This is a genomic window from Pseudomonas sp. WT-JTC, assembly GCF_056711565.1.
This window is the reverse complement of record NZ_CM160042.1, coordinates 4294011-4350148: the sequence shown is the minus strand read 5'-3', so window position 1 is coordinate 4350148 and position 56138 is coordinate 4294011. Positions and strand designations below refer to the sequence as shown.

The 56138-nt window shown below is 60.4% G+C and carries 56 protein-coding genes (2 of these 56 cut by a window edge); 17 read left to right on the top strand and 39 right to left on the bottom strand.

Annotated elements, in window-relative coordinates:
• The 22 genes from nuoN to AC06G5_RS19740 all read right to left on the bottom strand — a co-directional run.
• Positions 1–16, bottom strand: the start of a protein-coding gene (gene nuoN, locus AC06G5_RS19845) for an NADH-quinone oxidoreductase subunit NuoN (RefSeq protein WP_008020698.1). It extends 1448 nt beyond the left edge of the window; 16 of the gene's 1464 nt are visible here — the first part of the coding sequence; it begins with the start codon at positions 14–16; the stop codon falls past the left edge of the window.
• 7 nt (positions 17–23) lie between these two features.
• Positions 24–1556 carry an NADH-quinone oxidoreductase subunit M gene (gene nuoM, locus AC06G5_RS19840; RefSeq protein ID WP_111287961.1) on the bottom strand — a complete coding sequence of 511 codons (1533 nt, stop codon included), beginning with the start codon at positions 1554–1556 and terminating at the stop codon, positions 24–26.
• 39 nt (positions 1557–1595) lie between these two features.
• Positions 1596–3449: an NADH-quinone oxidoreductase subunit L gene (gene nuoL / locus AC06G5_RS19835; protein WP_008020702.1), complete on the bottom strand. Its 1854-nt coding sequence runs from the start codon at positions 3447–3449 to the stop codon at positions 1596–1598.
• A complete protein-coding gene (gene nuoK, locus AC06G5_RS19830; protein WP_007946416.1) occupies positions 3446–3754 on the bottom strand; it encodes an NADH-quinone oxidoreductase subunit NuoK in 309 nt (102 codons plus the stop codon). The genes nuoL and nuoK overlap by 4 nt, the downstream gene beginning before the upstream one ends.
• A gap of 2 nt (positions 3755–3756) precedes the next feature.
• A complete protein-coding gene (gene nuoJ / locus AC06G5_RS19825) occupies positions 3757–4260 on the bottom strand; it encodes an NADH-quinone oxidoreductase subunit J (RefSeq protein WP_057399869.1) in 504 nt (167 codons plus the stop codon).
• Between the two features lie 9 nt (positions 4261–4269).
• The gene (nuoI, locus tag AC06G5_RS19820; protein ID WP_218278330.1) at positions 4270–4815 is read right to left on the bottom strand and encodes an NADH-quinone oxidoreductase subunit NuoI; all 546 of its coding nucleotides are present in this window, start codon (positions 4813–4815) and stop codon (positions 4270–4272) included.
• A gap of 12 nt (positions 4816–4827) precedes the next feature.
• Positions 4828–5835 (bottom strand): NADH-quinone oxidoreductase subunit NuoH, encoded by a 1008-nt coding sequence (gene nuoH / locus AC06G5_RS19815; RefSeq protein WP_111287957.1) that lies wholly within the window; start codon positions 5833–5835, stop codon positions 4828–4830.
• Positions 5832–8546 (bottom strand): NADH-quinone oxidoreductase subunit NuoG, encoded by a 2715-nt coding sequence (gene nuoG, locus AC06G5_RS19810; protein ID WP_413426027.1) that lies wholly within the window; start codon positions 8544–8546, stop codon positions 5832–5834. The genes nuoH and nuoG overlap by 4 nt, the downstream gene beginning before the upstream one ends.
• 136 nt (positions 8547–8682) lie before the next feature.
• Entirely contained in the window at positions 8683–10038 is a 1356-nt protein-coding gene (nuoF, locus tag AC06G5_RS19805) for an NADH-quinone oxidoreductase subunit NuoF (RefSeq protein ID WP_413426025.1), read from the bottom strand.
• Positions 10035–10532, bottom strand: coding sequence for an NADH-quinone oxidoreductase subunit NuoE (gene nuoE / locus AC06G5_RS19800; protein WP_008020715.1), 498 nt, complete (start codon positions 10530–10532; stop codon positions 10035–10037). The genes nuoF and nuoE overlap by 4 nt, the downstream gene beginning before the upstream one ends.
• Before the next feature lie 2 nt (positions 10533–10534).
• Positions 10535–12319, bottom strand: a complete 1785-nt coding sequence (gene nuoC, locus AC06G5_RS19795) for an NADH-quinone oxidoreductase subunit C/D (protein ID WP_095966501.1) — start codon at positions 12317–12319, stop codon at positions 10535–10537.
• Between the two features lie 72 nt (positions 12320–12391).
• Complete coding sequence (locus AC06G5_RS19790; RefSeq protein WP_007970441.1) at positions 12392–13066, bottom strand: NuoB/complex I 20 kDa subunit family protein; 675 nt, start codon at positions 13064–13066, stop codon at positions 12392–12394.
• 10 nt (positions 13067–13076) lie between these two features.
• Positions 13077–13490: an NADH-quinone oxidoreductase subunit A gene (locus tag AC06G5_RS19785; protein ID WP_003223812.1), complete on the bottom strand. Its 414-nt coding sequence runs from the start codon at positions 13488–13490 to the stop codon at positions 13077–13079.
• 656 nt (positions 13491–14146) lie between these two features.
• Positions 14147–15472 carry an isocitrate lyase gene (gene aceA / locus AC06G5_RS19780; protein WP_096510123.1) on the bottom strand — a complete coding sequence of 442 codons (1326 nt, stop codon included), beginning with the start codon at positions 15470–15472 and terminating at the stop codon, positions 14147–14149.
• Between the two features lie 476 nt (positions 15473–15948).
• The gene (locus AC06G5_RS19775) at positions 15949–16710 is read right to left on the bottom strand and encodes a secretin N-terminal domain-containing protein (protein WP_413426021.1); all 762 of its coding nucleotides are present in this window, start codon (positions 16708–16710) and stop codon (positions 15949–15951) included.
• A gap of 276 nt (positions 16711–16986) precedes the next feature.
• Positions 16987–17412 carry a GNAT family N-acetyltransferase gene (locus tag AC06G5_RS19770; protein WP_057399862.1) on the bottom strand — a complete coding sequence of 142 codons (426 nt, stop codon included), beginning with the start codon at positions 17410–17412 and terminating at the stop codon, positions 16987–16989.
• Positions 17405–18574, bottom strand: a complete 1170-nt coding sequence (locus tag AC06G5_RS19765; protein WP_413704440.1) for a ribosomal protein uL16 3-hydroxylase — start codon at positions 18572–18574, stop codon at positions 17405–17407. Before AC06G5_RS19765 ends, AC06G5_RS19770 begins: the two co-directional genes overlap by 8 nt.
• 86 nt (positions 18575–18660) lie before the next feature.
• Positions 18661–20031, bottom strand: a complete 1371-nt coding sequence (gene purB / locus AC06G5_RS19760) for an adenylosuccinate lyase (RefSeq protein WP_103395482.1) — start codon at positions 20029–20031, stop codon at positions 18661–18663.
• A 124-nt stretch (positions 20032–20155) separates the two neighbouring features.
• A complete protein-coding gene (gene hflD / locus AC06G5_RS19755; RefSeq protein WP_057399860.1) occupies positions 20156–20779 on the bottom strand; it encodes a high frequency lysogenization protein HflD in 624 nt (207 codons plus the stop codon).
• Positions 20776–21921 (bottom strand): tRNA 2-thiouridine(34) synthase MnmA, encoded by a 1146-nt coding sequence (gene mnmA / locus AC06G5_RS19750; protein WP_413426016.1) that lies wholly within the window; start codon positions 21919–21921, stop codon positions 20776–20778. Before mnmA ends, hflD begins: the two co-directional genes overlap by 4 nt.
• A gap of 59 nt (positions 21922–21980) precedes the next feature.
• The gene (locus tag AC06G5_RS19745) at positions 21981–22427 is read right to left on the bottom strand and encodes an NUDIX hydrolase (protein ID WP_413704441.1); all 447 of its coding nucleotides are present in this window, start codon (positions 22425–22427) and stop codon (positions 21981–21983) included.
• 216 nt (positions 22428–22643) lie between these two features.
• Positions 22644–24869 (bottom strand): NADP-dependent isocitrate dehydrogenase, encoded by a 2226-nt coding sequence (locus tag AC06G5_RS19740; RefSeq protein ID WP_413704442.1) that lies wholly within the window; start codon positions 24867–24869, stop codon positions 22644–22646.
• A 493-nt stretch (positions 24870–25362) separates the two neighbouring features.
• Here AC06G5_RS19740 and icd point away from each other — a divergent pair, with 493 nt between their 5' ends.
• Positions 25363–26619 carry an NADP-dependent isocitrate dehydrogenase gene (gene icd, locus AC06G5_RS19735; RefSeq protein ID WP_057399856.1) on the top strand — a complete coding sequence of 419 codons (1257 nt, stop codon included), beginning with the start codon at positions 25363–25365 and terminating at the stop codon, positions 26617–26619.
• An 82-nt stretch (positions 26620–26701) separates the two neighbouring features.
• On the opposite strand, the gene cspD is transcribed toward icd, so the two are convergent.
• Positions 26702–26956 carry a cold shock domain-containing protein CspD gene (gene cspD, locus AC06G5_RS19730; protein ID WP_413426008.1) on the bottom strand — a complete coding sequence of 85 codons (255 nt, stop codon included), beginning with the start codon at positions 26954–26956 and terminating at the stop codon, positions 26702–26704.
• A gap of 224 nt (positions 26957–27180) precedes the next feature.
• Here cspD and clpS point away from each other — a divergent pair, with 224 nt between their 5' ends.
• Both clpS and clpA read left to right on the top strand, forming a co-directional pair.
• Positions 27181–27543 (top strand): ATP-dependent Clp protease adapter ClpS, encoded by a 363-nt coding sequence (gene clpS / locus AC06G5_RS19725; RefSeq protein ID WP_033052565.1) that lies wholly within the window; start codon positions 27181–27183, stop codon positions 27541–27543.
• A gap of 30 nt (positions 27544–27573) precedes the next feature.
• Positions 27574–29844, top strand: a complete 2271-nt coding sequence (gene clpA / locus AC06G5_RS19720; RefSeq protein WP_111287929.1) for an ATP-dependent Clp protease ATP-binding subunit ClpA — start codon at positions 27574–27576, stop codon at positions 29842–29844.
• A 555-nt stretch (positions 29845–30399) separates the two neighbouring features.
• Here clpA and infA read toward each other — a convergent pair.
• From infA to trxB, 4 genes are all read right to left on the bottom strand, one after another.
• On the bottom strand, positions 30400–30618 hold the full coding sequence (gene infA / locus AC06G5_RS19715) for a translation initiation factor IF-1 (protein ID WP_002553999.1): 219 nt from the start codon (positions 30616–30618) through the stop codon (positions 30400–30402).
• 111 nt (positions 30619–30729) lie between these two features.
• Complete coding sequence (locus AC06G5_RS19710; RefSeq protein WP_413426662.1) at positions 30730–31437, bottom strand: arginyltransferase; 708 nt, start codon at positions 31435–31437, stop codon at positions 30730–30732.
• 58 nt (positions 31438–31495) lie between these two features.
• On the bottom strand, positions 31496–32176 hold the full coding sequence (gene aat / locus AC06G5_RS19705; RefSeq protein ID WP_413704444.1) for a leucyl/phenylalanyl-tRNA--protein transferase: 681 nt from the start codon (positions 32174–32176) through the stop codon (positions 31496–31498).
• A 62-nt stretch (positions 32177–32238) separates the two neighbouring features.
• Positions 32239–33198: a thioredoxin-disulfide reductase gene (trxB, locus tag AC06G5_RS19700; protein ID WP_413426658.1), complete on the bottom strand. Its 960-nt coding sequence runs from the start codon at positions 33196–33198 to the stop codon at positions 32239–32241.
• Positions 33199–33503: 305 nt separating this feature from the next.
• Here trxB and AC06G5_RS19695 point away from each other — a divergent pair, with 305 nt between their 5' ends.
• The 6 genes from AC06G5_RS19695 (at position 33504) to cysG (ending at position 41156) form a co-directional block, all read left to right on the top strand.
• Positions 33504–35915, top strand: a complete 2412-nt coding sequence (locus tag AC06G5_RS19695) for a DNA translocase FtsK (RefSeq protein ID WP_413426656.1) — start codon at positions 33504–33506, stop codon at positions 35913–35915.
• A gap of 66 nt (positions 35916–35981) precedes the next feature.
• Positions 35982–36605 carry an outer membrane lipoprotein periplasmic chaperone LolA gene (gene lolA, locus AC06G5_RS19690; protein ID WP_413426654.1) on the top strand — a complete coding sequence of 208 codons (624 nt, stop codon included), beginning with the start codon at positions 35982–35984 and terminating at the stop codon, positions 36603–36605.
• A gap of 162 nt (positions 36606–36767) precedes the next feature.
• The gene (locus AC06G5_RS19685; protein ID WP_413426652.1) at positions 36768–38090 is read left to right on the top strand and encodes a replication-associated recombination protein A; all 1323 of its coding nucleotides are present in this window, start codon (positions 36768–36770) and stop codon (positions 38088–38090) included.
• Positions 38090–38464, top strand: coding sequence for a fluoride efflux transporter CrcB (crcB, locus tag AC06G5_RS19680; RefSeq protein ID WP_008015556.1), 375 nt, complete (start codon positions 38090–38092; stop codon positions 38462–38464). The genes AC06G5_RS19685 and crcB overlap by 1 nt, the downstream gene beginning before the upstream one ends.
• Before the next feature lie 16 nt (positions 38465–38480).
• Entirely contained in the window at positions 38481–39761 is a 1281-nt protein-coding gene (gene serS / locus AC06G5_RS19675; RefSeq protein ID WP_413426649.1) for a serine--tRNA ligase, read from the top strand.
• Positions 39762–41156 (top strand): siroheme synthase CysG, encoded by a 1395-nt coding sequence (gene cysG, locus AC06G5_RS19670; RefSeq protein WP_413426647.1) that lies wholly within the window; start codon positions 39762–39764, stop codon positions 41154–41156.
• 143 nt (positions 41157–41299) lie between these two features.
• On the opposite strand, the gene AC06G5_RS19665 is transcribed toward cysG, so the two are convergent.
• The 9 genes from AC06G5_RS19665 to AC06G5_RS19625 all read right to left on the bottom strand — a co-directional run bounded on the left by AC06G5_RS19665 (position 41300) and on the right by AC06G5_RS19625 (position 46232).
• The gene (locus tag AC06G5_RS19665) at positions 41300–42307 is read right to left on the bottom strand and encodes a glutathione S-transferase family protein (protein WP_413426645.1); all 1008 of its coding nucleotides are present in this window, start codon (positions 42305–42307) and stop codon (positions 41300–41302) included.
• A gap of 91 nt (positions 42308–42398) precedes the next feature.
• The gene (locus AC06G5_RS19660; RefSeq protein WP_413426643.1) at positions 42399–43400 is read right to left on the bottom strand and encodes a glycosyl transferase family protein; all 1002 of its coding nucleotides are present in this window, start codon (positions 43398–43400) and stop codon (positions 42399–42401) included.
• Complete coding sequence (locus tag AC06G5_RS19655; protein WP_046037873.1) at positions 43397–43732, bottom strand: TusE/DsrC/DsvC family sulfur relay protein; 336 nt, start codon at positions 43730–43732, stop codon at positions 43397–43399. Before AC06G5_RS19655 ends, AC06G5_RS19660 begins: the two co-directional genes overlap by 4 nt.
• Complete coding sequence (tusB, locus tag AC06G5_RS19650; RefSeq protein WP_007986875.1) at positions 43729–44022, bottom strand: sulfurtransferase complex subunit TusB; 294 nt, start codon at positions 44020–44022, stop codon at positions 43729–43731. Before tusB ends, AC06G5_RS19655 begins: the two co-directional genes overlap by 4 nt.
• On the bottom strand, positions 44022–44384 hold the full coding sequence (tusC, locus tag AC06G5_RS19645; RefSeq protein WP_413426641.1) for a sulfurtransferase complex subunit TusC: 363 nt from the start codon (positions 44382–44384) through the stop codon (positions 44022–44024). The genes tusB and tusC overlap by 1 nt, the downstream gene beginning before the upstream one ends.
• Position 44385: 1 nt before the next feature.
• A complete protein-coding gene (gene tusD, locus AC06G5_RS19640) occupies positions 44386–44778 on the bottom strand; it encodes a sulfurtransferase complex subunit TusD (RefSeq protein WP_057399841.1) in 393 nt (130 codons plus the stop codon).
• A gap of 125 nt (positions 44779–44903) precedes the next feature.
• Complete coding sequence (locus AC06G5_RS19635; protein ID WP_413426639.1) at positions 44904–45608, bottom strand: YoaK family protein; 705 nt, start codon at positions 45606–45608, stop codon at positions 44904–44906.
• 25 nt (positions 45609–45633) lie between these two features.
• Positions 45634–45963, bottom strand: coding sequence for a DUF6388 family protein (locus tag AC06G5_RS19630; RefSeq protein WP_413426637.1), 330 nt, complete (start codon positions 45961–45963; stop codon positions 45634–45636).
• Positions 45964–45983: 20 nt separating this feature from the next.
• Positions 45984–46232: a hypothetical protein gene (locus tag AC06G5_RS19625; protein WP_008015571.1), complete on the bottom strand. Its 249-nt coding sequence runs from the start codon at positions 46230–46232 to the stop codon at positions 45984–45986.
• A 149-nt stretch (positions 46233–46381) separates the two neighbouring features.
• Here AC06G5_RS19625 and AC06G5_RS19620 point away from each other — a divergent pair, with 149 nt between their 5' ends.
• Positions 46382–46732 carry a hypothetical protein gene (locus AC06G5_RS19620; RefSeq protein ID WP_413426635.1) on the top strand — a complete coding sequence of 117 codons (351 nt, stop codon included), beginning with the start codon at positions 46382–46384 and terminating at the stop codon, positions 46730–46732.
• 130 nt (positions 46733–46862) lie between these two features.
• Here the strand turns inward: AC06G5_RS19620 and AC06G5_RS19615 are convergent, their stop codons facing one another.
• Positions 46863–47288, bottom strand: a complete 426-nt coding sequence (locus tag AC06G5_RS19615) for a GNAT family N-acetyltransferase (RefSeq protein WP_413426633.1) — start codon at positions 47286–47288, stop codon at positions 46863–46865.
• Between the two features lie 166 nt (positions 47289–47454).
• Between AC06G5_RS19615 and AC06G5_RS19610 the strand changes: the two genes are divergently transcribed.
• Complete coding sequence (locus AC06G5_RS19610) at positions 47455–48048, top strand: NUDIX domain-containing protein (protein ID WP_413426631.1); 594 nt, start codon at positions 47455–47457, stop codon at positions 48046–48048.
• Here the strand turns inward: AC06G5_RS19610 and AC06G5_RS19605 are convergent, their stop codons facing one another.
• Entirely contained in the window at positions 48049–48561 is a 513-nt protein-coding gene (locus AC06G5_RS19605) for a methylated-DNA--[protein]-cysteine S-methyltransferase (protein WP_413704447.1), read from the bottom strand. It abuts the gene before it with no gap.
• Between the two features lie 136 nt (positions 48562–48697).
• Here AC06G5_RS19605 and ggt point away from each other — a divergent pair, with 136 nt between their 5' ends.
• Positions 48698–50425 (top strand): gamma-glutamyltransferase, encoded by a 1728-nt coding sequence (ggt, locus tag AC06G5_RS19600; RefSeq protein WP_413704448.1) that lies wholly within the window; start codon positions 48698–48700, stop codon positions 50423–50425.
• Between the two features lie 69 nt (positions 50426–50494).
• The gene (locus tag AC06G5_RS19595; RefSeq protein WP_413704449.1) at positions 50495–51028 is read left to right on the top strand and encodes a cysteine hydrolase family protein; all 534 of its coding nucleotides are present in this window, start codon (positions 50495–50497) and stop codon (positions 51026–51028) included.
• Positions 51029–51071: 43 nt separating this feature from the next.
• Here AC06G5_RS19595 and AC06G5_RS19590 read toward each other — a convergent pair whose 3' ends face one another.
• Positions 51072–51977 (bottom strand): LysR family transcriptional regulator, encoded by a 906-nt coding sequence (locus AC06G5_RS19590; protein ID WP_413704450.1) that lies wholly within the window; start codon positions 51975–51977, stop codon positions 51072–51074.
• 199 nt (positions 51978–52176) lie between these two features.
• Between AC06G5_RS19590 and AC06G5_RS19585 the strand changes: the two genes are divergently transcribed.
• From AC06G5_RS19585 to AC06G5_RS19570, 4 genes are all read left to right on the top strand, one after another.
• Entirely contained in the window at positions 52177–53676 is a 1500-nt protein-coding gene (locus tag AC06G5_RS19585; protein ID WP_413704451.1) for a purine-cytosine permease family protein, read from the top strand.
• A complete protein-coding gene (locus AC06G5_RS19580; RefSeq protein WP_413704452.1) occupies positions 53673–54500 on the top strand; it encodes a nitrilase family protein in 828 nt (275 codons plus the stop codon). The genes AC06G5_RS19585 and AC06G5_RS19580 overlap by 4 nt, the downstream gene beginning before the upstream one ends.
• Before the next feature lie 101 nt (positions 54501–54601).
• Positions 54602–55624, top strand: coding sequence for a helix-turn-helix transcriptional regulator (locus AC06G5_RS19575; protein WP_413705463.1), 1023 nt, complete (start codon positions 54602–54604; stop codon positions 55622–55624).
• Positions 55625–55826: 202 nt separating this feature from the next.
• Positions 55827–56138, top strand: partial view of an amidohydrolase gene (locus AC06G5_RS19570; RefSeq protein ID WP_413705464.1) — the 5' end (the start) only. Its footprint extends 1485 nt past the window's final position; the window shows 312 of its 1797 coding nt (coding positions 1–312); it begins with the start codon at positions 55827–55829; its stop codon lies off the right edge, out of view.

Genomic DNA, 56138 nt, shown 5'->3' with positions numbered 1-56138 from the left:
GAGTCGTGAATTCCATAGCGCTCTTACCGGGCCGAAGCGAGTTGAGTGAAGGCGGTGCCGAGCCACTGCTGCACGCCATGCATCGTAGCGGCAGAGGTATCGAGGAACGGTTGCGGGTAGACGCCGATGTAGATCAGCAGCGCTGCCAGACCGACCACCATGATCATTTCGCGACCGTCCATGCCGTGCAGCACCACGTCCGATTTGGCCGGGCCGAAGTAGGCGCGGTGGATCATGATCAGCGAGTAGACCGAACCGAACACCAGGCCGGACGTCGCGATGATGGTGACCCACGGGGCAATCGGGAAGGTGCCGATCAGGATCAGGAACTCACCGACGAAGTTACCGGTACTCGGCAGGCCCAGCGACGCGGCTGCGAAGAACAGGCTGAGAGCCGGCAGGTAAGCGATTTTCGACCACAGGCCACCCATCTCGCGCATGTCGCGGGTGTGGGTGCGTTCGTACAACTGGCCACTCAGGATAAAGAGTGCCGCGGCCGACAGACCGTGCGCCAGCATTTGCATTACAGCGCCCTGCAGTGCCAGTTGGCTGCCGGAGTAGATGCCGATCAGTACGAAGCCCATGTGGGAAACGGACGAGAAGGCAATCAGACGCTTGATGTCGGTTTGCGCGAACGCCAGGAACGCACCGTAGAAAATCCCGATCAGACCCAGGGTCATGGCGAACGGTGCGAACTCGGCCGAAGCGTTCGGGAACAGCGGCAGGGCGAAACGCAACAGGCCGTAGGCCGCTGTCTTCAGCAAGATACCGGCGAGGTCGACGGAACCTGCGGTCGGTGCCTGGGCGTGAGCGTCAGGCAACCAGGAGTGGAACGGCACCACTGGCAGTTTCACCGCGAAGGCGATGAAGAAGCCGAGCATCAGGATGTACTCGGTGGTCGTCGACATCTTGGTCTTCAACAGATCGGCGTAGTTGAAGGTAATCACGCCGGTGTCGTTGAAGTTGACCAGTACCAGACCCAGGATCGCCACCAGCATGATCAGGCCGGAAGCCTGAGTGAAGATGAAGAACTTGGTCGCCGCGTAGATCCGGGTTTTCTTGCCGTCCGAAGAACTGTGACCCCAGAGCGCGATGAGGAAGTACATCGGCACCAGCATCATTTCCCAGAAGAAGAAGAACATGAACAGGTCGAGGGCGAGGAACACGCCGACGACACCGCCCAGGATCCACATCAGGTTCAGGTGGAAGAAGCCAACGTGACGCTGGATCTCTTTCCACGAGCAGAGTACCGAGAGGACACCCAGCAGGCCGGTCAGCATGATCATCAACAGCGACAGGCCGTCGAGGGCCAGGTGCACGTTGATGCCGAAGCGCTGGATCCAGACGTGCTTGAACTCAAGCGCCCAGGTCGGATCGGCACCCGGTGCCGGAGCAAATGAATAGTCACCGTTGGCCCACAGCCAGAGGCCGAGGGAGAGCAGCAGGGACATGGTGATCAGCGCAATCCAGCGGGGGAGGGTGGCGCCGAAGCGCTCACCCATCCAGCACAGCAGGCCGCCGATGAAGGGGATCAGGATTAGCCAAGGCAGAATCATGACGGGCTCAATTCCTTTCGCAAGTTCGCAAGGTTCATATCAGACCGCTACCAGCACGACGGCGCCGATAACCAGCACGGCACCAGCAGCCATCGAGGCGGCGTACCAACGCAGTTGACCGGTCTCGGTACGGCTCAGGGCGGTGTGACCGCCTTTGGCCATACGCGGGATCAGACCGATGGTCTGGTCCAGCGGGTCTTTGCGCAGGATGTGGTTGATCGCCAGGTATGGCTTGACGAACAGTTTGTCGTAGATCCAGTCGAAGCCCCAGGCAGCGAACCACCAGGCCGACAGGATACGGCCGATGCCGCTGTTGGCGATGGCGGTCACGAAGCGACGCTTGCCGAGGAACAGCAGCGCGGCCAGCAGGATACCGGACAGGGCGATGGCGCCCGAGGCGATTTCCAGGCTGTGCTTGGCTTCGCCGCCGGCATGGCCGACGCTTTCCGGCAGCACGCCGTGCAGTGGTGGAACGATCATCGCGCCGATGGCGGTGGACAATACGATCAGCACCGACAGTGGCAGCCAGTGGGCGATGCCGTGACCGGCATGGGCTTCGGTCTTCGCTTCACCGTGGAACGCGATGAAGATCAGGCGGAAGGTGTACAGCGAGGTCATGAATGCGCCGACCAGGCCCGCATACAGCAGACCGTGGTTGCCGCTGGCGAACGCTTCCCAGAGGATTTCGTCCTTGGAGTAGAAGCCTGCGGTTACCAGAGGCAGGGCCGCCAGGGCCGCGCCGCCGACGATGAAGCTGGCGTAGGCCAGTGGCAGTTTCTTCCACAGACCGCCCATCTTGAAGATGTCCTGCTCGTGGTGGCAGGCAACGATCACCGCACCGGAAGCAAGGAACAGCAGGGCCTTGAAGAAGGCGTGGGTCATCAGGTGGAAGATCGCGCCATCCCAGGCACCAACGCCCAGGGCCAGGAACATGTAGCCGATCTGGCTCATGGTCGAGTAAGCGAGGATACGCTTGATGTCGGTCTGAACCAGTGCAGCAAAACCGGCCAGGACCAGGGTCACACCGCCGACGATTCCCACGAGATGCAGGATTTCCGGCGCCAGGGTGAACAGGCCGTGGGTACGGGCGATCAGGTAGACACCCGCGGTCACCATGGTTGCGGCGTGGATCAGTGCCGAAACCGGAGTAGGGCCGGCCATCGCGTCCGCCAGCCAGGTTTGCAGCGGCAGTTGCGCCGATTTACCGACAGCGCCGCCCAGCAGCATCAGGGTGGCCAGGACCATCCAGATATTGCCGGCCTGGAACTTCTGCGGTGCCAGCACCAGCAGTTCCTGGACATTCAGCGTGCCCAGTTGGGCAAACAGGATGAACAGGCCGATGGCCATGAACACGTCACCGATACGGGTCACGATGAAGGCCTTGAGTGCCGCGTTGCCGTTGTTGCGGTTGCTGTAGTAGAAACCGATCAACAGGTACGAGCACAGGCCCACGCCTTCCCAGCCGAAGTACAGGAACAGCAGGTTATCGCCCAGCACCAGGAACAGCATGCTGGCGATAAACAGGTTGGTGTAGGCGAAGAAACGCGAGTAGCCGTCTTCACCGCGCATGTACCAGGAAGCGAACAGGTGGATCAGGAAGCCGACGCCAACCACCACACCCAGCATGGTCAGGGACAGACCATCCAGGTACAGGGCGAAGTTCGGCTTGAAGCCTTCCACCGCCATCCACTGCCACAACACCTGGGTGTAGTGACCGCCTTCCGGTGGCGCGACGTTGAATTGCCAGATCACGTAAGCCGCGACGATGGCAGACAAGCCGACTGAACCGACGCCGATCAGTGCCGACAGGTTTTCCGAGAGGCGGCCGCGTGAAAACGACAGCAGCAGGAAACCGATGAGAGGGAACAGGAAAGTCAGATAGAGAAGATTCATCCGCGCATCTCACTGGCAGCGTCGATATCGAGCGTGTGGAAGCGGCGATACAGTTGCAGCAGGATCGCCAGGCCAATACTGGCCTCGGCGGCTGCCAGGCTGATCACCAGGATGAACATGATCTGTCCATCCGGCTGCGCCCAGCGGCTACCGGCAACGATGAACGCCAAAGCGGAGGCATTCATCATGACCTCCAGGCTCATCAGCACGAAGAGGATGTTGCGGCGGACCATCAGGCCGACCAGACCGAGGCAGAACAGGATGCCGGCAACCGCCAGACCATGCTCCATGGGGATAGCAGGCATCGTCATTGCTCCTTGGCTTCGTTACGGCCCAGATGGAACGCCGTGACGGCTGCGGCGAGCAGCAGCATCGAGGCGAGTTCGACCACCAGCAGGTAAGGACCGAACAGGCTGATGCCCACGGCCTTGGCGTCTACGGTGGTGTGGCCGACGGCCTGGCCGCTCTGGTGGGAGAGCAGTACATACAGCAGTTCCACCAGCAGCAAGGCGGCGAGGGCGACCGGGCCGCCCCAGATACCGGGCTTGAGCCAGGCGCGCTCTTGCTGAACCGAGGCCGGGCCCAGGTTCAGCATCATCACCACGAACACGAACAGCACCATGATGGCGCCAGCGTAGGCGATCACTTCCAGGACACCGGCAAACGGTGCGCCGAGGGCGAAGAACGTCATCGCCACGGCAATCAGCGAAATGATCAGGTAGAGAAGGGCGTGCACAGGGTTGGTGTTGGTGATCACGCGAAGCGTGGACACCACAGCGATACCCGATGCGAAATAGAAAGCGAATTCCATCTTTCTTCCTTAAGGCAGCAAGCTCTTCACGTTGATCGGTTCGGCTTCATTCTGCGCGGAGCCTTTGGGCTTACCGGCAATCGCCATACCTGCAACACGATAGAAGTTGTAATCAGGGTTTTTGCCGGGGCCGGAGATCAGCAGATCTTCTTTCTCGTAAACCAGGTCCTGACGTTTGAACTCGGCCATTTCGAAATCCGGCGTCAGCTGGATCGCGGTGGTCGGGCAGGCTTCCTCGCAGAGGCCGCAGAAAATGCAGCGCGAGAAGTTGATGCGGAAGAAGTCCGGGTACCAGCGACCGTCTTCGGTTTCAGCTTTCTGCAGCGAGATGCAACCGACCGGGCACGCGACGGCGCACAGGTTGCAGGCTACGCAACGCTCTTCGCCGTCGGGGTCGCGGGTCAGCACGATACGGCCACGGAAGCGCGGCGGCAGGTACACGGCTTCTTCCGGGTACTGCAGCGTGTCGCGCTTGCGGAAGGCGTGGCTAAAAATCATCACCAGGCTGCGAAGCTGGGTGAAGAAGCCATGCACGATGTCAAAAATGTACTTCATGATTCTCTATCCTCACTGAGCCGCGACGGCGGGCGTGTTGAGCAACACGATCGCAGCGGTCACCAGCATGTTGACGAGGGTCAGCGGCAGGCAGAACTTCCAGCTGAAGTCCATCACTTGGTCATACCGTGGGCGCGGAATCGAAGCGCGCAGCAGAATGAAGAACATGATGAAGAACGCGGTTTTCAGCGCGAACCAGATGAACGGGATCTGCGGCAGGATGCCGAACGGACCGTGCCAGCCACCGAAGAACAAGGTCACCAGCAGCGCCGAAATCAACACGATGCCGATGTACTCGCCGACGAAGAACATGCCCCATTTCATGCCGGCGTATTCAATGTGGTAACCGTCGGCCAGTTCCTGTTCCGCTTCCGGCTGGTCGAACGGGTGACGGTGAGTCACGGCCACGCCAGCGATGAAGAAGGTCAGGAATCCGAAGATCTGCGGAATGACGAACCACAGGTTCTGCGCCTGGTATTCAACGATGTCGCGCATGTTGAACGAGCCAACCTGGATCACGATGCCCATCAGCGACAGGCCCATGAACACTTCGTACGACACGGTTTGTGCCGAGGCCCGCAAGCTGCCCAGCAGGGCGAACTTGTTGTTGCTCGACCAGCCGGCGAACAGCACCGCGTAGACCGACAGGCCGGCCATGGCGAAGAAGAACAGGATGCCGATGTTGATATCCGCCACGCCCCAGGTCGGGGTGATCGGGATGATCGCGAAGGCAATCAGCAGGGCGCTCATGGCCACGACCGGTGCCAGCGTGAAGATCACTTTGTCGGCGAACGGCGGCGTCCAGTCTTCCTTGAAGAACATCTTGATCATGTCGGCAGCGATCTGGAACGCACCGAACGGGCCCACGCGGTTCGGGCCGTAACGGTCCTGCCAGAGGGCGAGCAAGCGACGCTCGACCCAGCTGAGCAGGGCGCCGCAGATCACCACGGCGAGCAGAATCACCACGGCCTTGAGGACCGCGATGATGATGTCGATCACTTCAGGAGTGAACCAGGTCATTGAGCTGCCTCCTGCAGACCGTCAACGGATTTGCCAAAGATCGCTGGCGGAATGCCGGCGATGCCCGCAGGCAGTGCCACCAGACCGGCGCCCAGTTCTTCATTGATGCGCAGCGGCAGACGCAAGGTCTGGCCGGCGACATTGAAGCTCAGCATGGCACCGTCGTTGACGCCCAGGCGGTCGGCTTCGGATTTGGCCAGTGCGACGTAGGCAGCCGGAATGCGTTCCTGAACCGGAGCGGCTTTCGAAGAGTTCTCTTCGCTGCCGAACAGGTGGAAGAACGGTACGACCTGCCAGGTGCCCTGGGCCGGATTGAACGCGCGCGGAACACTGGCGAACCAGTTCAGCGAGTCACCAGTGCTTTCGATCAGGCGGGTGCCCGGGTCGCCAGCGCGGATGTGACCACCGACTTCGTCCTGGAACTTGTTCCAGGCTTGCGGCGAGTTCCAGCCCGGAGACCAGGCGAATGGCACTTGCTGACGCGGTTCGGCCGAGCCCGAGTAACCTTCCATCGAGAAGGCGAACGCGGTGTCCTTGTCCTGCGGGGTACGCGGTTCGTGCACGCTGATGTCGGCGCGCATGGCGGTACGACCGGAGTAACGCAGCGGTTCACGGGCCAGTTTCATGCCCTTGATGCGGAACGCGGCGGACGGTGCGGCATCGACGATGCGGTTCAGTTGCGGCGTACTGGCAGCAACGGCAGCGGTGGCGTGGTCCAGTTGGGTCCAGTCGATCGGCTGGTTCAGCAGGGTAGCGCGCAGGGCATGCAGCCAGCGCCAGCCTTCGTGAACCAGGATGCTCGCATCCAGGTATTTCGGATCGAAGACCTGGAAGAAGCGCTGGGCGCGGCCTTCCTGGCTGACCAGGGTACCGTCGCCTTCAGCGAAGCTGGCAGCTGGCAGAACCAGGTGTGCGCGATCGCTGGTGGCGGTCTGCTGATGGTCGGCGACGATCAGCACTTTCGCGGCGGTCAGGGCAGCATCAACCTTGGCCTTGTCGGTACGGGTGTACAGATCGTTTTCCAGCACGACGATGGCGTCGGCACGGCCGTCGATCACCGCTTGCAGCGCGGCGTCGACCGATTCGCCACCGAGCATGGCCAGGCCGAGGCTGTTGGCCTCTGGCACGATCAGGCTGATGGAACCGTTCTTCTCGCGCAGCTTCAGGGCTTTGGCAATGTTGGCAGCAGCCTCGATCAGCGCCTTGGAACCCAACGAGGTGCCGGCGATGATCAGTGGACGCTTGGCCGCGAGCAGGGCGTCGGCAATGCGCTTGGCCAGCTCGAGGGCTTCGGCGTCCAGGCCTTCAACGGCTGGAGCGCTGGCGTCGAGGGCGTGAGCCACGGCGAAACCGATGCGGGCCAGGTCGTCGGGAGCTGCGTGAACGCATTCTTCGGCGATATCGTCGAGCTTGGTTTCAGCCAGGCTGGCGATGAACAGCGGGTTCAGTGCGTGCTGGCCGATGTTCTTCACCGCGGCGTCGAGCCAGGGCTGGACGCGCATGGCGTCGGCCATGTCTTCGGCCTTGCCTTTGACCGATTGACGCAGCGACAACGCCATACGGGCGGCGGTCTGGGTCAGGTCTTCACCGAGGACGAAGATGGCGTCGTGGTCTTCGATGTCGCGCATGTTCGGTACTGGCAGCGGGCTGTCTTTGAGCACTTGCAGGACCAGGCGGATGCGCTCCAGTTCGGAGGCTTCGATACCCGAGTAGAAGTGCTCGGCGCCCACCAGTTCACGCAACGCGTAGTTGCTTTCGAGGCTGGCGCGTGGCGAACCTATACCGACGATGTTGCGACCGCGCAGCAGGTCGGCGGCCTTGTCCAGTGCGTCGTCAAGGCTCAACTTGGTGCCATTGGCCAGCAGCGGCTGGCGTGGACGGTCTTCGCGGTTGACGTAGCCATAGCCGAAACGGCCACGGTCGCACAGGAAGTACTGGTTCACCGAACCGTTGAAACGGTTTTCGATGCGACGCAGTTCGCCATAACGCTCGCCCGGGGAGATGTTGCAGCCGCTGGAGCAGCCATGGCAGATGCTCGGCGAGAACTGCATGTCCCATTTACGGTTGTAGCGCTCGGAGTGAGTCTTGTCGGTGAACACGCCGGTCGGGCAAACCTCGGTGAGGTTGCCGGAGAACTCGCTTTCCAGGGTGCCGTCTTCAACGCGACCGAAGTACACGTTGTCGTGGGCGCCGTACACGCCGAGGTCGGTGCCGCCAGCGTAGTCTTTATAGAAGCGCACGCAGCGGTAGCAAGCGATGCAGCGGTTCATTTCGTGGGAAATGAACGGGCCCAGTTGCTGGTTCTGGTGGGTGCGCTTGGTGAAGCGGTAACGGCGCTCGTTATGGCCGGTCATTACCGTCATGTCTTGCAGGTGGCAGTGACCGCCTTCCTCACAGACCGGGCAGTCGTGAGGGTGGTTGGTCATCAGCCATTCAACAACGCTGGCGCGAAACGCTTTGGATTCTTCATCGTCGATGGAGATCCAGGTGCCATCGGTGGCAGGGGTCATGCAGGACATGACGATGCGACCACGGGTGTCGTTCTCGTCGGTGTACTGCTTGACCGCGCACTGGCGGCAAGCGCCAACGCTGCCAAGGGCAGGGTGCCAGCAGAAGTAAGGAATATCGAGGCCTAGCGACAGACATGCCTGTAACAGGTTGTCTGCCCCGTCGACTTCGAGCGCTTTGCCGTCTACGTGGATAGTGGCCATGGTTCAAAGTTCTTCGTTGGCCCGGTGTCAGCGGGCGTGGCTAATGGAATCTTGTCATTCGCGTGAATCAACACAGCCGCTTGCGGCGTCATCACACGAAAAGCGAAGGGCACGGACCCTTCGCCTTTTTAAGCATTTACGCGCCGACTACGATCGGCCTTGCCAGAGGCGGGACGGCGGCGCTGACAGGCGCGATGCCGGCTTCGAACTCATGGCGGAAGTATTTGATGGCGCTGCCCAACGGCTCCACGGCACCCGGTGCGTGAGCACAGAAGGTCTTGCCCGGGCCGAGGAAACCGACCAGACCCAGCAGGGTCTCGATGTCGCCTGGCTGGCCTTCGCCGTTCTCGATGGCCATCAGCAGCTTGACGCTCCATGGCAAGCCATCACGGCACGGGGTGCAGAAGCCACAGGATTCGCGAGCGAAGAACTGTTCCATGTTGCGCAGCAGGGACACCATGTTGACGCTGTCGTCCACCGCCATCGCCAGGCCAGTACCCATACGGGTGCCCACCTTGGCAATGCCGCCGGCGTACATTTGTGCGTCCAGGTGCTCCGGCAACAGGAAGCCGGTGCCGGCGCCGCCTGGCTGCCAGGCCTTGAGCTTGTAACCGTCGCGCATGCCACCGGCGTAGTCTTCGAATAGCTCGCGACCAGTGACGCCGAATGGCAGTTCCCACAGGCCCGGATTCTTCACCTTGCCGGAGAAGCCCATGAGCTTGGTGCCCATGTCGTCACTGCCTTCGCGAGCCAGTGATTTGTACCAGTCCACGCCGTCGGCAATGATCGCCGGGACGTTGCACAGGGTTTCAACGTTGTTCACGCAAGTCGGCTTGCCCCACACGCCCACGGCGGCAGGGAAGGGCGGCTTGGAGCGCGGGTTGGCGCGACGGCCTTCGAGGGAGTTGATCAGTGCGGTTTCTTCACCGCAGATGTAACGCCCGGCGCCGGTGTGGACGAACAGCTCGAAATCGAAGCCGCTGCCCAGAATGTTTTTACCCAGCAGGCCCGCAGCCTTGGCTTCTTCCACGGCACGGTTCAAGTGCTTGGCGGCGGTGGTGTATTCACCACGCAGGAAGATGTAGCCACGGTAGGTTTTCAGTGCGCGGGCACTGATCAGCATGCCTTCGATCAGCAGATGGGGCAGTTGCTCCATCAGCATGCGGTCTTTCCAGGTGTTCGGCTCCATTTCATCCGCGTTGCACAGCAGGTAGCGGATGTTGATGGATTCGTCCTTGGGCATCAGGCCCCACTTCACGCCAGTGGGGAAGCCTGCACCGCCGCGGCCCTTGAGGCCGGAATCCTTCACGGTCTGGACGATGTCGTCCTGAGCCATGTCGGCGAAGGCCTTGCGTGCTGCGGCGTAACCGTTCTTGGCTTGGTACTCGTCGAGCCAGACGGCTTCGCCGTCGTCACGCAGGCGCCAGGTGAGCGGGTGAGTCTCGGCCGAACGCTTGATGCGGTTGGCGGGACCGAAGGAAGTCAGGGTCATACGTAGCCCTCGAGCAATTTGGCAACGCCTGCTGGCTGCACATCACCGAAAGTGTCGTCGTCGATCATCAACGCCGGCGCCTTGTCGCAGTTGCCGAGGCAGCAGACCGGCAGCAGGGTGAAACGACCGTCGGCGGTGGTCTGACCCAGGCCGATGCCCAGCTTGCTCTGGATTTCGCTGACCACGGACTCGTGGCCGCCGATGTAGCAGACCATGCTGTCGCAGACGCGAATGATGTGGCGGCCGACTGGCTGACGGAAGATCTGGCTATAGAACGTCGCCACGCCTTCAACGTCGCTGGCCGGGATGCCGAGGATCTCGCCGATGGCGTACAGGGCGCCGTCCGGCACCCAACCGCGTTCCTTCTGGACGATCTTCAGGGCTTCGATAGACGCCGCGCGCGGGTCTTCGTAGTGATGCAGCTCGTGCTCGATGGCCGAGCGCTCGGTTTCACTCAAGGTGAAACGGTCTGTCTGGATAAGCGTGCTGTTCATGCTTAGCGGTCCACGTCGGCCATAACGAAATCGATACTACCCAGGTACGCAATCAAGTCCGCGACCATGCTGCCTTTGATCACCGAAGGGATCTGCTGCAGGTGCGGGAAGCTTGGTGTACGAATCCGGGTGCGGTAGCTCATGGTGCCGCCATCGCTCGTCAGGTAATAACTGTTGATGCCCTTGGTCGCTTCGATCATCTGGAAGGATTCGTTGGCCGGCATGACCGGGCCCCACGAAACTTGCAGGAAGTGCGTGATCAAGGTTTCGATGTGCTGCAGGGTGCGCTCTTTCGGCGGCGGCGTGGTCAGCGGGTGATCCGCCTTGTACGGGCCTTCCGGCATGTTGCGCAGGCACTGGTCGATGATCCTGATGCTCTGGCGCATCTCCTCGACACGCACGATGCAGCGGTCGTAGGCATCGCCATTGGCAGCCAGCGGCACTTCGAATTCGAAGTTCTCGTAGCCCGAGTACGGGCGCGCTTTACGCAGGTCGAAATCGCAACCGGTCGAACGCAGGCCGGCACCGGTGACGCCCCATTCCAGGGCCTCTTTGGTGTTGTAGTCGGCGACGCCGATGGTCCGGCCACGCAGGATGCTGTTGTCCAGGGCGGCCTTCTGGTATTCGTCCAGACGCTTGGGCATCCACTCGACGAAATCCTTGACCAGTTTTTCCCAGCCGCGCGGCAGGTCGTGGGCGACGCCACCGATGCGGTACCAGGCCGGGTGCAGACGGAAACCGGTGATGGCTTCGATCACGGTGTACGCACGCTGACGGTCGGTGAAGGTGAAGAACACCGGGGTCATGGCGCCGACGTCCTGGATGTAGGTCCCCAGGAACAGCAGGTGGCTGGTGATCCGGAAGAACTCGGCCATCATGATGCGGATGACGTCGACCTTCTCCGGCACCTTGATGCCGGCCAGCTTCTCGACCGAGAGCACGTACGGCAGGTTGTTCATCACGCCGCCGAGGTAGTCGATACGGTCGGTGTACGGGATGAAGCTGTGCCAGGACTGACGCTCGGCCATTTTCTCGGCACCACGGTGGTGGTAGCCGACGTCCGGTACGCAGTCGACGATCTCTTCACCGTCCAGCTGCAGGATGATACGGAACGCACCGTGCGCGGACGGGTGGTTCGGGCCGAGGTTGAGGAACATGTAGTCCTCGTTCGGGCCGGAACGCTTCATGCCCCAGTCTTCAGGCTTGAAGCGCGCAGACTCTTCCTCGAGCTGTTGCTTGGCCAGGTTCAGGGTGAACGGGTCGAATTCGGTGGCGCGGGCCGGGAAGTCCTTGCGCAGCGGGTGACCTTCCCAGGTCGGCGGCATCATGATGCGCGACAGGTGAGGGTGGCCTTTGAAGTCGATACCGTACATGTCCCAGACTTCACGCTCGTACCAGTTGGCATTCGGCCAGATGCTGGTGACGGTCGGCAAGCTGAGGTCGCTCTCGGACAAGGCGACCTTGATCATCACGTCACTATTACGTTCGATCGACATCAGGTGATAGAACACGGAGAAGTCGACGCCGTTCGGCAGTCCTTGACGCTTGGTACGCAGGCGCTCGTCCACGCCGTGCAGGTCATAGAGCATGACGTACGGCTTGGGCAGGTTGCGCAGGAAAGTCAGGACTTCGACGAGTTTGGCGCGGGCAACCCAAAGCACCGGCATGCCGGTGCGGGTAGGCTGGGCGGTGAACGCCTCCGGGCCAAAACGGTTGTTCAGTTCGACGACCACATCCTGGTCGTCTGCCTTGTAAGGCGGGATGTACAGAGCACTGCCTGTAGTCATGGTTATTTATCGCTTTCGGTCAACGTAAAGAATGAAGCCAGTTTTTCGTTTCTTTGAAACAGCAGAACTGGATCAGACTTCGTCGGGGCTGCGCAGGTTGGTTACCTGAATACGCTGTTCGCGGCGCTTTTCCTTTTCGGACGGCATCTCGGCGCGGTACACGCCTTGATCGCCAACGACCCAGGAAAGTGGGCGACGCTCCTGGCCAATCGACTCCTGCAACAGCATCAGGCCTTGCAGGAAAGCTTCAGGGCGGGGCGGGCAGCCAGGCACGTAGACGTCCACGGGCAGGAACTTGTCCACCCCTTGAACGACGGAGTAGATGTCGTACATGCCACCGGAGTTGGCGCACGAACCCATGGAGATGACCCATTTAGGCTCGAGCATTTGCTCGTAGAGACGCTGAATGATCGGCGCCATCTTGATGAAGCAGGTACCGGCGATAACCATGAAATCCGCTTGACGCGGCGATGCCCGGATAACCTCGGCGCCAAAGCGCGCGATGTCGTGGGGCGCCGTGAAGGCGGTGGTCATTTCCACGTAGCAGCACGAAAGACCGAAGTTGTACGGCCATAGGGAGTTCTTGCGCCCCCAGTTGATCGTGCCGTTGAGCACGTCTTCGAGCTTGCCCATGAAAATGTTTTTGTGGACTTGATCTTCTAACGGATCGGAAACGGTTTCCCGTTGGCCAATCGGATACTGCTCGTTAGGAGCATCGGGGTCGATCCTGGTGAGATTGTATTGCATTGCCAAAGCCTCATTGTTTCAGCTTCGCTTGCCGCTTGCGCCGAGCTTCCGGAGCCCAGTCAAGGGCGCCCACTCGGAATAGGTAGACAAGGCCTGCCAACAGAATTGCTATGAAAACGAGAGCTTCGACGAATCCGGTCCAGCCGCTTTCGCGGACGGACACAGACCATGCAAAGAGAAAGAGGGCTTCGATATCGAAGATCACGAAGAGCATCGCGACCAGATAGAATTTGGCTGAGAGCCGCAAGCGGGCGCCACCTGTAGGTAGCATGCCGGACTCGAACGGTTCGTTTTTGCTGCGGCCCCAGGCTTTTGACCCGAGTAGGCTGGAAACGCCCAGCATGAAGGCACAGAGGCCGACAACGCCTAGAAGGAAAATGGCAAAGCCCCAGTTGTGGGCCATGAGTCCTGTCGCTTCGGGCATGCTGGTAATCCTTAACAGAGAGCAAAGGTCTCTGAGCTTGAAAAGAAACAAAGCAGTGACGATATGTCGCAGCAATCAATCCCGCTGATTTTATGGCTAAACACCCGGCAAGTAAAATTCCTATAGCGAAATTATTTATAGGAATAAGGACATAGCGAGTCTGCAAAAGCCGGCAGCCCTTGCGTTGCGGGCATTAGGGGGCTTTTCGCAAATAATGTTTTGTAGGGAATGTAACGAACATAGTTGCAGCTAAATGATAATCAATATTGTTTGTGGTGGTTTTCAAACTGTTTGCCCCTCGGATACTCGGGAAGTTGTCTTATTTGAGCGTTACAGCAAGTAGCAGCGGTGTGCGTTTTAGCGGATTTTTCTGACGTTGATGTCGCTCTGGATCAATTTTTTTCCAGGTCACCACCATCCCCTGTACCTGTAGGAGCGGGCTTGCTCGCGATGGTGGTCAGCGATGACGCTGGGGGCCTGACACCCCGCGGCGCCCTCAGGGTCATCGCGAGCAGGCTCGCTCCTACAAGGGGGCTTGCGTTGTTTGTTAAATCGCAGGCAAAAAAACGCCCCGAACCAGTCGGGGCGTCAGATGTGCAGCGTTGCGGTTAGCTTTTTATCCGGTCCGCAACGGCTGATGTCTCAAGCGAAGCAGATCAGTGGAACTGTTCTTCTTCGGTCGAACCGGTCAGTGCTGTTACCGAAGACGAGCCACCCTGGATCACGGTGGTCATGTCGTCGAAGTAGCCGGTGCCCACTTCCTGCTGGTGAGCCACGAAGGTGTAACCCTTGGCGGCGTCGGCGAATTCCTGCTCTTGCAGCTTCACGTAGGCAGTCATGTCGTTGCGGGCGTAGTCATGCGCCAGGTTGAACATGCTGTGCCACATGTTGTGAATGCCGGCCAGGGTGATGAACTGGTGCTTGTAGCCCATGGCGGACAGTTCGCGCTGGAACTTGGCGATGGTTGCGTCGTCCAGGTTTTTCTTCCAGTTGAAGGAAGGCGAGCAGTTGTACGACAGCAGTTGGTCCGGGTATTCCTTCTTGATCGCTTCAGCGAAGCGACGGGCTTCTTCCAGGTCCGGCTTGGCGGTTTCGCACCAGATCAGGTCGGCGTACGGCGCGTAGGCCAGGCCGCGAGCGATGGCCTGGTCCAGACCGGCGCGAACCTTGTAGAAACCTTCCTGGGTGCGTTCGCCAGTCACGAATGGCTGGTCGTACGGGTCGCAGTCGGAAGTCAGCAGGTCAGCGGCGTTGGCGTCGGTACGAGCCAGGATGATGGTCGGAGTACCGGCAACGTCAGCCGCCAGACGGGCAGCGGTCAGCTTCTGTACGGCTTCCTGGGTAGGAACCAGTACCTTGCCGCCCATGTGGCCGCATTTCTTCACGGAAGCCAGCTGGTCTTCGAAGTGAACGCCGGCGGCGCCTGCTTCGATCATGCTCTTCATCAGCTCGTAAGCGTTCAGTACGCCGCCGAAACCGGCTTCGGCGTCAGCCACGATTGGCGCGAAGTAGTCGATGTAGCCAGCGTCGCCCGGGTTCTTGCCGGCTTTCCACTGGATCTGGTCGGCGCGACGGAACGCGTTGTTGATGCGCTTGACCACGGTTGGAACCGAGTCAACCGGGTACAGCGACTGGTCCGGGTACATCGATTCGGCGGAGTTGTTGTCCGCAGCCACTTGCCAGCCCGACAGGTAGATCGCCTGGATACCGGCTTTGACTTGTTGTACAGCCTGGCCGCCGGTCAGGGCGCCCATGCAGTTGACGAAATCTTTCTCAGGACGGAAGGCCGGCTTGGCACCCTGGGTGACCAGGTTCCACAGCTTCTCGGCGCCCATTTTTGCAAAGGTGTGCTCAGGTTGAACCGAGCCACGCAGGCGGACGACGTCAGCAGCGGAGTAAGTGCGTGTCACGCCTTTCCAGCGCGGGTTTTCAGCCCAGTCTTTTTCGAGGGCTGCAATTTGCTGTTCGCGTGTCAGTGCCATGGGAGATAAACCTCGTCGCGTCTTTATGAAAAGTTGTTCTGCGGTGGAAAATTCCTGCGCTCGCTGACCAGAAGCTTAAGCGGTCAAGTCGGATTCGGCGGGGAGGGCGACGGGATGAACGATCGGCTCGAGGGGAAGTGAGCAGGTAAAGGCGAACTGCGGGCGCATTCGGGCGTCGTGGGCCTTGGTACGAACATCAGTGTGCTGCCGGGTTACCTAATTACGCTTCCGTCCCTCGGGACAACTTCGTTCCAGTCGACAACCTCGTCAAACACACCTTGTGGGCGGTACAGACACGAAGCGGTTCGCGGGGGTAGGTTGCGAACATCGCCTCGAAGGCCCTTGCCAGGGCCCCTGATTAGCGGGAGCGAGGCCATCATGCCTTCGCTTTTTTGGCTCGTCAAACGTTTTGTAGTGCTTTTTTTCGAGCACTACATCTTTGGTCTAATACGACTCGGCAGTCAGTTTTTGGTGCTTTAGTCCAGGGTGTCGACTTTAACCCGCAAAGTCATGTCGTTGCGGCTCTGGGTCGAGTAGCTGCGGGTCAGGCCCTGTTTGTCGGCCTGGGTCTGGCCATTGACCCCGGCCAGCAGGATCCACTCACCGAGGTGGCCGGTGACGGTTGTGTCGGTGCTTTGTACGTTCACTACATCGGGACGTTCCTGGCTCATGCGGTCACGGTTGGTACTGATCGACAGGTGAACGATGTCGCCAGTGACGTTTGCGGTGACGTAGAAACCCTGGGTGACATTGCGATACTCGGTCTGGCTGCTGTAGCCGCCATAGGAATCGCTCTGGCTGCTGGTGACCGGCACGCTCTGGCCGACCTGGATCAGTGCCGGTGCGCCTTCGCTGGCCTGTACCTGCTGAATGCCGCCGTCGCGGCTGTCGGTGCTGTAGTTGATGATGCGGGTCTGGCCTGGCTTGGCGCCGTTCACCGCTTGACGCTGGTCACCCTGGAAGTTGTTGTCACTGGTGTCGACGGTGATCAGCAGCCGTTTGGGCGCTGTATCGAGTTGCGAAAGAAGGGCTTTAAGTTCGTCGATCTTGCGCTCATCGGCGTTGACAATCAGTTGGCTGCCGTAGGCGCTGACCTGGCCTTCCTTGCCGACGAAATCCTGCGCAACCGGCAGCAGGTCGGCGCTGGTGTGGTATTTGAGGGGGATGATTTCTGTGGCTGCCAGCACCGAAAAACTGCAGCCGAGCAGCAGGGTGGTGAGCAGGGTGCGTAGGGACATGTCCGTTATCTCCGCGTTCTAAAGACTTGATATTGCCACTTTGTCGGCCCGGGGTTTGTAGGAGCGAGCTTGCTCGCGATGGTCTTGAGGACGCCGCGGGGTGTCAGGCTTCCAGCATTATCGTTCACGCCCATCGCGAGCAAGCTCGCTCCTACAAGTTTGTCGGCTCGGGGTGGGGTAAGTTGAATCGTAGACAGCAAAACGCCCCGGCATCGCGTGATGTCAGGGCGTTTTGTGGTGCTGTGGCGAGGGAGCAGGCTCCCTCGCCATAGGGTATCAGGCCGAGTGCCGCACCATGTCCACATGCGGAATCCCGGCTTCCAGGAACTCCTCACTGACCATGTTGAAGCCCAGGCGCTCATAGAACGCCGTGGCTTGCACTTGGGCGCTGAGCATCTGTTGCTTCAAGCCGCGTTCTTCGGCTTCGCCAATCACCGCCTGCATCAGCTTGTCGCCGACTTTCAGGCCGCGCCAATCCTTGAGCACCGACACTCGGCCGATGTGACCATCGGGCAGCAAACGGGCGGTGCCAATCGGAAAGTCGCCTTCGAACGCGAGGAAGTGCACGGCGGTTGCATCGTCGGCATCCCATTCCAGTTCAGGTGGAACGCACTGCTCGGCGACGAACACCGTTTCACGAATGCGCCGGATCTCGGCGTTGTCCTTCTGCCAGTCTGCGACACGTACGTGAATCTTATTCATCGGCAAACCCCAGGCTTCCCTGCTTGACCAGTTCGCACAACAGGCCGCGGCCGTCTTCATCGCTCAGCCATTCGCCGAGGTTGTCGGCGTGCAGCGCGTCAGCGGCGCAGATCATCTTCAGCAGTTCGCGCAGTTTGCCCGGCAGATAACGGCTCTGGCCGCTGGCGAACAGCAGCAGGTCGTCGTCGACTTCGGACCATGCCAGGCGTGCGCTCGGGTTGCGAATCAGGATTGCGCCTTGTTCCAGGGCAGACATGAAGTCGTCTTCTTCGACGTCCTCCGGGCCCACCACCAGTTCCGGGTAGCGTGGCTCGGTCATGAACTGGCCAAACCAGGTCAGCAGCAGGCGCTCGTCGCTCATGTGTTCGGCCAGCAAGCCTTTCAGGCGGTCGAGTGCGTCGCGCTGGATCTGGTGAGGATCGGCAGTCGGCAAGGCGTCGGCGTCGGTGTAGCGTTCTTCGTCCGACAGGAACTGGCTGAGGAAGTCAGTGAAGTGGGTCAGCACTTCGGCAGCGCTCGGCGCGCGGAAGCCGACCGAGTAGGTCATGCATTCATCAACGGCAACGCCGCAATGGGCCAGGCGCGGTGGCAGGTAGAGCATGTCGCCCGGTTCCAGCACCCATTCGTCGGTGGCTTCGAATTCGGAGAGGATGCGCAGGTCGGCGTGGGCCAGCAGCGGGCTCTCGGTGTTGCACATCTGGCCGATCTTCCAGTTGCGCTTGCCGTGGCCTTGCAGCAGGAACACGTCGTAGTTGTCGAAGTGCGGACCAACGCTGCCACCTGGCGCGGCGTAGCTGATCATCACGTCGTCGATGCGCCAGCTCGGCAGAAAACGGAAGTTTTCCAGCAGTTCGCTGACTTCCGGGACGAACTGATCCACAGCTTGCACCAGCAAGGTCCAGTCAGTTTCAGGCAGCTTGCTGAATTCATCTTCGGCGAACGGGCCGCGACGCAGTTCCCACGGGCGCTCGCCATTCTCGATGATCAGACGCGATTCGACTTCTTCTTCCAGCGCCAGGCCGGCCAGTTCGTCGGCGTCGATCGGGCTTTCGAAATCAGGAATCGCCTGGCGGATCAACAGCGGCTTTTTCTGCCAGTAGTCGCGCAGGAATTCCCGTGCCGTGATGCCGCCCAGAAGTTGAAGAGGAGTATCAGGATTCATGTGTAACCTATTGAAAAAATGCACTTTTCAGACGGGAATAAAAACGCCCGGCGCGGCCGGGCGTCTTAAAAGGGTCTAGCGGTCGATCAGATGCGTTTGGCTTGTGCTACAGCGTTGCCGATGTAGTTGGCCGGGGTGAGCAGTTTCAGCTCAGCCTTGGCGGCAGCTGGCATGTCCAGGCCGTCGATGAAAGTCTGCAGCGCTTCAGGGCTGATGCCCTTGCCGCGGGTCAGTTCTTTCAGCTTTTCATATGGGTTTTCGATGTTGTAGCGACGCATCACGGTCTGGATCGGCTCGGCCAATACTTCCCAGCAGGCGTCCAGGTCAGCGGCAATCTTCTGCTCGTTGAGCTCAAGTTTGCTGATGCCTTTGAGGCTGGCTTCGTACGCGATCACGCTGTGGGCGAAGCCGACACCGAGGTTGCGCAGCACGGTGGAGTCGGTCAGGTCGCGCTGCCAGCGGGAGATCGGCAGCTTGCTCGCCAAGTGCTGGAACAGTGCGTTGGCGATGCCCAGGTTGCCTTCGGAGTTCTCGAAGTCGATCGGGTTCACCTTGTGCGGCATGGTCGACGAACCGATTTCGCCTGCGATGGTGCGCTGTTTGAAATAACCCAGGGAGATGTAGCCCCAGATGTCGCGGTCGAAGTCGATCAGGATGGTGTTGAAGCGTGCGATCGCGTCGAACAGCTCGGCAATGTAGTCGTGCGGTTCGATCTGCGTGGTGTACGGGTTGAAGCCCAGGCCCAGTTCGTCTTCGATGAAGGCGCGGGCGTTGGCTTCCCAGTCGATCTCAGGGTAGGCCGACAGGTGTGCGTTGTAGTTGCCGACAGCGCCGTTGATCTTGCCCAGCAGCGGAACGGCAGCGACCTGGGCGATCTGACGCTCCAGGCGGTAAACCACGTTCGCCAGTTCTTTGCCCAGGGTGGTCGGCGAGGCCGGTTGACCGTGGGTACGCGACAGCATCGGCACGTCGGCGAAGCGGATGGCCAGTTCGCGAATGGCGTTGGCGGTCTGGCGCATCAGCGGCAGCATCACGTCATCACGACCTTCACGCAGCATCAGGGCGTGGGACAGGTTGTTGATGTCCTCGCTGGTGCAGGCAAAGTGGATGAACTCGCTGACCTTGGCCAGTTCCGGCAGCTTGGCCGCTTGCTCTTTGAGCAGGTATTCGATGGCTTTGACGTCGTGGTTGGTGGTGCGCTCGATCTCTTTGACGCGCTCGGCGTGCTCCAGAGAGAAGTTTTCCGCCAGGGCGTTCAGCACAGCGTTGGCTTCGGCGGAGAACGCCGGCACTTCGCTGATGGCAGGGTGAGCGGCCAGGCGCTGGAGCCAGCGCACTTCAACCAGGACGCGGGCACGGATCAGGCCGTACTCGCTGAAAATTGGGCGCAGGGCCTGGGTTTTGCCGGCGTAGCGGCCGTCAACAGGGGAAACCGCAGTGAGCGAAGAGAGCTGCATGGGGTGTTCTCGGACAGTCGGGCAACGAAATGGGGCGCGTATCATACATGAAAAAATCCGCCGGTCCGTCGCCAACTGACCGGCGTATTACGCGTATTGCTAAGTTCGGTACTGTCGATGCGGGTTATTCGTTACGCATCAATGGGTAAAGCTCTTTCAGCAATTTGCGGCGGCTGATCACCAGCTGCCAGCGATGACCGCCCAATTGCCGCCACAGGCGCGCCGAACGAATGCCGGCCAGCAGCAGGGCGCGAATTTTCGAGGCATTGCTCGGTTGTTGCAGGTTACGCATGTCGCCATGCACCTGGATGCGTTGGCGCAGGGTGCTCAGGGTGTCCTGATACAGCGCGCCGCACGCTGCGATCACGTTTTCGTGCGCCGGGCCGAAGTGTTCGACCTGGGATTGAATCTGCGGCAGGCGCTTGCCGATCACGTCGAGCATGTCGTTGCGCTTTGCCAGTTGGCGCTCAAGACCGAGCATGGCCAGGGCGTAGCGCAGCGGCTCGCGCTGCAGGGCGCTTGGGTCGCGTTCAAGGGCGCCGATCAGGGCGCGATAACCTTCACGCAGGTTGATGTCATCGCCGCCATAGACTTCCAGAGTGTCCTTGGGGTCGCGAATCAGCAAGCTGCCGAGCATGCAGGTCAGGCCGGCCTCGTTGGTCTGGCCGGTCTTGGCAATCCTGTCCACCAGCACGGCGGCGAGAAACACGCCGCCCAGTGCTGTCAATTGCTCCTGAATGGGGCTCATTGTTGCTCGCCTTGAGGGGTGCCCTTGCTGGTCCATGGCTCAGCCACTTCAATAACGCCGCCGCCGAGGCAGACTTCACCGTCGTAGAACACCACGGACTGGCCCGGAGTGACTGCGCGTTGCGGATCATCGAAGGTTGCGCGATAACCCGTGGCGGTCTTTTCCAGGGTGCAGGGCTGGTCGCCCTGGCGATAACGGACCTTGGCGGTCAGCTTGCGCGGCTGGCTCAGATCGATCGGGTTGACCCAATAGATATCGGAAGCGAGCAGGGCGCGGGAGAACAGCCACGGGTGATCATTACCCTGGCCAACGATCAGTTCGTTGTGTTCCAGGTCCTTGATCAGCACGTACCACGGCTCATCGCTGGCATCTTTCAGCCCGCCAATGCCCAGGCCCTGGCGCTGGCCGATGGTGTGATACATCAGGCCGTGGTGGCGGCCGATGATTTCGCCTTCGGTGGTCTTGATCTCGCCCGGTTGCGCCGGCAGGTACTGCTTGAGGAAATCGCTGAAGCGGCGCTCGCCGATAAAGCAAATCCCGGTGGAATCCTTTTTCTTCGCGGTCGCCAGCTCGTATTTCTCGGCAATGGCACGCACTTGCGGTTTTTCCAGTTCGCCGACCGGGAACAGGGTCTTGGCGATCTGTTCGCCGCCGACGGCGTGCAGGAAGTAGCTCTGATCCTTGTTCGGGTCCAGGCCCTTGAGCAGTTCGGTGCGGCCATCGATGTCGCGGCGACGCACGTAGTGACCGGTGGCGATCAGGTCGGCGCCGAGCATCATGGCGTAGTCGAGGAACGCCTTGAACTTGATTTCGCGGTTGCACAGGATGTCCGGGTTCGGCGTGCGTCCGGCCTTGTATTCGGCCAGGAAATGCTCGAACACGTTGTCCCAGTACTCGGCGGCAAAGTTGGCGGTGTGCAGCTTGATGCCAATCTTGTCGCACACGGCCTGGGCGTCCGCCAGGTCGTCCATTGCGGTGCAGTATTCGGTTCCGTCGTCTTCTTCCCAGTTCTTCATGAACAGGCCTTCCACCTCATAACCCTGCTCGATCAGCAGGAGGGCGGAAACGGAAGAGTCCACGCCGCCGGACATGCCGACAATGACGCGCTTCTTTTGTGTGTCAGAAGGGGCTGGATCACGCATAGGGATTCAATGAGTGTCTTGAAAAAGGACGCGATTCTAACAGGCTCCAGCCTGCAAGGCTAAAGAGAAGGACGGATCAATTCGAGGCCGAAGTGTTTACCGTCCAGATAATCATCGATACAGCGGATGATCAACTCGCTGCGCCAGTTGGCACGCTGTTCGATTAATTCTTCGCGGGTCAGCCACTTGGCGCCGACAATGCCGTCGTCCAGCTGGTAATCGGGATGGTGTTTCAACGCTTTGGCGATGAAGCAGACCCGCTGGTATGTCACACCGTTGCTGGGGGCGGTGTAGAGGTAAATGCCCAGCACGCCGGTCGGTTCGACGTCCCAGCCGGTTTCCTCGAGGGTTTCACGGACAGCGGCTTCGGTCAGGGTTTCGTTCGGATCCAGATGGCCGGCGGGCTGGTTGAGCACCACGCGTCCGTGCTTGAGTTCCTCGACCATCAGGAAGCGGCCGTTGTCTACGATGATGGTGGCGACGGTGATGTGGGGTTGCCAGTCCATGGGATTTCCTCAACTTCAGATGTTGGAGTGCGGTCAATGTGGGAGCGGGCTTGCTCGCGAAAGCGGTGGGTCAGTCAACATCGATGTTGAATGATAAACCGCATTCGCGAGCAAGCCCGCTCCCACATGGATCGGATTTCTCAGATAAATTTATGTGAACGCTAAAAAACACAAACCCCGGCACAGGGCCGGGGTTTGTGATGTTCCCTTACAACCTTAAACCAGCGCAGCGACAGCCGCGTTGAAGGTTGCGCTTGGGCGCATGGCCTTGCTGATCAGCTCGGCGTCGGCGTGGTAGTAACCGCCGATGTCCACTGGCTTGCCTTGAACGGCGTTGAGCTCGGCAACGATGGTCGCCTCGTTCTCGGTCAGGGTCTTGGCCAGGGTCGCGAACTGCGCTTGCAGTGCAGTGTCTTCGGTCTGGGCAGCCAGGGCTTGAGCCCAGTACAGCGCCAGGTAGAAGTGGCTGCCGCGGTTGTCGATGTTGCCGACTTTGCGCGATGGCGACTTGTTGTTGTCCAGGAACTGGCCGGTGGCCTGGTCCAGGGTCTTGGCCAGAACCAGCGCCTTTGGATTGTTGTAGGTCACGCCCAGGTGTTCCAGGGACGCAGCCAGGGCCAGGAACTCACCCAGCGAATCCCAGCGCAGGAAGTTCTCTTCCAGCAGCTGCTGAACGTGCTTCGGAGCCGAACCGCCGGCGCCGGTTTCGAACAGGCCACCGCCGTTCATCAGCGGCACGATCGACAGCATCTTGGCGCTGGTGCCCAGTTCCATGATCGGGAACAGGTCGGTCAGGTAGTCACGCAGTACGTTGCCGGTCACCGAGATGGTGTCTTTGCCTGCGCGGGTGCGCTGCAGGGTGTACTTCATGGCGTCGACCGGCGACATGATCTGGATGTCCAGACCGGCAGTGTCGTGATCCTTCAGGTAAGCCTGAACTTTCTCGATCACCACGCCATCGTGGGCGCGCAGCGGGTCCAGCCAGAAAATCGCCGGAGTGCTGCTGGCGCGAGCGCGGTTGACGGCCAGTTTGACCCAGTCCTGGATCGGCGCGTCTTTGGTCTGGCACATGCGGAAGATGTCGCCGGCTTCAACCGACTGCTCCAGCAGCAGGTTGCCCTTGCTGTCGGTGACGCGAACAACGCCGTCAGCCTTGATCTGGAAAGTCTTGTCGTGGGAACCGTACTCTTCGGCTTTCTTCGCCATCAGGCCAACGTTCGGCACGCTGCCCATGGTGGTTGGATCGAAGGCGCCGTTTACCTTGCAGTCTTCGATCACTGCCTGGTAGATGGTGGCGTAGCAGCGATCCGGGATCACGGCCTTGGTGTCGTGCAGCTGACCGTCGGTGCCCCACATCTTGCCGGAGTCACGGATCATGGCCGGCATCGAGGCGTCGACGATCACGTCGCTCGGCACGTGCAGGTTGGTGATGCCTTTGTCGGAGTTGACCATCGCCAGGGAAGGGCGAACGGCGTAGACCGCCTGGATGTCAGCTTCGATGGCAGCTTGTTGCTCGGCAGGCAATGCCTTGATGCGAGCGTACAGGTCGCCAATGCCGTTGTTCAGGTTGAAGCCGATCTGTGCCAGCACTTCAGCGTGCTTGGCCAGTGCGTCCTTATAGAACTCGGCAACGATCTGGCCGAACATGATCGGGTCGGAGACCTTCATCATGGTGGCTTTCAGGTGAACCGACAGCAGCACGCCTTGTGCCTTGGCGTCTTCGATTTCGGCCGCGATGAAGCTGCGCAGGGCGTTTTTGCTCATGACCGCGCAATCGAGGATCTCACCGGCTTGTACGGTGGTCTTTTCTTTCAGGACGGTGGAGGTGCCGTCCTGAGCGATCAGTTCGATTTTCACGGCGTCAGCGGCGTCGATCAGGGCGGCTTTTTCGCTGCCGTAGAAATCGCCGGTGCTCATGTGCGCGACGTGGGACTTGGAGTCCTTGGCCCAGGCGCCCATTTTGTGCGGGTGCTTGCGTGCGTAGTTCTTGACCGACAGCGGAGCGCGACGGTCGGAGTTGCCTTCACGCAGAACCGGGTTCACGGCGCTGCCCTTGACCTTGTCGTAGCGCGCCTTGGCTTCTTTGTCGGCGTCGCAGGTCACGGTTTCCGGGTAGTCCGGCAGGTTGTAGCCCTGGGCTTGCAGTTCCTTGATCGCGGCTTGCAGCTGTGGAACCGAAGCGCTGATGTTCGGCAGCTTGATGATGTTGGCTTCAGGCGTAACGGCCAGGGCGCCCAGTTCGGCGAGGTGGTCGGCTACGGCTTTGTCGCCCAGTTGCTCGGGGAAGCTGGCCAGGATGCGCCCTGCAAGAGAGATATCGCGGGTTTCAACGGCGATATCGGCCGAAGCGGTGTAGGCCTCGATGATAGGCAACAGAGAATAGGTGGCGAGGGCTGGGGCTTCGTCGGTGAAGGTATAGATGATCTTCGAGCGGGTGGGCATATTCGGATTAACTCTCTCTTCTTTGCTAAAGCGTGCGCAGAAACTCGAGGGCGCCGGGTAAGCGCGTTCGTTCAAAGTCATCCATGAGCCGAATATCGAGGTTTCGTTGCTGTGATGTTGGGTGCATCAGTAGGGTGTCAAGCAGCCGGGCTGCGGTAACAGACCGGCTTATCGGGCGTAAACACTCGTCGTAGAGCTGTTTGGCCCGTCGTGACCCTTTAGTCAGCGGCGGCATTATACATAGGTAGCTGGCAATCTGCCGATGGTTCATACGCAACGAATGTCGTCCATTGGTCTAAAGGTCGCAGGGGCGAGCAAGGCGTAAGGTCATTCGTCGTGCTTGAATTTGGCGCTTTTCCCTTTGCTTTCAGGCTTGTAGCGCGCGAGTTGCAAGGCTTTGCGGCAGTTGGATGGAACATAGGGTTTGCGCGCCGATTCAACTGGGTTACGCTCGAACCAAGCCAGATGTTCAATCCAATCTATGGAGTTCAGCATGGGTTACAAGAAGATTCAGGTTCCAGCCGTCGGCGACAAAATCACCGTCAATGCAGACCATTCTCTCAATGTTCCTAATAACCCGATCATCCCCTTCATCGAAGGCGACGGCATTGGTGTCGACATCAGCCCGGTCATGATCAAGGTTGTCGATGCTGCTGTTAAGAAGGCCTACGGTGGCGAGCGCAAGATTTCCTGGATGGAAGTGTACGCCGGGGAGAAAGCGACTCAGGTTTACGATCAGGACACCTGGCTGCCTCAGGAAACCCTGGACGCGGTCAAGGATTACGTGGTTTCCATCAAGGGCCCGCTGACCACCCCGGTCGGTGGCGGCATCCGTTCCCTGAACGTGGCCCTGCGTCAGCAACTCGACCTGTACGTCTGCCTGCGCCCGGTGCGCTGGTTCGAAGGCGTGCCTAGCCCGGTCAAGAAGCCAGGCGATGTCGACATGACCATCTTCCGCGAGAACTCCGAAGACATCTACGCCGGCATCGAGTGGAAGGCCGGTACGCCGGAAGCCACCAAGGTCATCAAGTTCCTCAAGGAAGAAATGGGCGTTACCAAGATCCGTTTCGACGAGAACTGCGGTATCGGCGTCAAGCCGGTGTCGCTGCAAGGCACCAAGCGTCTGGCGCGCAAGGCCCTGCAATATGTGGTCGACAACGATCGCGATTCGCTGACCATCGTGCACAAAGGCAACATCATGAAGTTCACCGAGGGTGCCTTCAAGGAATGGGCCTACGAAGTGGCGGCTGAAGAGTTCGGCGCGACCCTGCTCGACGGTGGCCCGTGGATGCAGTTCAAGAACCCGAAAACCGGCAAGAACGTTGTCGTCAAGGATGCCATCGCCGACGCCATGCTCCAGCAGATCCTGCTGCGCCCGGCCGAGTACGATGTGATCGCAACCCTGAACCTGAACGGTGACTACCTCTCCGACGCCCTGGCGGCGGAAGTGGGCGGTATCGGTATCGCGCCGGGTGCCAACCTGTCCGACACCGTGGCCATGTTCGAAGCCACCCACGGTACGGCACCGAAGTACGCAGGCAAGGACCAGGTCAACCCGGGTTCGCTGATCCTGTCCGCTGAAATGATGCTGCGCCACATGGGGTGGACCGAAGCAGCCGACCTGATCATCAAGGGCACCAACGGCGCGATTTCCGCCAAGACCGTGACCTATGACTTCGAGCGTCTGATGGAAGGCGCGAAACTGGTGTCGTCTTCCGGTTTCGGCGATGCGCTGATCTCGCACATGTAAGAAAACGCAGGCATATGAAAACCGCCTGATTCAAGCGTTTGAGTCAGGCGGTTTTTTTATGGCGGGATGATGATGGGGGGGCTTACACCGTAACGGTCTGTTGCACGGAGGATGTAGCCGCTTTCGAGGCATCCACCGGGTTGCCGATGTTGATCGCGTGCAGACCTTTGGGGCCCTGGATGATCTCGAATACGACAGCTTGCCCGGCTTTCAGGGTTTTATAACCATCCATTTTAATGGCTGAGTAGTGGGCAAACAGATCTTCTGTCTTGCCTTCCTCGTTGATGAATCCGTAACCCTTGGCATTGTTGAACCACTTCACCTTGCCGACAGCCATACCCATATCCCTCTGCAACAGACTCCATCACTGGAGTATCATCCAGTACATCCGCAGTCGAATCTGTAAATAAGATTGACTCCGCGGACCTTTTTTACCCACTGTGGGCTCTATTGGTTGTAACACCGTTTTGCCGATAGTCAAGCTGACCAGGCAGTCGGAGTTGAAAACGCTGATAGCCGTCCCCACCACTGTATTTGAACCACTGACGAACCTTTCTTTCCATGCATGCAATCAGCCAGATTCGACTAACATTCAATCAGGATCACCCTGATTTACACGACGACGATTCCACAGGCATTGCTGTTCAGGAGGCAAAGCCTGCACTGCAGGCGCCGCCGATGTACAAGGTGGTTTTGTTCAATGATGACTACACACCGATGGATTTCGTGGTCGAAGTGCTCGAGGTGTTTTTTAACCTGAATCGCGAGCTGGCGACCAAGGTCATGCTGGCCGTCCATACGGAAGGACGGGCAGTATGTGGAGTGTTTACCCGCGACATCGCCGAGACCAAGGCCATGCAGGTCAACCAGTACGCCAGGGAAAGCCAGCATCCGCTACTCTGTGAAATCGAGAAGGACGGTTAATCGCCGGACACTTGGGTATGAGGTGAAGCTATGTTAAACCGCGAGCTCGAAGTCACCCTCAATCTTGCCTTCAAGGAGGCCCGTTCGAAGCGTCATGAATTCATGACCGTCGAGCATCTCCTGCTGGCCCTATTGGACAATGAGGCTGCCGCCACCGTTTTGCGTGCCTGCGGCGCAAACCTCGACAAACTCAAGCATGACCTGCAGGAGTTCATCGACTCCACCACGCCATTGATCCCTGTGCATGATGAGGATCGCGAAACCCAGCCAACCCTGGGCTTCCAGCGTGTACTGCAACGTGCTGTGTTTCACGTACAGAGCTCGGGCAAACGCGAAGTGACTGGCGCCAACGTGCTGGTCGCGATCTTCAGTGAGCAAGAGAGTCAGGCAGTGTTCCTGCTGAAACAGCAGAGCGTTGCCCGTATAGATGTCGTCAACTACATCGCCCATGGCATTTCCAAGGTGCCGGGGCATGGCGATCATTCTGAAGGTGAGCAAGATATGCAGGACGACGAGGGCGGTGAGTCTTCTTCCTCTGGCAATCCCCTGGATGCTTATGCCAGTAACCTTAATGAACTCGCGCGCCAGGGTCGAATCGATCCGTTGGTGGGCCGTGAGCTGGAAGTCGAGCGTGTCGCGCAGATCCTGGCGCGTCGTCGCAAAAACAATCCGCTGCTGGTGGGCGAGGCGGGCGTGGGTAAAACCGCGATTGCCGAAGGCCTGGCCAAGCGCATTGTCGACAACCAGGTGCCGGACCTGCTGGCCAACAGCGTGGTTTACTCCCTTGACCTGGGTGCCTTGCTGGCCGGTACCAAGTATCGTGGTGATTTCGAGAAGCGCTTCAAGGCGCTGCTCAATGAACTGAAAAAACGTCCGCAGGCGATCCTGTTCATCGACGAGATCCACACCATCATTGGTGCGGGTGCTGCGTCCGGTGGTGTCATGGATGCCTCGAACCTGCTCAAGCCGCTGCTGTCCTCGGGTGATATCCGTTGCATCGGTTCGACCACCTTCCAGGAATTTCGCGGCATTTTCGAGAAGGACCGTGCCCTGGCACGACGCTTCCAGAAAGTCGATGTGTCAGAGCCTTCGGTGGAAGACACCATCGGCATCCTGCGCGGCCTGAAAGGGCGTTTCGAGCTCCATCACAATATCGAATACAGTGATGAAGCCCTGCGCGCCGCCGCCGAGCTGGCTTCGCGCTATATCAATGACCGGCACATGCCGGACAAGGCCATCGATGTGATCGACGAGGCGGGTGCCTACCAGCGCCTGCAACCGGTCGAGATGCGCGTTAAACGTATCGAAGTGCCTCAGGTCGAGGACATCGTCGCGAAAATTGCGCGGATTCCGCCAAAGCACGTCACCAGTTCCGACAAGGAGCTGTTGCGTAACCTCGAGCGTGACCTGAAGTTGACCGTGTTCGGTCAGGATGCCGCGATCGACTCGCTGGCAACCGCGATCAAGCTGTCCCGTGCCGGCCTCAAGTCCCCTGACAAGCCTGTCGGTTCGTTCCTGTTCGCAGGGCCTACCGGTGTCGGTAAAACCGAAGCGGCGCGTCAGTTGGCCAAGGCACTGGGTGTCGAGTTGATTCGTTTCGACATGTCCGAGTATATGGAGCGCCACACCGTATCGCGTCTGATCGGTGCGCCTCCGGGATATGTCGGATTCGATCAGGGCGGTCTGCTCACCGAAGCCATTACCAAGCAGCCACACTGCGTGCTGTTGCTCGATGAGATCGAGAAGGCGCATCCGGAAGTCTTCAACCTGCTGTTGCAGGTCATGGATCACGGTACGTTGACCGACAACAACGGGCGCAAGGCGGATTTCCGTAACGTTATCGTCATCATGACGACCAACGCCGGTGCCGAGACTGCAGCTCGCGCTTCGATCGGTTTCACCTATCAGGATCACTCCTCCGATGCGATGGAAGTGATCAAGAAGAGCTTCACGCCGGAGTTCCGCAACCGCCTGGACACCATCATCCAGTTTGGTCGCCTCAGTCATGAGGTCATCAAGAGCGTGGTGGACAAGTTCCTTACCGAGCTTCAGGCGCAGCTGGAAGACAAGCGAGTGTTGCTGGAGGTCACCGATGCGGCTCGCAGCTGGCTCGCCGAAGGTGGCTACGACGCGGCAATGGGTGCTCGCCCAATGGCGCGCCTGATCCAGGACAAGATCAAGCGTCCGCTGGCGGAGGAGATTCTCTTTGGCGAACTGGCCGAACATGGCGGTGTGGTGCACATCGACATCAAGGACGGCGAGCTAACCTTCGAGTTCGAGACCACGGCCGAGATGGCCTGACGTTCAAAGGCAAAACAAAAAGGCGCCGAGAGGCGCCTTTTTGCTGCCTGTTGATCGGCATGTCCGCTGTCTGTAGGAGCGAGCTTGCTCGCGATGGTCGTCAACGATGATGCGGGGAGTCTGACTTGACGTGGTGCTCTCAGGTTTTTCGCGAGCAAGCTCGCTCCTACAGGAGGAGGGGGGAGTAAATTACAAGCAAACAAAAACGCCCGGCATAAGCCGGGCGTCTTGTATTGACTTGTTTCGCGAGCGAGCTCTGTCTCTGTAGGAGCGAGCTTGCTCGCGATGGTCGTCAACGATGATGCGGGGAGTCTGACTTGACGTGGTGCTCTCAGGTTTTTCGCGAGCAAGCTCGCTCCTACAAGAGGAGGGGGGAGTAAATTACAAGCAAACAAAAACGCCCGGCATAAGCCGGGCGTCTTGTATTGACTTGTTTCGCGAGCGAGCTCTGTCTCTGTAGGAGCGAGCTTGCTCGCGATGGTCGTCAACGATGATGCGGGGAGTCTGACTTGACGCGGCGCCCTCAGGTTCTTCGCGAGCAAGCTCGCTCCAACCTTAGCGCGCGCGGTAGGTGATGCGCCCTTTGCTCAAGTCATAGGGAGTCAGCTCGACGCGCACTTTGTCGCCGGTAAGAATACGGATGTAGTTCTTGCGCATCTTGCCGGAGATGTGCGCGGTTACGACGTGCCCATTTTCCAACTCCACACGAAACATGGTGTTGGGCAGGGTGTCGACGACAGTGCCTTCCATTTCGAAGCTGTCTTCTTTCGACATGCAGTAAAGCCCTCGGTGTCCAGTGAATGGCCCGGTGCAACTGCGCCAGGCAAAAGCGGCGTGCATTGTGCCCGAAAAGTGGGGTTTAAGCCAAGGGGTTTAGGGCTGGCTCTAGTTTAGAACCACCCAGCGCTGATTAATCAGCAACTCAATGGGGCGATATTGAGTCTTGTAGTTCATTTTTTTGCAGTTTTTGATCCAGTAGCCGAGGTAGACGGCTTCCAGCCCAAGCCGGCTGGCCTCGGCGATTTGCCAGAGGATCGCGTAGCGCCCAAGGCTGCGACGCTCTTCGGAGGGCTCGTAGAAGGTGTAGACCGCCGAAAGACCGTTCGGCAGTAAATCAGTGACGGCGACGGCCAGCAGCCGGCCGTTCAGGCGGAACTCATAAAAGCGTGAAAACGGCAGGTCCCGCACCAGGAATGTCGAAAACTGGTCGCGACTTGGCGGGTACATATCGCCATCGGCGTGACGCTGTTCGATATAGCGTTGGTAAAGGTTGAAGTACTCTTCGTTGAAGCAGGGCCTGGCCGGACGCACCTGCAAATCCGCGTTGCGCTTGAAAATGCGTTTCTGTTGCCGATTGGGCGTGAACTGCCCCACGGGAATGCGCGCCGGAACGCACGCATTGCAGTTCTGGCAATGCGGCCGGTAGAGATGGTCGCCGCTGCGACGAAAGCCCATCTCTGACAGGTCTGCATAGACATGCACATCCATGGGCTGGCTAGGGTCGAGGAACAGGGTCGTGGCCTGCTCGTCGGGCAGATAACTGCAAGAGTGCGGCTGAGTGGCATAGAACTTCAAACGCGCCAACTCGGTCATGATCAACCCTCGGGGGTGGTGCTTTGGATTAAGTGTAAGCCACGCGCGCAAAAGTCGCTCAGCAAACCCAGGTGGCGGCGTTGGGCTGGTCCAGATACCTGGCCAGATAGCCGGCAAACTCGCGGCGGGGTATCGCCCGGGCTCCGAGGCTGTGCAGGTGATCGGTGGGCATCTGGCAATCGATCAGTACAAAACCCGAGTCTTTCAGGTGTCGAACCAGTGTGGCAAAGCCGAATTTCGAGGCGTTGTCGACGCGGCTGAACATGGACTCGCCGAAAAACAGCCGGCCCATCGCCAGGCCATACAGCCCGCCGACCAGTTCATCCCCGTCCCACACTTCCACCGAGTGCGCGTGACCGCGCCTGTGCAGTTCGATGTAGGCATCCTGCATCGCCTCGGTGATCCAGGTGCCATCGGCATAATCCCGGGGGGCCGCGCAGGCGCGGATGACGGCGGCGAAATCCGCGTCGAACGTCACTTGATAGCGTTGCTGGCGCAGCAGTTTGTTCAGGCTGCGCGAGACGTGCAGTTCGTCGGGAAACAAAACCGTGCGCGGGTCCGGAGACCACCAGAGGATCGGCTGGCCTTCGGAGAACCATGGGAAGCAGCCGTGGCGATAAGCCGAGACCAGCCGGTCGGCGGACAGATCACCGCCGGCAGCCAGGAGTCCGTTGGGGTCGCGCATGGCCTTTTCCAGCGGTGGGAAATGCAAGGTGTTACGTTGTAACCAAGTCAGCATGGCATCCGGGCTTGCAGAAGGGGAGGGCAGTGGTGGGTGTTGGCTCGCGATCAAGTTTGCCTTCAAACGGCAGGAATGTCGTCGAGGTATTTTTCAGCGTCCAGCGCCGCCATGCAACCGGCCCCGGCAGACGTAACGGCCTGGCGATAAACGTGGTCGGCCACGTCGCCGGCGGCAAACACGCCTGCTATCGCCGTAGCGGTGGCATCGCCTTCGCTGCCACCCTTGACCAGCAGATACCCGTTGCGCATTTCCAGCTGTCCGTTGAACAGGTCGGTGTTGGGCTTGTGCCCGATGGCGATAAACACCCCGGCCAGCGGCAGTTCCCTGGTTTCGCCGGTGTGACTGTCCCGCAGGCGGGCACCGGTCACGCCACTGGCGTCGCCAAGCACTTCGTCCAGATTCTGGTTCCAGTGCAGGCGGATATTGCCATTGGCGGCCTTTTCGAAGAGTTTGTCCTGGAGGATTTTCTCCGAGCGCAGTTTGTCGCGCCGATGGATCAGGTGCACTTCTTTGGCGATGTTCGACAGGTATAACGCTTCTTCGACCGCCGTGTTGCCGCCGCCGACCACCGCAACCACCTGATTGCGATAGAAAAAACCATCGCAGGTCGCGCACGCCGAAACCCCTTTGCCGGCAAACGCTTCTTCCGAGGACAGGCCCAGATATTGCGCAGAAGCGCCGGTGGCAATGATCAGCGCATCGCAGGTGTAAGTTCCGCCATCGCCGATCAGTTCGAACGGCCGTTGTTGCAACTTGGCAGTATGGATGTGGTCGTAAACAATCTCGGTGGCAAAGCGTTCGGCATGTTTTTGCATGCGCTCCATCAGGACCGGCCCGGTCAGGCCTTCGACGTCGCCTGGCCAGTTATCGACTTCGACGGTGGTGGTGAGCTGGCCACCTGCCTGTATGCCGGTAATGACAACGGGCTTGAGGTTGGCGCGGGCGGCATAAACGGCTGCGCTGTAACCGGCAGGGCCGGAGCCCAGGATAATCAGGCGGGAATGCTTCGCTTCGCTCATAAAAACACCTCATAAGCCTTTGTCACAAAAGAGAATGCATGCTCAAATTGAACAGCATGTCATGTGCTGTTGACTATGCTACACCCAAGGGTCTCAAGCATGGCGTCGTGCGTACAAACCCGTACAATGCCGTGCGTGCTACATATATTCAGTGCGCGCCGTGTTTATAAAAACCGGGGCGCAGTGTTAAAAGTAGTCCCGGTTACGCGTGTTAACTTTTTACCTGCCTGGATTGGGCAGTTTTTTGCCAGTTTTTTTAGACATTCACCAGATGGACGCGCCCATGGCGCAGGAAAAGAAGCGTTTTGAAGAAATCCACCGCAGCACCTAAACCAGCCGTCGTTCCGCTCTGGCGCCAGCACTTGCACTACCGACTCAAGGAAGGTGCGCTGATCGCCATCGGTGCCTTGTGCCTGTTCCTGATGATGGCCTTGTTGACCTATGGCAAGGATGATCCGGGCTGGAGCCATAACAGCAAGATCGACGACGTGCAGAACTTCGGCGGGCCAGCGGGCTCCTACAGCGCCGATATCCTGTTCATGGTGCTGGGTTACTTTGCCTACATCTTCCCGTTGCTGCTGGCGATCAAGGCGTACCAGATCTTCCGCCAGCGTCACGAGCCGTGGCAGTGGAGCGGTTGGCTGTTCTCCTGGCGCCTGATCGGCCTGGTGTTCCTGGTACTGTCGGGCGCCGCTCTGGCCCATATCCATTTCCATGCCGCGACCGGTCTGCCGGCCGGTGCGGGCGGTGCGCTGGGCGAAAGCCTCGGTGACCTGGCCCGGAACGCCCTGAATATCCAGGGCAGTACCCTGTTGTTCATCGCGTTGTTTCTGTTCGGCCTGACGGTGTTTACCGACCTGTCTTGGTTCAAGGTGATGGATATCACCGGCAAGATCACCCTCGACCTGTTCGAACTGTTCCAGGGCGCGGCCAATCGCTGGTGGGCGGCCCGTACCGAGCGCAAGCAGCTGGTCGCCCAGTTGCGTGAAGTCGACGACCGTATGGATGAAGTGGTTGCGCCGACCGTCTCCGACAAGCGCGAGCAGGCCAAGGTCAAGGAACGCTTGATCGAGCGTGAGCAAGCCCTGAGCAAGCACATGTCCGAACGCGAGAAGCAGGTGCCGCCGGTGATCGCGCCCGCGCCACCAAAGCCTGCCGCACCGAGCAAACGCGTCGAAAAAGAGAAGCAGGCGCCTCTGTTCGTCGACAGCGCCGTGGAAGGCACCTTGCCGCCGATCTCGATTCTCGATCCCGCGGAAAAGAAACAGCTCAATTACTCGCCTGAATCCCTGGCTGCGGTTGGCCACCTGCTGGAAATCAAGCTCAAGGAGTTCGGCGTTGAAGTCACGGTCGACTCGATTCATCCGGGGCCGGTGATTACCCGTTACGAAATTCAGCCGGCCGCCGGCGTCAAGGTCAGCCGCATCGCCAACCTGGCCAAGGACCTGGCCCGTTCCCTGGCCGTGACCAGTGTGCGCGTGGTGGAAGTGATTCCGGGCAAGACTACGGTCGGTATCGAGATTCCCAACGAAGACCGGCAGATCGTGCGTTTCTCCGAGGTGTTGTCGACCCCCGAATACGACAACTTCAAATCCCCGGTCACCCTGGCCCTGGGCCACGATATCGGCGGTAAACCGGTCATCACCGACCTGGCGAAGATGCCGCACCTGCTGGTGGCCGGTACCACCGGTTCCGGTAAGTCTGTGGGTGTGAACGCGATGATCCTGTCGATCCTGTTCAAGTCCGGCCCGGAAGACGCCAAGCTGATCATGATCGACCCGAAAATGCTGGAGCTGTCGATCTACGAAGGCATTCCGCATCTGTTGTGCCCGGTGGTCACCGACATGAAGGACGCCGCCAACGCCCTGCGCTGGAGCGTTGCCGAGATGGAACGCCGCTACAAGCTGATGGCCAAGATGGGCGTGCGCAACCTGTCGGGCTTCAACGCCAAGGTCAAGGAAGCCCAGGATGCCGGCGAACCGTTGAGCGATCCGCTGTACAAGCGCGAGAGCATTCACGACGAAGCGCCGCTGCTGAGCAAGCTGCCGACCATCGTGGTGGTGGTCGACGAATTCGCCGACATGATGATGATCGTCGGCAAGAAGGTTGAAGAGCTGATCGCACGTATCGCGCAAAAGGCTCGTGCGGCGGGTATTCACTTGATCCTCGCGACCCAGCGTCCGTCGGTGGACGTGATCACCGGCCTGATCAAGGCCAACATCCCGACCCGCATGGCGTTCCAGGTATCGAGCAAGATCGACTCCCGGACCATCATCGACCAGGGCGGCGCCGAGCAACTGCTGGGCCACGGTGACATGCTCTACATGCCGCCGGGTACCAGCCTGCCGATTCGTGTGCACGGTGCTTTCGTGTCCGACGACGAGGTTCACCGCGTGGTGGAAGCCTGGAAGCTGCGTGGCGCGCCGGAATACAACGACGACATTCTCAATGGCGTCGAAGAGGCGGGTAGCGGCTTTGAAGGCAGCAGCGGTGGCGGCGATGGCGATGATCCTGAGGCCGACGCGCTGTACGACGAAGCGGTGCAGTTCGTGCTGGAAAGCCGTCGCGCCTCCATTTCCGCGGTTCAGCGCAAGCTGAAAATCGGCTACAACCGCGCCGCGCGCATGATCGAAGCCATGGAAATGGCTGGGGTCGTGACGTCCATGAACACCAACGGTTCGCGTGAAGTCCTGGCCCCGGGCCCGGTGCGCGACTGACCCGAGTATGAAAGGGGTGGTGCCTGTGGCACCGCTCGCACTCCCACGAATGTTATGAGGACTCCCATGCGTCTGATCCGCATGCTGTTGCTGCCGGTACTGGCTTTGACCACGCTTTCGGCCCAGGCCGATGACAAGGACGTGGCACGCCTGACCCAATTGCTGGAAAAATCCCAGACCCTGACCGCACGTTTCTCTCAGTTGACCCTGGACGGCACCGGCACCCAGTTGCAGGAAACTGCTGGCGACATGTCGTTGCAGCGTCCGGGCCTGTTCTACTGGCACACCGATGCGCCAGCCGAGCAGACCATGGTCTCCGATGGCAAGAAGGTCACCCTGTGGGACCCGGACCTGGAACAGGCCACCATCAAGAAACTCGATGAGCGTCTGACCCAGACGCCCGCGTTGCTGCTGTCCGGTGACGTGTCCAAGATCAGCCAGAGCTTCGACATCAGCGCCAAGGAAGCCGGCGGCGTGATCGACTTCACCCTGAAACCGAAAACCAAGGACACCTTGTTCGACAGCCTGCGCCTGTCGTTCCGCAATGGCCTGGTCAATGATATGCAGTTGATCGACAGTGTCGGTCAGCGTACCAATATCCTGTTCACCGGCGTGAAGGCCAACGAGCCGATCCCGGCGTCCAAGTTCAAGTTCGACATCCCCAAGGGTGCCGATGTAATCCAGGAATAAAACGCAGAACCTCTGTAGGAGCGAGCTCGCTCGCGATGAACCTGAGCGCGCCGCTGGGTGTCAGGTCGCCAGCGTTATCGTTGACGACCATCGCGAGCTAGCTCGCTCCTACAGGAATTGTGTTGATCGACATCAGGGCCCAGTGAGGTTTCACAAGTAGTCATGGATCTGTTTCGCAGCACTCCCATCGCCCAGCCCCTGGCCGCCCGTTTGCGCGCGACCAATCTGGATGAGTACGTCGGCCAGGAACACGTGCTCGCTCGCGGCAAGCCCTTGCGCGAAGCGCTGGAGCAGGGTGCCCTGCATTCGATGATTTTCTGGGGGCCGCCGGGTGTGGGCAAGACCACGCTGGCGCGATTGCTCGCGGAAGTCTCGGATGCGCACTTCGAAACGGTGTCGGCGGTGCTCGCCGGCGTGAAGGAAATCCGTCAGGCGGTGGAAATCGCCAAGCAGCAGGCCGGGCAATACGGTAAGCGCACCATCCTGTTCGTCGACGAAGTGCACCGTTTCAACAAGTCCCAGCAGGATGCGTTCCTGCCCTATGTCGAAGACGGCACGCTGATTTTCATCGGCGCCACCACCGAGAACCCCTCGTTTGAATTGAACAACGCGTTGCTCTCGCGGGCACGGGTCTATGTGCTCAAGAGCCTCGACGAAGCGGCTCTGCGCAAGCTGGTCCACCGTGCGCTGACCGAAGAGCGGGGTCTGGGCAAGCGCAACCTGACCCTCAGCGATGAGGGCTTCCAGATGCTGCTGTCCGCCGCCGATGGCGATGGCCGGCGCCTGCTGAATCTGCTGGAGAACGCCTCGGATCTGGCCGAAGACAACAACGAGATGGGCACCGACCTGCTGCAAAGCCTGCTCGGTGATACCCGTCGGCGTTTCGACAAGGGTGGCGAAGCGTTCTACGATCAGATTTCCGCGCTGCACAAATCGGTGCGCGGCTCCAATCCCGACGGCGCGCTGTACTGGTTTGCGCGGATGATCGACGGTGGCTGCGATCCGTTGTACCTGGCCCGGCGCGTGGTGCGCATGGCCAGCGAAGACATCGGCAATGCCGACCCGCGCGCCCTGAGTTTGTGCCTGGCGGCCTGGGAAGTGCAGGAACGCCTTGGCAGCCCCGAGGGTGAACTGGCGGTGGCCCAGGCCATCACCTATCTGGCCTGCGCGCCGAAAAGCAATGCGGTGTACATGGGCTTCAAAACTGCATTGCGCGCCGCCGCCGAGCACGGCTCGCTGGAGGTGCCGCTGCACCTGCGCAACGCACCGACCAAGCTGATGAAGCAGTTGGGCTACGGCGATGAATACCGTTATGCCCATGATGAGCCGGACGCCTATGCCGCCGGGGAAGATTACTTCCCGGAAGAGCTCGAGCCGATTCCGTTCTATCAGCCGGTGCCCCGTGGCCTGGAACTGAAAATCGGCGAAAAGCTCAATCACCTGGCGAAACTCGACCGTTTAAGCCCCCGGCAGCGGAGAAAATAGTGCTTCCTTTGATCGTTGCGGTATCCGTTGGCGGGGTAGCCGGTACATTGTTGCGCTTCGCCACGGGCAACTGGATCAACGCGAATTGGCCGCGGCACTTCTATACCGCGACGCTGGCCGTTAATATCGTGGGCTGTTTGCTGATCGGCGTTCTATACGGTCTGTTTTTGATACGCCCGGAGGTGCCTGTCGAGGTGCGTGCCGGGTTGATGGTCGGCTTCCTCGGGGGGCTGACGACTTTTTCATCCTTTTCACTGGATACGGTGCGCCTGCTGGAAAGCGGGCAAGTGCCGCTGGCCCTGGGCTATGCGGCGCTCAGCGTATTCGGCGGGCTGCTTGCCACCTGGGCCGGCCTGTCCTTGACCAAACTTTGATAAACGAGAAACCGACATGCTCGATTCCAAACTGTTACGTAGCAACCTTCAGGACGTAGCGGACCGCCTGGCATCCCGTGGCTTTGTGCTGGATGTTGCGCGCATCGAAGCGCTGGAAGAACAGCGCAAGACCGTCCAGACCCGCACCGAAGCACTGCAGGCTGAACGTAATGCGCGCTCCAAATCCATCGGTCAGGCCAAGCAGCGCGGCGAAGACATCGCGCCGCTGATGGCGGACGTCGAGCGCATGGCGGGCGAGTTGAGCGCCGGTAAAGTCGAACTGGACACGATCCAGACCGAGCTGGATTCGATCCTGCTGGGCATTCCGAACCTGCCGCACGAATCGGTGCCGGTTGGCGATGACGAAGACGGCAACGTTGAAGTGCGCCGCTGGGGCACGCCGAAGGCTTTCGACTTCCCGGTCCAGGACCACGTGGCCCTGGGCGAGAAGTTCGGCTGGCTGGACTTCGAAACCGCCGCGAAACTGTCCGGCGCCCGTTTCGCCCTGCTGCGCGGCCCGATTGCCCGTCTGCACCGCGCCCTGGCGCAGTTCATGATCAACCTGCACGTCACCGAGCACGGCTATGAAGAGGCCTACACGCCTTATCTGGTCCAGGCCCCGGCGCTGCAAGGCACCGGCCAGTTGCCGAAGTTCGAAGAAGACCTGTTCAAGATCGCGCGCGAAGGCGAAGCCGATCTGTACTTGATCCCGACCGCCGAAGTGTCGCTGACCAACATCGTTGCTGGCGAAATCGTCGATTCGAAACTGCTGCCGATCAAGTTCGTTGCCCATACACCGTGCTTTCGCAGCGAAGCGGGCGCATCGGGTCGTGACACCCGCGGCATGATCCGCCAGCACCAGTTCGACAAGGTTGAAATGGTGCAGATCGTCGAGCCGTCGAAGTCGATGGAAGCACTGGAAGGCCTGACCGCCAACGCCGAGAAAGTCCTGCAACTGCTGGATCTGCCTTATCGCACCCTGGCGCTGTGCACCGGTGACATGGGCTTCAGCGCGGTCAAGACCTACGACCTGGAAGTGTGGATCCCGAGCCAGGACAAATACCGCGAAATCTCGTCGTGCTCCAACTGCGGCGACTTCCAGGCCCGTCGCATGCAAGCACGCTTCCGCAACCCGGAAACCGGCAAGCCGGAACTGGTGCACACCCTGAACGGCTCCGGCCTGGCGGTGGGGCGTACCCTGGTCGCGGTGCTCGAGAACTATCAGCAGGCCGACGGTTCGATCCGTGTACCGCAGGTCCTGAAGCCGTACATGGGTGGCATTGAGGTCATCGGCTAAATGAAATATCTGCCGCTGTTTCACAACCTTCGCGGCAGTCGTGTGTTGGTCGTCGGTGGGGGGGAGATTGCCTTGCGCAAATCCCGCCTGCTGGCCGATGCCGGTGCGCTGCTGCGGGTGGTTGCACCTGAAATCGAAGCGCAACTGCGCGAACTGGTTGCCGGCAGCGGTGGCGAGTGCCTGTTGCGTGGCTACGCCGAAACGGACCTGGACGGTTGCGGGCTGATCATCGCCGCCACCGACGACGAAGTGCTGAACGCGCAGGTCTCCGCCGATGCCCATCGGCGTTGCGTGCCGGTCAACGTGGTGGACGCGCCAGCCCTGTGCAGCGTGATCTTCCCGGCGATCGTCGACCGTTCTCCGCTGATCATCGCGGTGTCCAGCGGCGGCGATGCGCCGGTGCTGGCACGCCTGATCCGCGCCAAGATCGAAACCTGGATTCCTTCCACCTACGGTCAATTGGCCGGGTTGGCGGCGCGTTTCCGTCATCAGGTCAAAGGCCTGTTTCCGGATGTGCAGCAGCGTCGGGCGTTCTGGGAAGATGTATTCCAGGGCCCGGTTGCCGATCGGCAACTGGCCGGGCAGGGTGCTGAAGCCGAGCGGTTGTTGCAAGCGAAGATCGATGGCGAAGCGCCGGTTGCCACCGGCGAAGTCTATCTGGTGGGCGCCGGCCCGGGCGATCCCGACCTGCTGACCTTCCGTGCCTTGCGCCTGATGCAGCAAGCCGACGTGGTGCTGTACGACCGCCTGGTGGCGCCGGCGATTCTCGAACTGTGCCGTCGCGACGCCGAGCGGGTTTATGTCGGCAAGCGCCGTGCCGATCACGCCGTGCCGCAGGATCAGATCAACCAGCAATTGGTGGATCTGGCCAAACAGGGCAAGCGTGTGGTGCGACTGAAGGGCGGTGATCCGTTCATCTTCGGTCGTGGTGGTGAAGAGATTGAAGAACTGGCGGCGCAGGGCATCCCGTTCCAGGTCGTACCGGGGATCACGGCGGCCAGCGGTTGCGCGGCCTATGCCGGGATTCCGCTGACTCACCGCGATTATGCGCAGTCGGTGCGTTTCATCACTGGCCACCTCAAGGACGGCTCCAGCGATTTGCCATGGGCCGACTTGGTCGCGCCGGCGCAAACCCTGGTGTTCTACATGGGACTGGTGGGCTTGCCGATCATCTGCGAGCAGTTGATCAAGCATGGTCGCGGCAAAGATACCCCGGCAGCGTTGATCCAGCAGGGCACCACGGTCAACCAGCGGGTGTTTACCGGCACCCTGGCGGACTTGCCACGGCTGGTGGCGGAGCATGAAGTGCATGCGCCGACATTGGTGATCGTGGGGGAAGTGGTGCAATTGCGCGAGAAACTGGCGTGGTTCGAAGGGGCTCAGGGGCAGGTCTAGCAATCGGGTCGCCCCCATTCGCGAGCAAGCCCGCTCCCACATTCGACCGAGTACTCTCTGAAGAACGCGGTTAAATGTGGGAGCGGGCTTGCTCCGGGCGGCGATCCGACGAAGAGGCCCTTGAAAGCTCTGCAGTACCCGGATCAACCCCGGCCCTTGCGCCAAACCCCTTTCCCGCTCAACCGCTCCCGGTCATGGGGCACGGTGAAATCCTGCACCGGACCTTTCGGCACCACTCCAGTCGGGTTGATGGTGCGGTGGCTGGCGTAGTAGTGGTGCTTGATGTGGGTGAAGTCCACCGTCTCGGCAATCCCGGGCCACTGGTAAATCTCCCGCAGCCAGTTCGACAGGTTCGGATAATCCGCAATCCGGCGCAGGTTGCACTTGAAGTGCCCGTAGTACACCGCATCGAAGCGAATCAGCGTGGTGAACAGGCGGATGTCCGCTTCGGTCAGGTACTCGCCCGCCAGATAGCGGTTGGCGCCCAGCAGCAGCTCCAGTCGGTCCAGTTCGGCAAACACCTCATCGAACGCTTCTTCATAAGCCTGTTGCGACGTGGCAAACCCGGCGCGGTATACGCCATTGTTCACCGCCGGATAAATCCGCTCGTTCAATGCGTCTATATCTGCGCGTAGCGGCGCCGGGTAGAAGTCCAGGTCGTTACCGGTCAAATCGTCGAAGGCACCATTGAACATGCGGATGATTTCCGATGATTCATTGTTGACGATGCGTTTGAGCTGTTGGTCCCACAGTACCGGTACGGTGACTCGGCCGGTGTAGTCCGCAGTGTCGGCGGTGTAGCGCTGGTGCATGAAGTCGAAATGATCGAGCTTGTCGCCGGTGGAACCCAGGTTCCGCTCGAAGGTCCAGCCGTTTTCCAGCATCAACCAACTGACCACCGAAACGTCGATGAGTTTTTCGAGGCCTTTGAGTTTACGCAGGATCAGCGTTCGATGGGCCCACGGACAGGCCAGGGACACGTACAGGTGATATCGCCCGGGTTCGGCCGCAAAACCACCGACGCCGCTCGGTCCCGGCTTGCCGTCTGCGGTCAGCCAGTTGCGACGCTGCGCCTGTTCACGCTGGAACGCGCCGTCCTTGCTGCTTTCGTACCACTTGTCCTGCCAGCGGCCATCCACTAACAAACCCATGTTCAAGACTCCCGAAACCGATAATCGTTGGGGTTGAGTCTATTCCGATGAGTTCGAACAAAAAGCGCAAAGATCGGGCGCGAATGATCGGTTAAATCGATTTATTGCGAGCGGCCCAGTATTGCTCGGCGGTTTCGAAGGCTTGTTCGCGGTTCTGTCCGAGGCCACGCAGTGCCAGGGCCATGGTCGAAATCAAGGCCATTTGCGGGTAGCTGTCTACCACGTCACCACGCCACACCGCTTTCAAATGTTCAGGTTCAAGCGAGGCGGGTTTGACGTGACGCTGCGCGGACAACTGCGGCCATTCCTCATCCCAGCTCGCACCGCCGGTGGTGCCGTACAGGTGGCTGTCGGCGTCCGGGTTGATCTCGATTTCGCCGCCATCGCCCTTGATCACGATGGCGGTATCACCGAGCAGCCCGCTGGCATCGCGATGAACGGCCTGATAGCCGGGGTGGAAAATGCTCTGCAGGCCGCAACGCGCGCCCAGCGGATTGAGAATCCGCGTCAGCGAGTGGATCGGCGAGCGCAGGCCGAGGGTGTTGCGCAGGTCGATCATCCGTTGCAGCTGCGGTGCCCAGTCCACCAGCGGCATGAAGGCCAGGCCGCCGTTATCCAGCGCCGAGCCGACCTGTTGCCAATTGCGGCACAGCGGGATGTTCAATTCGCCCAGCAGTTGCTCGGTGTACAGGCGACCGGCCGTGTGGGCGCCGCCGCCGTGCATGAATATCCGCACGCCGTTCTGTGCCAGGCACTTGGCCGCCAACAGATACCACGGCAAGTGCCGCTTCTTGCCGGCGTAGGTCGGCCAATCCAGGTCTACCGCCAGTGCCGGAGGATTCAGGCGTTCGCGCAATGCCTCGGTGAAGCCCGCCATCTCCTCTGCGCTTTCTTCCTTGTGCCGCAACAGCATCAGGAAGGCGCCGAGCTGGGTTTGCTCGATCTTTTCATCGAGCACCATGCCCATGGCCTCGCGAGCCTCGGCCCGGGTCAGGTCACGGGCGCCGCGTTTGCCTTTGCCAAGGATCCGCACGAATTGGGCGAACGGATGCTCGGCAGGCGTTTCGAGTGTCAGTGCTGGGTAGTCGGTCATAAGCAATTCGTCGGTTTGGGCAGGCCCGCCAGTTTCGCGGCGAGTTTGGCGGGAGTGCCTTTGAACAGTCGGTTCAGGTGCAGGCTGTTGCCTTTTTCCGGGCCGAGTTTCAGGGCGGTGTACTTGATCAACGGGCGGGTGGCCGGTGACAGCTGGAATTCGGCGTAGAAGCTGCGCAGCAGTTCGAGGACTTCCCAGTGTTCGGGCGTCAACTCGATGTCTTCGGCAGCCGCCAGGGCACTGGCCACATCGGCGGACCAGTCACTGAGTTCCACCAGGAAACCGTCCTTGTCCAGCTCGATGGCGCGGGCGCCGACCGTCAATGCATTCATAGCCAACTGTTGACCTTGTCGTAGTGAATCGACAGTTCGACGAAGGCCGGGTAATCGATGGCCAAGGCCCAGTCTGGAACCGCAAGCGCACGGGCCTGGGCATCTTCGGCCAGGACGAACAGCTTCAGGCCACGGGCGCTGAGCGCAGTGAACGGCGCAGTGCCGGGCTGTAACGCATAGGCCGCATCACCGGACAGCAGCAAGCCGTCGTTGGCGCCGATCACGCGCAGGCAACTGGTCAGGCGTTCGTCGCCGAACGGGGAATGAGACAACACATGCAAAGTCGACATCAGAGAGTGATCACCTGGTCGTAACGGTCAATGAGGGCGGTGATTTCGTGGGCGGTCAATACCCGGGCTTCTTCCAGCGACAGTCCATTCGGATCCAGGCCGCGCTGGCTGATGCTGTCGCCGCAGGCGAACAGTTCCTCGACACCGAACATCGGCAGGGCTTGCAGGTTGGCGCTCAGGTCTTTCTGCTGAAGGGCCTTGGCGTCCTGTTTCGCGGCCAGCTGGAACACGCCGTCATCGAGAAACAACAGGCCAATCGGCAGATCGAAGGCGCCCCCGGCCAGTACGATATCCAGCGCTTCCCGCGCGCCCGGGCCGGACCATGGCGACTGACGGCTGATGATCAACAAGGATTTGGCCATGTCATGCGCCTCCGAAACAGATCAGGCGGTCGGCATCCTGCGCCGCGTCATGCAATTGGCCGAGGCCGGACAATTCCCACGGCGCACCGACGGCAACGGCCTCGCGCTGATAGCGCCTGGCTTCTTCCTCGTTCAGCACGCCACGACGCAGGGCTGCGGCGATGCACACCACGCCATCAAGCTGATGGTCGCTGACAAAGGTGCGCCATTGCCTGGGCAAGTCCGGTTCATCCTGAGGCGTGACCACGCTGGCGGACGCGTTGTAGACGCCGTCCTGATAGAAAAACAGCCGGACAATCTCGTGCCCGCCGGCCAGCGCCGCTTGGGCGAACAGCAGGGCGCGGCGCGAGGAGGGCGCATGGGCGGCGGAAAACACGGCGATGGCGAACTTCATGACGGACTCGATCAGCGAAACTGCGGCCATGATAATGCTTTATCGGCGGGGCGGCGAAGAGCGTTTACTCGTAGACCGTGTCGCCCCCTTCGCAAGCAATGTAAATGTCGGATCCGATCACTCGGTCAGCGCGGCATATACCCCAACTGCCAGCGCCGCGGGATCTTCAACGACAACACCCCGAGCCCTGCAGCCAGCAGGCCACTGGCAAACAACGCCTTGAGCCCCAAGTGATGTTCCAGCACGGCACCGAGTACCGCGCCGGCGAACATGCCGGTCCAGGGGATCAGTTGCACGCGCCAGCCATTACGGCGCTCGCCGAGTATCCAGCGGCCCAGTCCGCGGCCGAAACGCGACAGGGCGCCGGTGACGTACGTCAGGCCAACCGGCAGGCCGTTCACTTCTTCCACCGCGGCATTGAGCATGCCCATTGCGATGATCGCCGCCAGCAGGGCCGGCAGTTGCGCGTCATAGGGCCAGGCCGCGGCGGCGCACAGCAGGGTGGCGATGCACAGCAGCAGCGGCAGGGCCCGGCGGCCACCTAGCCGGCTGACGATAATGCCCAGCGCGTTGCCGACGATGAAGGTGGCGACGAGGATCACCAGGCGCAGGGTCAACCCAAGGTCGCCAGCACTGATGGCGACCGCCATCCGGGTGGTATTGCCGCTCATGAACGAGACGAAGTCGCCGCTGGCCATGAAGCCGATGGCGTCGGTCATGCCGGCGAGTACCGAGAGCATGGCCACCAGGCTCAAGCCTATACGCCCGCGCCATTTCTGCGTGTGCAAGTGACCGGGGCTGGCGTGGGTCCTGGTGGTGTTGGGCAGCATCGGTGATGGTTTTCCTGAACAGTGCTTAGGGTTTTATCCCATTCAACTCGCAATATTCCAGCCAGTCCATGCCGGCCATTTCCGCCACTTCCCGGTGCACTTCCAGGCGCTGCGCTTCGTAGTCCAGGGGCGTGGCGGCGGTTAACTGCAACGTCAGTTCCCAAGCGAACAACTTTTGCCGTTCTGCTTCAGCTTCAAACGCTTCGTGCAGTCGTTCCTCGCGATACTGTGCCGCCGTTTCGCCCTTGGCCTGAGCCAACAGCGGGTTGAGGTGGTCGAGTTCTTCGCGCAACCCGGGGCGTTCGTCGAGAAACCTTTTCAGTGCCAGCTCGTGTTGTTGTTCGGTTGCCGCCATGGTCGCTCCTTGAGTGGGGGTTACGAAGACTGCTTCTTGCTGGCCTTGGCCGCTGCCGCCAGGCATTCGAGGGCAAACTGTTCGGTGTAGGTCATCTGGATTGGCGTGGTTTCGCCTTTGACGGTTCTTTCGCCGTCGAGGATGTAGCGAATCCGCTTGTCGGTGACGCCGATTCGCTTGGCGATCCAGGAAGGCGTCTGTCCGATCTGGCTGATCAGCTTGTCGGCATATTCAGTGCTCGGTTTGTAGAACTCGGCATTAGGTGTCATTAGATTTCCAGTCATGGGCAGCGATGCTGCGTTATTGGCGCGACAGGGTGCGCGAATCGTTGCGCGCTGTCGCGGTATAAATGCAGTAAAGCAGAACGATACGGGCTGCCGGGGTGATAAAGTCCGCTTTTTCCTGATGAGTGAATGCAATGCGAATTCTGATGGTGGCGCTGGCCGTAACGTTGCTGGCTGGATGCGCTGGCTCGGCAATGAACGATGCCCGCACCAAGGCCCCGTACAAGACCCTGAACTCGGAAAAACCGGCAAAAGACGTTGCCCAGTGCGTGCAGTTCTCCTGGCAGGACGAGGCCGTGTTCGGCGTCGATGCCGCTGCCTATCTGCAACCGGGGGAGAAGGGCGGTACGACCGTCTACACCCGCTCGGCGGAGTCCTTCGTTGACGTGACCAGCGATGCCTCGGGCACGGTGTTGAACTACTACGCACAGCAGGATGATTTCGTGGCCAAGCGCCGGCTGGCGGCGTTGGCGACTTGCCTTTGATCTGACGCTGTTCCCCCTGTAGGAGCGAGCTTGCTCGCGAAAAAAATCGGAACGCCGCGGGGTGTCAGGCATCCAGCGTTTTCGTTGACGACCATCGCGAGCAAGCTCGCTCCTACAGGGGCGGTATGGATCAGTAGTTCAAGCGTTTCTGGAAGAAGAAGTGCTTGTGGCCCGGCGGGTAATCGGCAATGTGCCCGATCTCGCTGTAGCCGCATTTCTTGTAGAACCCAGGCGCCTGGAATTCAAAGGTGTCGAGCCACAGCCCGACGCAGCGCCGTTCCCGCGCCAGGTCCTCGGCCATCCGCATCAGTTTCGAACCCAGGCCCTGTCCCCGCGCCTGTTCCGGCACCACCAGCAAGTCGATGTACAGCCACTGGTAAAACAATCGGCCATGCAGGCCGCCGAGGATCTCGTCGTTGTCGTCGCGCACCAGCAAGGCGATGTGCTCAGGCACGTTACCTTCGGCCTTCGAGCCGTTGTAGGCGCGAAGCGGTTTGAGGATGGCCTGGCGTTGTTCTTCCGTGGGGTTTGGCGTCAGTTCGATACGCAGGTTCATGGCTATATCCTTATGGCATTGAAGCCGCAGCCTATCCCGGTTGCAGCGATTGTTCCATCCCCCGAAAAGTTGAGCCGTCGCCAACGCGCAGCTTGCTTGAGGGAGCACGCGCTGATCTTTTTCACTTAACATGTGCACCCTCAGACCAATAACAGGATGTGTTGTCATGTCGAACACGGCCGAACGGGTCAACATCGTCGAGTCTCAGGTGTTGTCCCACGACTGGTACCTGCTCAAGAAAATCACCTTCGATTACCAACGCAACAATGGCGTGTGGCAACGCCAGACCCGGGAAGTCTATGACCGTGGCAATGGTGCGGCGATTCTCCTGTACAACCGCGAAAAGCGAACCGTGGTACTGACCCGGCAATTTCGCCTGCCGGTGTTCGTCAACGGTCACGACGGGCTGTTGATCGAAGTGGCAGCGGGGCTGCTGGAAGGCGCGGCGCCTGAAGACCGCATCCGCGATGAAGCGGAGGAAGAGACGGGGTATCGCGTGCACCATGTGCAGAAGGTATTCGAGGCGTACATGAGCCCGGGATCGGTGACGGAAAAGTTGCACTTCTTCATTGCCGAATACGACGCGAAGTCGAAGGTCAGCGACGGCGGCGGGCTGGAGGCGGAAACCGAGGAGCTGGAAGTGCTGGAGTGGGCGTTCGAGGACGCGCTCCAAGCGTTCTACCGCGGTGAGATCTGCGATGCCAAGACCATCATGCTGTTGCAGTATGCGGCGATGAAAAACCTCTTCGCCCAGGCATGATCAAAAGCCTGGCAGGCGTGCCGTGCCGGGCCATTGCCCACCTTCCAGCGTCAGCAACAACTCCTTCGCCTCAAGCCCACCGGCAAACCCGGTGAGCTTGCCCGACGCGCCTATCACCCGGTGACACGGTGCCACGATCGAAATCGGGTTCTTGCCATTCGCCGCACCCACGGCCCTGACTGCCGTCGGGTTGCCGATCTGTTCGGCGATCTCGCTGTAGCTGCGGGTCTCGCCGAACGGGATGGTCAGCAGTGCCGACCAGACCTTCTTTTGAAATTCCGTGCCGGCAAAATCCAGTTCCAGTTCGAAGCGGTCGCGGGTGCCGGAAAAATATTCGCGCAACTGCGCAGCCGTGCGCAGCAGGATCGGGTTGTCCGGCGCTTCGCTCATCGGACCGAGGCGCACCCGGCCGGGTTTGTCGTTTTCCCAGAGGATGGCCGCCAGTCGTGAACCGTTCGCGACCAGCTTCAACTGGCCGACCGGGGAAGCCACGGTGATGCAGGTATAGGTCATGTCAGGGCTCGCGCGAAATTGCTGAACAGGCGTTAAGGATACTGTCTCGACGGGGAGGCGCAATACGTAATCCCGACCATACTTGGCTACGGCTTTTGAAGCGTTTTCCTACGAAATAACAAGAAGAGACCGACTCATGAAGTACGAACCTTTTGCCAAATCGCTGATTACGACCGCATTGGCACTCAGCTGCCTGACCGCCCATGCCGCCTCCGTGGCCCCGGCTACCGGGGAAAACGGCATGGTGGTCACGGCCCAGCACCTGGCCAGCCATGTGGGCGTGGATGTGCTCAAGAACGGCGGCAACGCCGTCGATGCGGCGGTCGCGGTCGGCTATGCGCTGGCGGTGGTCTACCCCGCGGCCGGCAACCTCGGTGGCGGCGGTTTCATGACCATTCAACTGGCGGACGGGCGCAAGACCTTTCTCGACTTCCGTGAAAAAGCGCCGCTGGCCGCAACCGCCAACATGTACCTGGACAAGGAGGGCAACGTCGTTCCCGATTTGAGTACCCGTGGCCACTTGGCCGTGGGTGTGCCGGGCACCGTTTCGGGCATGGAGCTGGCGCTGTCCAAGTACGGCACCAAACCGCGCAAGGAAATCATCGCCCCGGCCATCAAGCTCGCTGAAGACGGTTTTGTGCTCGAGCAGGGCGACGTCGATCTGCTGGACTACGCCACCGACATGTTCAAGAAGGACATCAAGGATTCCGGCTCGATCTTCCTCAGCAACGGCGAACCGATGCAGGTCGGCCAGAAACTGGTGCAGAAGGACCTGAGCAAGACCTTGCGGGAGATCTCCGAGAAAGGCGCCGACGGTTTCTATAAGGGGTGGGTGGCCGACGCCATCGTCACCTCCAGCCAGGCCAACAAAGGCATCATCACCCAGGCCGACCTCGACAAATACAAGACCCGCGAACTGGCGCCCATCGAGTGCGACTACCGTGGCTACCACGTGGTCTCGGCACCGCCGCCGAGCTCCGGTGGCGTGGTGATCTGCGAGATCATGAACATCCTCGAAGGCTATCCGATGAAGGACCTGGGCTATCACTCGGCCCAGGGCATGCACTACCAGATCGAGGCGATGCGCCACGCCTATGTGGACCGCAACAGCTACCTCGGCGACCCGGATTTCGTGAAGAACCCGATTGCCCACCTGCTGGATAAAAACTACGCAACCAAGCTGCGCGAAGCGATCAAGCCACAAAAGGCCGCGGTATCCAGCGAACTCAAACCCGGTGTAGCGCCCCATGAAGGCAACAACACCACGCATTACTCCATCGTCGACAAATGGGGCAACGCGGTGTCGGTGACCTACACCCTTAACGACTGGTTCGGCGCTGGCGTGATGGCGAGCAAGACCGGGGTCATCCTCAACGACGAAATGGACGACTTCACCTCGAAAATCGGCGTGCCGAACATGTACGGCCTGGTGCAGGGCGAGGCCAATGCCATCGCACCCGGCAAGGCGCCGCTGTCGTCCATGAGCCCGACCATCGTCACCAAGGACGGCAAAGTGGTGATGGTGGTCGGCACTCCGGGGGGCAGCCGCATCATCACCGCGACCTTGCTGACCATGCTCAACGTGATCGACTACGGCATGAACATCCAGGAAGCGGTGGATGCGCCGCGTTTCCACCAACAGTGGCTGCCGGAGCAGACCAACCTGGAAGCCTTCACCACCAGCCCGGACACGGTGAAAATCCTCGAAAGCTGGGGGCACAAGTTTACCGGTCCGCAGGACGCCAACCACCTGGCGGCGATCCTGGTCGGCGCGCCATCCCTGGGTGGCAAACCGGTAGGCAAGAACCGTTTCTACGGGGCCAACGATCCTCGGCGCAATACCGGGTTGTCGCTGGGTTATTGAGGGTTGTGTCTGGAGGGGGACGGGCTTATGTTCGTCCCCTGATCCCTCGACATATCAAGGAAGGAAATCATGACCACTGCGTTATTAATCATCGACGTCCAGCAGGCTTTGTGTTCCGGTGAGTACGAATGCTTCGAGATTGGGCGGGTCATCAACACCATCAATGACCTTTCTACCCGGGCGCGCAAGGCCGGTGTTCCGGTGGTGCTGATCCAGCACGAAGAAGAGGGTGATCTGTTGAAACACGGTGCCCCAGGCTGGCAACTGGCCGAAGGGCTGGAAACCTCGCCCAGGGATCATCGCGTGCGCAAGACCACTGGCGATTCGTTCTATCAGACCAACCTGCAACGGTTGTTGCCGGTACAGGACTTCGAAAGGCTGGTCATCTGCGGCCTGCAAACCGATTACTGTGTGAATGCAACCCTGCGTCAGGCGCATCAAATGGGGTATGACGTGGTGCTGGCCGCCGACGCGCATTCCACCATCGACAATGGCAATACCACTGCCGAAGACATCATTGCCCAGCACAACAAGGATTGGGCCGACCTGAGCGGTTCGGTGGCGCGGATCGATGTGGTCCCGGCTGCTGAAATCTGCTTCTGATAACACCATTGCGCCACCCTTGTAGGAGCGAGCAAGCTCGCTCCTACAAGGGTGAACCGAAAATCTCGATCAGCTCGTTCAGGAACGCACTCACCAGGTCCCGCTGCCGAGATGAATGCCGCACCGCCGCATGAAAACTCACCTCATAGCGCAGCAGATCCGGGTTCAGCGGGTGCAACTGCCCCAGCTGTTCATGCCGGGTTGCGTAGTGCTGTGGCAGAAACCCCAGGTGCTGGCCGGACAGGATCAGCAGGGCCGCGCCGTCCATGCTGTCGGTGAGTACGGTCAGGCGTTCGATGGAGGTGGGGGCCGGCATTTCCGGCAGCGGATGGCTCGGCCAGACCCAGTCAAACCCGCTGACATCTTCGCGGGTCAGCGCGCCGACCTGGTCGAACAGCGGATGGGAAGGCGCGCAATAGGCAATCTGGGTTTCCGGGAACAGCGGGAAATAATCGATGTTGGGCAAGCGGTGCCAGAAGTAACCGATGGCCAGGTCGATATGGCCGTTGATGATTTTTTCTTCCAGCAGGGACGACGACAGCTCGGTGAAGTGGAAGTACAGCCCTTCGTGCCGGGCCCGCAAACGGGCAATGGCCTGGCCGATTTTCCTGTTCGCCACCGGGTCGATTTGCCCTAGCAAACCGATGTTGATATTGCCCGAGACTTTGCGGTTGATGTGCTGCACTTCAACCCGGAAACCCTCGGCCGCCGCCAACAGGCGTCGGGCTGCTTCGATGAACTGAGTGCCTTTGGGCGTGACCGAAAAACCGCCGCGTCCGCGTTCGCACAGGCGGAAGCCAACCCGCGCTTCCAGCGTCGCCAGTTGCGCGCTGATCGTGGGTTGCGTGGTGTTGAGGGCGGTTTGTGCCGCCGAAATGCCGCCCGCTTCGACGACGGTCAGAAATACCCGGATCAGACGCAGATCCAGCTCCGTTACAGTTCCCAGCATGGGGACTCCCGATTTTCGCTTACATAGATGTCGATCTATGTGAACAGTGTGCCTGCGATATTTTACTGCCCGGACTCACGCCCTACATTGCCGTGAAACCAGCGTCATCGTCAGCTTTTTCTGGAGTTTCACCCGAACCGGACGTCGTAGCGAGCGCTGTACCCACAAAAACAACAAACAACAGCATAGGAACAATCGTATGTCAGGTTCCCCAGTGTCTGCGCACGCCGCCGAGGCGAGCGGCGGGTTGGCCATCGAAGGCCATTCCATCGACTACATCCCGGAAAACGAACGCCACGCCAAACTCAGCAGTCAGGGACCCTTCTGGTTTCTCGGCAATTTCCACTTCTTCACCATCTCCATCGGCTTTGTCGGCCCCAGCCTCGGTCTGTCCGCTCTGTGGACCATGCTCGCCGGTGCCCTGGGCATCATGTTCGGCACCATCTTCATGGCGTTTCACGGCTCCCAGGGGCCGGAAATGGGCCTGCCGCAGATGATCCAGTCCCGCGCCCAGTTCGGCTATCGCGGGGTGATCCTGGCGTTGATGGCGACGATGTTTGTGTTCGTCGGTTTCAACGTGGTGAACATCTCGCTGATCATGAACGGCCTTGAACATGTGTTCGGCATCGACCCGACCATCGTCGCCGTGGCCGTGGTGCTGATCGGCGCGCTGTTGTCGATCTACGGCCACGACCTGATGCACAAGGCCTTCAAGTGGGCCTTGCTGGCGACCTTGCCGCTGTACGCACTGGTGACCATCGCCCTGATGTTCGGTGCGGGTCAGGAAGGCGTCACGCCGGCGACCGACCTGGGCTTCAACTGGGTGGCCTTCGCCACGTTGTTCGCCATCGGTGCCAGCTACAACATTTCCTATGCGCCCTACGTGTCCGACTATTCCCGTTACCTGCCGAAAAACACCAGCCGACCAAAACTGATCGCGGCGGTGTTCATCGGTGCCTCGTTGTCGGGCAGCTGGATGATCGGCCTCGGTGCCTGGCTGGCGCAGCAATTGAAAGCGGCGGATGCGCTGGTGGCGCTGAATCAGGTCGGTTCCTCGATGGTCCCGGGGCTGGGCAATTTGCTGGTGATCGTCTCGGTGGCGGGCTTCCTGCCGATCATCGCGCTCAACACCTACAGCGCCATGCTGACGCTGCTGACCGGCGTCGACTCGATCAGGAAAATAACCCCGACACCCCGCGCCCGTGTGCTGTCGATCAGTGTGATCAGCGTCATCCTGTTGACCTGCGTGCTGTCGATCAAAGGTGACGGCATCGCTCTGCTGAACACCTTCCTGGTGTTGTTGCTGTACTTCCTCGTGCCGTGGACCGCCGTCAACCTGGTGGACTACTTCTTCGTGCGCAAGGGCCGTTATGCGATCCCGCATTTCTTCACGCCAAACGGCATCTACGGCGCCTGGCAATTTCGCGGCATCGTTTCGTACCTGATCGGCTTCGCCGCCATGGTGCCGTTCTTCTACATCTTCGACGCAGCGGCCAACAAGGAAGTGTTCGTCGGCCCGCTGGCGCGGATGCTGGAAGGCGTGGACATCGCCTGGCTGGTGGGCCTTGTGGTGTCGGGGTTGACCTATTACGTCCTCAGTCGCTCGATTGATCTGGCCGCCGAGCGCCGGGTGATCGACGCGCTGAGTGAAAGCGACATCGTCGCCATGACCCATTCATCTGCGGAGGCAGTGCGTTGAACAACGCTAAAAATACCGTGGTCGCCTGCTGCCAACTGGCGCCGAAAATAGGCGACCTGGTCTACAACCGCACGCTCACCGAACGCGCGATTCGCCAGGCAGCCTTTCAGGGCGCGCAAGTCGTCGTGCTGCCCGAGCTGGTACAGAGCGGTTATCTGTTTGCCGACCGCTTTGAGGCGCTCGGCCTGGCGGAAACCGTTGAGGGGCCGACCTTGCACCTGTGGCAGGCCCTGGCCCGTGAGCTGAACCTGGTGATCGTCGGCGGATTCTGCGAGCGCTTGCCCGGTGATGAGCTGGCCAACAGCGCGGCGATGATCGACGCCAATGGCCTGCGCGCGGTGTACCGCAAGGCACATCTGTGGGATGCCGAGAAGGACATTTTCACCGCCGGCGATGCTGCACCGCCAGTGGTCGAGACGGTGCACGGACGGCTCGGCATGCTGATTTGCTACGACCTGGAGTTCCCCGAGTGGGTGCGTCTTCCGGCGTTGGCCGGGGCCGATCTGTTGTGCGCGCCGGTCAACTGGCCCGACGGTCCGCGACCGCAGACCGAGCGCCCGGCCGAAGTGCTGCGGGTGCAGGCCAATGCCTCGGTGAACCGCATGTTCATTGCGGCATGCGATCGCTATGGCCATGAACGTGGGGTTGGCTGGGTGCAAGGATCGGTGATCGTCGATGCCGACGGTTACCCCTTGGCGGGGCCAGCGGAGCAGGGCGGCGAGCAGTTGTTGCTGGCCACCCTGAATCTCGCCGAGGCGCGCAACAAGCGCATCAGTGCGCGCAATGACCTGCATGGGGACCGGCGGCCGCAGTTGTACGGCTGAGCGGCTGTTTGTAACTGCTGATGCCACGGCGAACTGGACGCCATTCCCGGCGCTATGGCATCGTCCCGGCAACAGACCATGCAGTGAACGGGATCGCCATGATGGAGGAGGGGAACAAGGTCGGCGCCGACGGGTCGTTGGCCACGCTGAAGGCGTTCAATCATTGCGTATTGCACCTGGGGCGGCTGGCGCGGGAGAGCGGGGCGTCGCGGTTCATCGCCGATGGCCTGCAGGCATTCGGTCAGCTGGTGCCCTTCGCATCTGCCTGGTGGGGCGAAATGTCTGCACCAGGTCCTGAGGTGCCCATGCAAAGCTGGATGCATGGCAGCATCAATCTTCCTGAGTCCTTTGCCGCCGAATGGCATCCGGTGGCGGCCAACGATCAGTTCTCCTACGCCACGCTCAATCGTCCCGGTGAGGTGGTGTGCGACACGGGTTTCAACGACCCTTGCGAGGCGGTAAATGATTTCGCCCGGCGCTTCGATCTCTATCACTTGATGAGCATCACCTACGAATTGCCCGAAAGCGGCCTGATGTTTTTCGTCTGCCTCTACCGGGGGCAGGATGAACAGGCGTTCGAGGAGAACGAAGCCGAGCTGTTTTTGGCGTTCTGCGATCACCTGTTCCAGCTGTGGCGGTTTCAGGTGCAGGACATGATTCGCTTCGACAGCGAAAACGGCGCGAGTGATTTTGGCGTCGCGCGCATGGACGGCAGCCTGCTGTATGTCGGCGCCAGGTTGTGCGTCGCCATCCAGCGCGAACTGCCCGGCTGGAGCGGTTCCACGCTGCCACCGGAGGTGATCGCGCAATTGTCCAAAGCCCCCTGCGTGATCCGTCTGGGCCGCTGCGCCCTGACCCTGAGCCCCAACGCCGAACACGTCATCCTGTCCCTCGAAGCCCCCTCGGGTGGGGACGGTCTGGCGCCACGGGAGCGCACGGCGGCGATGCTGTTCGCCGCCGGTCATTCCTACAAAGAGATCGCGAAAATCCTCGCCCTGAGCCCCGCGACCGTGCGCACCTATTTGCGTAACTGCTACTTGCAGCTCGGCGTGAAAAGCAAGGTGGAGCTGGGTTCCGTCCTGCGTTCGCCGGGTGCGCTGGCGGAGTCCGCGCGCCGGGACTGATCCCGGCCGTTTCAATTATTTGCCTGACCCCTCCTCATTTGCGGAGGTCCATTCGCGCCCTGCGCCCTATAGGGTAGGCCCTGTCTATACAAGGGCTTGCGCAGTCGCTTCGGGCCGCTTCAAAACAATAAGAACAGGGGTGAGGCATTTGAGACTTTCCAGGTTGTTCATCGCCGTTGCATCGACAACGGCGTTTTCCTGCATGGCGTTGGGCGCGACGCCCGCCGATACGGTCATGCGTAATGGCTACATCTATACCGTCGATGGCCAGGATTCCGTGCAGCAGGCCATCGCCATTGCGGGTGGCAAGATCATCTATGTCGGCAGCGATGCCGGGGTCGGTGGCTACATCGGCAAGCAAACCCAACTGATCGACCTGGCCGGACGCATGCTGATGCCGGGCTTCGTCGATGCGCACATGCACCCGGGGGATGGCGGTCGCGCCATGACCTTGTGCGACCTGAAATACCAGACCATGACCCGCGCGCAGTTTCAGGCAAGCATCCAGGCCTGT

Excerpts from the sequence above, each read along its gene's own strand:
- nuoM (WP_111287961.1), bottom strand. The coding sequence starts at position 1,556 with ATGATTCTGCCTTGGCTAATCCTGATCCCCTTCATCGGCGGCCTGCTG.
- nuoL (WP_008020702.1), bottom strand. The coding sequence starts at position 3,449 with ATGAATCTTCTCTATCTGACTTTCCTGTTCCCTCTCATCGGTTTCCTG.
- nuoK (WP_007946416.1), bottom strand. The coding sequence starts at position 3,754 with ATGCCTGCTATCCCCATGGAGCATGGTCTGGCGGTTGCCGGCATCCTG.
- nuoJ (WP_057399869.1), bottom strand. The coding sequence starts at position 4,260 with ATGGAATTCGCTTTCTATTTCGCATCGGGTATCGCTGTGGTGTCCACG.
- nuoI (WP_218278330.1), bottom strand. The coding sequence starts at position 4,815 with ATGAAGTACATTTTTGACATCGTGCATGGCTTCTTCACCCAGCTTCGC.
- nuoH (WP_111287957.1), bottom strand. The coding sequence starts at position 5,835 with ATGACCTGGTTCACTCCTGAAGTGATCGACATCATCATCGCGGTCCTC.
- nuoG (WP_413426027.1), bottom strand. The coding sequence starts at position 8,546 with ATGGCCACTATCCACGTAGACGGCAAAGCGCTCGAAGTCGACGGGGCA.
- nuoF (WP_413426025.1), bottom strand. The coding sequence starts at position 10,038 with ATGACCCTGACTTCCTTCGGTCCCGCCAACCGCATCAAGCGTTCGGCC.
- nuoE (WP_008020715.1), bottom strand. The coding sequence starts at position 10,532 with ATGAACAGCACGCTTATCCAGACAGACCGTTTCACCTTGAGTGAAACC.
- nuoC (WP_095966501.1), bottom strand. The coding sequence starts at position 12,319 with ATGACTACAGGCAGTGCTCTGTACATCCCGCCTTACAAGGCAGACGAC.
- AC06G5_RS19790 (WP_007970441.1), bottom strand. The coding sequence starts at position 13,066 with ATGCAATACAATCTCACCAGGATCGACCCCGATGCTCCTAACGAGCAG.
- AC06G5_RS19785 (WP_003223812.1), bottom strand. The coding sequence starts at position 13,490 with ATGCCCGAAGCGACAGGACTCATGGCCCACAACTGGGGCTTTGCCATT.
- aceA (WP_096510123.1), bottom strand. The coding sequence starts at position 15,472 with ATGGCACTGACACGCGAACAGCAAATTGCAGCCCTCGAAAAAGACTGG.
- AC06G5_RS19775 (WP_413426021.1), bottom strand. The coding sequence starts at position 16,710 with ATGTCCCTACGCACCCTGCTCACCACCCTGCTGCTCGGCTGCAGTTTT.
- AC06G5_RS19770 (WP_057399862.1), bottom strand. The coding sequence starts at position 17,412 with ATGAATAAGATTCACGTACGTGTCGCAGACTGGCAGAAGGACAACGCC.
- AC06G5_RS19765 (WP_413704440.1), bottom strand. The coding sequence starts at position 18,574 with ATGAATCCTGATACTCCTCTTCAACTTCTGGGCGGCATCACGGCACGG.
- purB (WP_103395482.1), bottom strand. The coding sequence starts at position 20,031 with ATGCAGCTCTCTTCGCTCACTGCGGTTTCCCCTGTTGACGGCCGCTAC.
- hflD (WP_057399860.1), bottom strand. The coding sequence starts at position 20,779 with ATGAGCCCCATTCAGGAGCAATTGACAGCACTGGGCGGCGTGTTTCTC.
- mnmA (WP_413426016.1), bottom strand. The coding sequence starts at position 21,921 with ATGCGTGATCCAGCCCCTTCTGACACACAAAAGAAGCGCGTCATTGTC.
- AC06G5_RS19745 (WP_413704441.1), bottom strand. The coding sequence starts at position 22,427 with ATGGACTGGCAACCCCACATCACCGTCGCCACCATCATCGTAGACAAC.
- AC06G5_RS19740 (WP_413704442.1), bottom strand. The coding sequence starts at position 24,869 with ATGCCCACCCGCTCGAAGATCATCTATACCTTCACCGACGAAGCCCCA.
- icd (WP_057399856.1), top strand. The coding sequence starts at position 25,363 with ATGGGTTACAAGAAGATTCAGGTTCCAGCCGTCGGCGACAAAATCACC.
- cspD (WP_413426008.1), bottom strand. The coding sequence starts at position 26,956 with ATGGCTGTCGGCAAGGTGAAGTGGTTCAACAATGCCAAGGGTTACGGA.
- clpS (WP_033052565.1), top strand. The coding sequence starts at position 27,181 with ATGCATGCAATCAGCCAGATTCGACTAACATTCAATCAGGATCACCCT.
- clpA (WP_111287929.1), top strand. The coding sequence starts at position 27,574 with ATGTTAAACCGCGAGCTCGAAGTCACCCTCAATCTTGCCTTCAAGGAG.
- infA (WP_002553999.1), bottom strand. The coding sequence starts at position 30,618 with ATGTCGAAAGAAGACAGCTTCGAAATGGAAGGCACTGTCGTCGACACC.
- AC06G5_RS19710 (WP_413426662.1), bottom strand. The coding sequence starts at position 31,437 with ATGACCGAGTTGGCGCGTTTGAAGTTCTATGCCACTCAGCCGCACTCT.
- aat (WP_413704444.1), bottom strand. The coding sequence starts at position 32,176 with ATGCTGACTTGGTTACAACGTAACACCTTGCATTTCCCACCGCTGGAA.
- trxB (WP_413426658.1), bottom strand. The coding sequence starts at position 33,198 with ATGAGCGAAGCGAAGCATTCCCGCCTGATTATCCTGGGCTCCGGCCCT.
- lolA (WP_413426654.1), top strand. The coding sequence starts at position 35,982 with ATGCGTCTGATCCGCATGCTGTTGCTGCCGGTACTGGCTTTGACCACG.
- AC06G5_RS19685 (WP_413426652.1), top strand. The coding sequence starts at position 36,768 with ATGGATCTGTTTCGCAGCACTCCCATCGCCCAGCCCCTGGCCGCCCGT.
- serS (WP_413426649.1), top strand. The coding sequence starts at position 38,481 with ATGCTCGATTCCAAACTGTTACGTAGCAACCTTCAGGACGTAGCGGAC.
- cysG (WP_413426647.1), top strand. The coding sequence starts at position 39,762 with ATGAAATATCTGCCGCTGTTTCACAACCTTCGCGGCAGTCGTGTGTTG.
- AC06G5_RS19665 (WP_413426645.1), bottom strand. The coding sequence starts at position 42,307 with ATGGGTTTGTTAGTGGATGGCCGCTGGCAGGACAAGTGGTACGAAAGC.
- AC06G5_RS19660 (WP_413426643.1), bottom strand. The coding sequence starts at position 43,400 with ATGACCGACTACCCAGCACTGACACTCGAAACGCCTGCCGAGCATCCG.
- AC06G5_RS19655 (WP_046037873.1), bottom strand. The coding sequence starts at position 43,732 with ATGAATGCATTGACGGTCGGCGCCCGCGCCATCGAGCTGGACAAGGAC.
- tusB (WP_007986875.1), bottom strand. The coding sequence starts at position 44,022 with ATGTCGACTTTGCATGTGTTGTCTCATTCCCCGTTCGGCGACGAACGC.
- tusC (WP_413426641.1), bottom strand. The coding sequence starts at position 44,384 with ATGGCCAAATCCTTGTTGATCATCAGCCGTCAGTCGCCATGGTCCGGC.
- tusD (WP_057399841.1), bottom strand. The coding sequence starts at position 44,778 with ATGAAGTTCGCCATCGCCGTGTTTTCCGCCGCCCATGCGCCCTCCTCG.
- AC06G5_RS19635 (WP_413426639.1), bottom strand. The coding sequence starts at position 45,608 with ATGCTGCCCAACACCACCAGGACCCACGCCAGCCCCGGTCACTTGCAC.
- AC06G5_RS19630 (WP_413426637.1), bottom strand. The coding sequence starts at position 45,963 with ATGGCGGCAACCGAACAACAACACGAGCTGGCACTGAAAAGGTTTCTC.
- AC06G5_RS19625 (WP_008015571.1), bottom strand. The coding sequence starts at position 46,232 with ATGACACCTAATGCCGAGTTCTACAAACCGAGCACTGAATATGCCGAC.
- AC06G5_RS19620 (WP_413426635.1), top strand. The coding sequence starts at position 46,382 with ATGCGAATTCTGATGGTGGCGCTGGCCGTAACGTTGCTGGCTGGATGC.
- AC06G5_RS19615 (WP_413426633.1), bottom strand. The coding sequence starts at position 47,288 with ATGAACCTGCGTATCGAACTGACGCCAAACCCCACGGAAGAACAACGC.
- AC06G5_RS19610 (WP_413426631.1), top strand. The coding sequence starts at position 47,455 with ATGTCGAACACGGCCGAACGGGTCAACATCGTCGAGTCTCAGGTGTTG.
- AC06G5_RS19605 (WP_413704447.1), bottom strand. The coding sequence starts at position 48,561 with ATGACCTATACCTGCATCACCGTGGCTTCCCCGGTCGGCCAGTTGAAG.
- ggt (WP_413704448.1), top strand. The coding sequence starts at position 48,698 with ATGAAGTACGAACCTTTTGCCAAATCGCTGATTACGACCGCATTGGCA.
- AC06G5_RS19595 (WP_413704449.1), top strand. The coding sequence starts at position 50,495 with ATGACCACTGCGTTATTAATCATCGACGTCCAGCAGGCTTTGTGTTCC.
- AC06G5_RS19590 (WP_413704450.1), bottom strand. The coding sequence starts at position 51,977 with ATGCTGGGAACTGTAACGGAGCTGGATCTGCGTCTGATCCGGGTATTT.
- AC06G5_RS19585 (WP_413704451.1), top strand. The coding sequence starts at position 52,177 with ATGTCAGGTTCCCCAGTGTCTGCGCACGCCGCCGAGGCGAGCGGCGGG.
- AC06G5_RS19575 (WP_413705463.1), top strand. The coding sequence starts at position 54,602 with ATGGAGGAGGGGAACAAGGTCGGCGCCGACGGGTCGTTGGCCACGCTG.